The organism is Roseicella aerolata (assembly GCF_020523605.1).
In the GTDB taxonomy this organism is placed as follows: Bacteria; Pseudomonadota; Alphaproteobacteria; order Acetobacterales; family Acetobacteraceae; genus Paracraurococcus; species Paracraurococcus aerolatus.
In genome coordinates this window covers 1-54,418 of sequence record NZ_JAJAQI010000008.1, presented here as the reverse complement: position 1 = coordinate 54,418, position 54,418 = coordinate 1, and the positions used below count along the sequence as shown (strand labels likewise).

Here is a 54,418-nt window from a genome sequence, read left to right as displayed (position 1 = left end):
CTCTACAGACAACGGTCTACAGCGGATGGGCGTTCGGATGTGAACGCAATCCGCTGGTGCGGCGGCCCGGCCGGCGCTGCCGCGCGCCGGCCGGGCGCCTCCCTCCTCACCCGGCCAGGCGGAAGTCGCGCAGCACCTCCTCCCGGAAGGCGAGGCCATGGCCCGGGCGCTCCGGCGCGATGATATGGCCGCCCTCGAAGCGCGGCGGCTCCACCCAGACATCGTCGAGCAGCCCCATCTGCTCCGCCCAGAGCCCGTTCGGGATGCTGGCCAGCAGGTGCACGTTCAGCTCGGGGAAGAGGTGCGGCGCGATGGTCATGCCCCAGGTATCGGCGACCGTCGCGATCTTGCGCAGCTCGGTCAGCCCGCCGCGCATCGGGTCCGGCTGCAGGATGGGCAGGCGCGGGTTCTCCAGCACCGGCTTCAGGTCGGCGCGGCCGAAATGCGTCTCCCCGCCCACCACGCGCGTGGTCAGCGCCTCGGCGCAGCGGAGATAGCCCGCGAAATCATCGGGCAGCACCGGCTCCTCGATCCAGTAGGGGTCGTAGTCCTGGAAGGCGCGACCGGCGATGATCGCCTGGTCGGCGGTCCAGCCCATGTTGATGTCGATCATGATCTCGACATCGGGGCCCACCGCGTCGCGCACCATCCGCAGGTTCCGCACATCCTGCCGCCAGTCGCCGATATGCGCGGCCTGCATTTTGATGGCCCGGTAGCCCTGCGCGGCATAGTGCTTCGCCTTGGCCGCCATCCCCTCGCCGAGCGCGCCGCGGAAGCAGCCGCTGCCATAGGCCGGGATGCGGTTGCGATGATGGCCCCAGAGCCGGTGCAGCGGCAGCCCCGCCGCCTTCCCCACCACGTCCCAGAGCGCGATGTCGATGGCGGACTGCGCCATCATGGTGACGCCGCCGCGCCCGCCGGTCAGCGTCGCGCGCCAGAGATCCTGCCAGATCGCCTCCACCGCTGTCGCGTCGCGGCCGATGATGCGCGGCGCCATCGCCTCCTCCAGGCAGGCGCCGATGGTGCGCTGCAGCGGCAGGTTCAGCAGGTGCAGGTAGCCCATGCCGGTGAGGCCGGACTCCGTCACCACCTCCACCACCACCAGCTCCCGCTGCTTCCCCAGCGCATGGCCGGCCAGCCAGGGGTCGTTGGCCCAGGGCGGGCGGAGCAGGGTGGTGCGCAGCTCGCGGATCGTCAGGTCGGTCATGGCTTGGTGTCCTCCCCCTGGGTCAGGATGGCGCGCCAGAGCGGCCAGGTCAGTGCCAGCGCCAGCAGACCTGCGATGCCGGTCAGCGCGCAGGCCGCGGCGGCGCCCAGCGCATCGGCCGCGACGCCCAGCATCAGGAAGCCGACCGGCCCGATGCCGATGCAGACCGAGAGCAGGCCGAGCACGCGCATGCGGACCTCCGGCGGCGCCAGCAGATAGACCAGCGTCGCCTGCATGATGCTGAAGCCGGCCTGGCCGAAGCCGACCAGCAGCAGCGCCGCCCCCGCCGCCCAGGCGCCGGGCGCAAGGGCGAAGCCGGAGACCATCATCAGGTAGAGCACGAGCCCGCCGACATAGAGCCGCGCATACCAGGCCGGCCGCGCGAGGCCCGCCATCAGCAGCGCGCCGGCGAAGGCGCCGACCCCATCCATGCTGGCGAGCAGCCCGGTCGCCTCCGGCCCCAGGCCGAAGCGGTCCTGCGCCACCACCGGCACCAGGCTGGTGAAGGGCCAGCCGAAGATGTTGAAGAGGACGGTGACGAGCAGCGTGCCGCGCAGCCGCGGGGAGCGGCGGACCGCCGCCAGCCCCTCCCCCATCCGGGCCAGCACGCTCTCCCCGGTCGGGGCCATGCGGCCGCTGCGGGTGCGCAGCGTGACGGCCGCCAGCAGCGCCAGCAGATAAAGCGCGACGGCGACGAGGAAGGTGCCCTTGATGCCGAGCGCGGCGAAGAGCAGGCCGGAGACGGTCGGGCCCATCATGCGGCTGGCATTGTTGCTGCCGACATCGAAGGACATGGCCTGGCCCATGCGCTCCGGCCCGACCACCTGGCCGATCATCATCCGCCGCACCGGGTTGTCCGCCGCCCAGCCGATACCGTTGATGAAGCTCGCCAGCGCGAGGTGCCAGACCGCCAGCGCGCCGAGATGCGCCAGAAGCGCCAGCACGAGGGAGGTGAGCAGGCTCGCCAGGACGATGAGGATGAGGGCGCTGCGCGCCTCGATCCGCTCCGCCAGCACGCCGAGCGGCGCGCCGAACAGCCCCATGGGCAGGATGCGCAGCATGCCCATCATCGCGACCAGGAAGGCCGAGCCGGTCGCCTGCCAGACGAAGAGGGAGACCGCCAGCATCTCCAGCCAGCGGACCAGGAAGACGACGAGGCCGATGCCCCAGAGCCTCCGGAAATCCGCGAGCGCGAACAGCCGCGGCGGCGCTTCCGCGGCCGCGGCGAGACGGGTCGTTCCCTCCATCCCGCCATGGTGGCCCCGATCGGCGCGCGCCGCCAGGGCCGGCGTCGTCCCGGGCGGGCGCCCCCGCGACAAACCCGCCCCTCCCCGGCCATGATGCGGCGCGGCAGCCGGGGGACGAGACATGGCGGGCATCGAGAAGGGCCGGATCCTGATCCGTGGCGGGCGCGTGGCGGACCCCGCCTCACGCCGCGCCGAGCCCGCCGACATCCTGGTGGAGGACGGCGTCATCCGTGCGGTCGGCGCCTGGCTGCCCGCACCCACCGATGCCCGGGTCGAGGATGCCTCGGGGATGCTGCTGCATCCCGGCCTGGTCAATGCCCACACGCATGGCCATGGCGGGCTGGCGCGTGGCCTCGCGGACAAGTGGACGCTGGAGCTGCTGCTGGCCGCGGCGCCCTGGATGGGCGGCGGGCGGAGCCTCGCGGACAAGAAGCTCTCGGCCCAGCTCTGCGCCGCCGAGATGGCGCTGAAGGGCGTGACCGCGGCCTATGACCTCTATGCCGAGGCGCCGCTGCCGACACGGGAGGGCATGGATGCCGCTGCCGAGGCCTATGCCGAGGTGGGGCTCCGCGCCGTCATCGCCCCCATGGTCGCCGACCGCACGGTCTGGGAGGCCGTGCCCGGGCTGAGGGACGCGCTGCCCGATTCGCTGCGCGCCAGGGCCGAGGCGGCGCGTCCGGCGCCGGGCGAGGCGACGCTCGCCGCCATGGCCGACATCCTGAAGCACTGGCGCTGGGGCGCGGCCGATATCCGCCCGGCCCTCGCCCCCACCATCCCGCTGCACTGCGCCGACGACTTCCTCTGCGGCTGCGGCCGGCTCGCCACCGAATACGGCGCGCCGGTCCAGAGCCATGTGGCCGAGAGCAAGCTGCAGGCGCTGGCGGGGATGCAGCGCTACGGCAGGACGCTGGTCCAGCACCTGGACGCGCTCGGCCTCATCGGCCCGCGCTTCTCGGCGGCGCATGGCATCTGGCTGACGGATGACGACTTCCGCGTCATGGCGGAGCGAGGCGCGGCCATCGCGCACAACCCGGGCAGCAACATGCGGCTCGGCAACGGCATGTTCCGGCTGCGCCGGGCGCTCGACCTCGGCGTCACGGTCGGGATCGGGACGGATGGCGTCTCCTCCTCCGACACCTCCAACATGTATGAGGCGATGCGGGCCGCCTTCCAGCTCTCGGCCGTGCAGGGCCCGGACCCGGCGGGGTGGGTGAGCGCGGAGGAGGTATGGCGGGCCGGGACGCAGGGCTCCGCCCGCACCCTCGGCTTCGAGGATATCGGCGCCATCGCACCGGGGATGAAGGCGGATATCGTCTTCCTCGACCTCAGCCATCCCAACTGGATGCCGCTGAACGGCACCATGAACCAGCTCGTGCATACCGAGGACGCGAATGCGCTGCGCCATGTCATGGTCGGCGGGCGCTTCATCGTCCGCGACCGCCGGCTGCTGACGGTGGACCTGGCGAAACTCGCGCGCGAGGCGGAGGAGGCACGGGCGCGGCTGGAGGCGCTGAATGCCGGGAAGCGAGACCTCTTCGCGCTGCTCGAGCCGGTGGTGCGCAGCTTCTGCCCGGCCTTCGCACGGCAGCCCTATGCGGTGCGCCGCTATCTGTGTGACGCGCCGGCTTGAAGCCCGGAGCGCGTTCTTGATATGTTCCCTCCGGCGCCCGGTGCGCCGGAGGGACATCCGATGCACACTCTGGAAGTCGCCCAGGAATTCGTCGCCCTGTGCCAGGCCGGGAAATTCGAGGAGGCGGGCGAGCGCTTCTGGGCCGATGACGTCGTCAGCATCGAGCCGATGGAAGGCGAGATGGCCGTGCTGCGCGGCAAGCCTGCCCTGCGCGGCAAGGCGGAATGGTGGTACGCCAACCACGAGATCCACTCGGTCGTGACGCACGGCCCCTATGTCAACGGCGCGCAATTCGCGCTGCGCTTCGAGATCGACGTGACCGCGAAGGCGAGCGGCCAGCGGCTGCGGATGGAGGAGATCGCGCTCTACACGCTGCGCGAGGGGAAGATCGCGGAGGAGCGGTTCTTCGGTCACCCCGGCTGAGACGTGGCGGGGCGGCCTCCTGCCGGGGAGGCTGGCCCGACATGGCATCCTGCGCGGACGTGGCCTTCATTCCTCCTTGACGAAGAGTTGAGCGCGCCTGCGGCCCAAGAGGATTTATACATTCTCTTGCATGATTTCTTTGTAGAGAAGTCTTCCTGAACTCAGGATGAGGTGCTGTGGCCGACTATGTTTCCGGCCCCGGCGCGCCTTGTATTCCCAGGGCGCAAGGTAGATAAGATTGTGAAATTGCTTCTAATTTTCTTGATTGGCGTCGATCTAACCAAGTGAAAGCACGACCACGGAAAGCCCGGGCACCTTGCACGATTTGATTCATGTCTTCCATGCAGGAGGGCGTCATGGTTGCAGGAAATTTCGGCTGGGGAATTTTTGACCAGAAATACAAAGTTCCCGGATGGTTCGGAGCAGAAGACCAGGGGGCGGGCGTGGCCCTGGGCAGCATCAATGCCAACTCGCGGCCGGATATGGTTGTATTCCACATCGACAATCCGGCGGGCGAGAACCGCGCCTACTACCGGGTCGGCTGGGATCTGAGCGTCAGCGGCAGTGCGACGGGATGGAGCGAGATCAAGCCTGTCCCGGGCTGGTTCGGAGCGGAGAACCAGGGTGGCGGCATCACCCTTGCGGACATCAATCGCAACGGGCGACCCGATCTCGTCACCTTCCATATCGACAATCCGGCAGGCGAAAATCGCGGTTATTACCGGATCGGCTGGGACCTCGATACTAGCGGCAACGCGGCCGGCGGCTGGAGCAACATCAAGAGCGTCCCGGGCTGGTTCGGCGCGGAGAACCAGGGCGGGGATGTCGCCTCACTCGACGTGGACCGCAACGGGCTGATGGATCTCGTCGTCTTCCACATCGACAACCCGGCCGGCGAGAATCGCGGTTATTACCGGATCGGCTGGAATCTGGACAGCGCCGGCAACGCCGCTGGCTGGAGCGACGTCAAGGCCATCCCGGGCTGGTTCGGCGCGGAGAACCAGGGAGCAGGCATCGCCGCCTTCACCCGCTTTGGCGAGAATGCGCTGGTCGTCACCCATATGGACAACCCGGCCGGCGCGAACCAGCTCTGGCATCGGGTCTCTGCCATCGATCGCGCCGGCAACTCCATCGCCGGCTGGTCCGATCCAAAGCCTCTGCTGCCACCGGGCGGCGTTGGCTGGGAAACCCAGGACATCGGCGTCGCCACCGGCTATGTCAGCGGCCGCAGCACGCCGGACCTGCTGACCTTCTTCATCGACAACCCGCCAGGCGAGAACAGCGGCTGGACGTTCCTGAGCGAATACCTGCTCGGCGTGCCCTGAGACGTCACGCACGTCGCGCGTAAGGCGGGGCGGCGCGCAGGACCGACCGGGCGGGACCGGCCAGGCATCCGGCCGGTCCAGGCGAGCCTCGCAGAGGTCTGGGAGAGCCCTCTGCCCGGCAGCAGCGCCGGTGCGGCGCCTCCTGACCCGGCTGCTGGCCGCTGTGTCCAGCCCGGCGTAGCGTCTGCCAGGTTTCCGGCCGCTGCGCCAGGGCCCGCTCAGCCCGGCTCGATCCCCGCTTCCCGCGCGCGCTCGCCGAGGTCCCGGATCTGCCCCTGCAGGAAGGTCCGGAACCACTCCGGCTCGGTCGGGCGCGGAACATAGCCGAGCCTCGCCACGCGCTCCGTGAATTCCGGCTGGTTCAGCACCTTGTTCAGCGCCGCATTGGCGCGCGCGATCACCGGCGCCGGCGTTCCCGCCGGGACCGAGAGGCCGAACCAGAAGCGGAAGGCATAGCCCGGCAGCACGGTTGCGACCGGCGGGATCTCCGGCGCCAGCGGGAAGACCTCGGGCTGGGTGATGCCGATGGCCCGCAGCTTCCCTTCCTTCACCTGCGGCAGGCCCGCCGGGATGTCTGTGAAGGTGCTGTCGATGCGGCCGGCGATCACATCCGTCAGCGCCTCCGGCCCGCCGCGATAGGGGATGCCGGTCATCTCCACCCCCGCCATGCGCGCCAGCGTGGCGGAGGCGATATGGGCGCTCTGGTTGCCGTAGCTGAAGGTCAGCTCGCCCGGCTTCTTGCTCTTCGCCAGTTCGATCAGTCCGCGCAGGTCGCGCGCCGGGTGGTCGGCCCGCACCACCAGGATATAGGCGGTCTCGGCCAGGAAGCCGATCGGCGCGAAATCCTTGATGGGATCATAGGGCAGCCGCCGCACCACATAGGGCGCGAGGGCGCCGTTGGTGACCGACAGCACCACCCAGGTGAGGCCATCGGGCGCGGTGCGCGCCGCGCTCTCGGTGCCGATCACGCCATTGCCGCCCGGGCGGTTGTCGATGATGACGGGCTGCCCGAGCTCCTGCGCCAGCGGCTCCGAGAGGTGGCGCAGCAGCGTGTCCGTCACGCTGCCGGCCGGGAAGGCGACGACGATGCGCACCGGCCGGTCGGGCCAGCTGCCCTGGGCATGGGCGAGGCCGGGAAGGACCAGCGGGGCGGCGATTGGCGCGGCCAGGGCCGCGCGGCGCGTCAGGCGCATCATGCCTTCCCCCCGAGGAAGCGGTGGATTTCCGTGTTGTCCGCCTTGGGGCCGAGCGCCGCCACGGCATCGGTCCAGAGCGCGCGGCAAAGCGCGAGGGATTGCGCGTCGAACCCCGCCTCGGTGGCGATGGCGCCCGCCGTCTCCAGGTCCTTCCGCATCAGCCCGAGCTGGAAGCCGCCCTGGTAGCGGCCGGGCAGGATCTCCTGCTTCACCTTGGTCTCGGTGGCGATGTTGCGGCCGGAGGAGGCGTTCAGCACATCGGCGAAGATCGAGAGATCGAGCTCGAGCGCCTCCGCCATGCGCAGCGCCTCGGCGGTCGCCAGCAGGCCGGCGGCATAGACGTAGTTGTTGAGCGCTTTCATGGCATGCGCGCTGCCGACCGCGCCGGTGCGGATCAGCGTCTCCCCCATGTCGCGCAGCACCGGCTCGGCCTTCGCCCAGGCAGCATCATCGCCGCCCGCCATGATGGCGAGCGTGCCGGCCTTGGCCTTCACCACGCTGCCCGAGACCGGCGCATCCACGAGCATGGCCCCGCGCGCCGCGGCCAGCGCCGCCAGGCGCCGCGTCTCGGCCGGCACGGAGGAGCCCATGTCGATGACGAGCTGACCCCGCCGCAGCGCCGGCAGCAGGCCGCCCTCCCCTTCCATCACCTGCGCGACGATGCGGCTGTCCGGCAGCATCAGCACGATCACCTCGGCCGCATCGGCGACGCCCGCGGGGGTGTCGGCGAAGCGCACCGCGCCGGGGGCGGCGTCCTCGGCCAGCGCCGCGCGCGCGGCCTCGCTCATGTCGCAGGCGACCAGGCTGCGGCCGCGCCGCAACAGGCTGCGCGCCATGGGCAGGCCCATCATGCCGAGACCGATGAATCCGACCGGTGCGCCGGTGGCGGACATGCGTTTCCTCCGTTCTTGGTCGGCGCGACACTCCCCCGGCGGCGGCCGGCTGGCAAGACACCGGGCCACCGTCGGGAGGAGCGGCGCCCGGATGCCGCAGGGCCGGGCCGTCGCGCCCCACCGGCCCGGCGAAGCCAGACGCCCCGCTCTCGGTTGAATGAGAATGCCGCTCGCCGGGCGAGGCTATGCTGGGCAGCGCCGGGACCAACCCAGGAGGACGGCCGCGCCATCGACCGGGCGCGGCATTGGGGGTTCATGATGGCCGGACCCACCTTCCGCGAGGCTGAGCTTGCGGGCTGGGACCGCAAGGCGGCGAGCTACGACGGCACGCTCGGCACGATCACGCCGCAGGCCGTTGGGCCGCTGCTCGACGCCGCAGGCGCCGCGCCCGGCCGGCGGCTGCTCGACCTCGCCTGCGGCACCGGCGCGGTTGCAGCCGAGGCGGCCCGGCGTGGCGCCGAGGTCCTCGGCCTGGATTTCGCGCCGGCAATGACCGCCGAGGCCAGACGGCGCCATCCGGGCATCGACTTCCGCGTCGGCGATGCCGAGGCGATCCCGCTGCCGGATGCAGCGATGGATACCGTCATCTGTGCCTTCGGCATGCTGCACATGGACCGGCCCGAGCGGGTGCTGGCCGAGATCGCGCGGGTGCTGCGGCCTGGCGGGCGCTTCGCCATGACGGCCTGGACCCCGGCGGGCGACTTCTTCGCGCTGGTCGGCGCGGCCGTGAACGCGCATGCCGACACGACCGTGCCCCTGCCGCCGGCACCGCCGATCTTCCGGTTCGCCGACCCGGCGGAATGCCGTTCCGCCCTGCTGGGGGCCGGCTTCGGCGAACCATCCTTCCGGCAGCTCGACCTCCTCTGGACCGGCGACGGCCCCGAGGCGGTGCTGGCCCTGCTGCATGGCGGGACGGTGCGCACGCCGATGATCATCGAGGCCCAGGCGCCCGAGGCGCGGGCGCAGGTGGAGCAGGCGGTCCTGCGCGGCGCGGAGCGGTATGCGCGGGATGGCCGGACGGTCACGCTTCGCTGGCCCGCCCTGCTCACCATGGCCGGGCGGGCATAGTCCCAAAGGCCCGGATGCGTGACCGCGCCTGGGCAGGAGCGCCGCAGGCGCAGCGGGCAGCAGGAGCCGCCTCGGCATGGGCTGCCGACCGCGTTGCAGGCGTCACCGGTCACGGCCGCGGGCATGAGCCCGGGGCCGCCCCGGCGCGCCCCATGGACAGATCGTCTTGCAGGGCAGAGGGCCTTCCCTCCGCCTCCCTGGTCAGCCTGCCCAGTTCGGCTTGCGCTTCTGCCGGAAGGCGGCGATGCCCTCCGCCGCCTCGGCGGAGGAAGCGGTGCGCGCGAAGGCGGCCGCGCCGGCCTCGGCATAGCCCTTCGGCGAGACGGGTCCGAGCGCCGCCAGCAGCCCCTTGGTCTCGGCCAGCGCCCCCGGCGCGCCCTCCAGCACCGCGGCGATGGTCTTCTGCAACTGCGCCTCCAGCGCCGCCGCATCCGGCAGCACCTGGTGCACCAGCCCGATCCGCCCGGCCTCCGCCGCCTCGATCACGCCGGCCTCCAGCACCAGCCGCGTCGCCGCGGTGCGGCCGGTGCGGCGGGTCAGCCAGGGCAGGATCTGCGCCGGGACCAGGCCGCGCCGCACCTCGGGCGCCGCGAATCGGGCGCTGCCGGCGGCGAAGGCGATGTCGGCGGCGCAGCAGAAGCCGAGGCCGCCGGCATGGCAGGAACCCTCCACCACGGCGACCACCACCTGCGGCAGGGCCGAGATATCGGCGAAGCGCTGGCCGACGCGGCGGTTGCGCGCCTGCTGCTTCGCCAGGCGCTGCTCCGGCGTCTCGTCGCTGGCGACCTCGGTCAGGTCGAGCCCGGCGCAGAAATGGCCCCCGGCGCCGCCGATCACCAGCACGCGCGCGGTGCGGTCCGTGGCGAGGTCCGCCAGCAGCCGGTCCCAGGCCTCCCCCATGGCGGTGCTGAGGGCGTTGCGGCGCTCCGGCCGGTTCATGGTGGCGCGGACCACGGGGCCCTCGCGCGTCACCAGCAGCGGGGTGTCATCAGCCATGCGGCGTTCCTCCAAGGGGCGCGACAAGCGGGCGCGGTCGTCAGCGGCTGTGGCGGCCGCGGGCCCGCATCCCCGGCAGGATGGCGGATGCAGGCAGGATCGCAGCCGCTGCGGGCGGCGGAGGATGCTGCGGCTGCGGGGGACGGGCAAGACGGGCGCGCGGCGCGCATCCCGGCCGGGCACCCCCTCCCTCGGGGCTTTGCCACCCGGCGGCGATCTGCTGTAGGGGCGCCCACCCCGCGCAGGAGATTCGCCCATGCCCGCCCCCATCGCCCTCGGCATCATCGGCTTCGGCATCATGGGGGAGCGGCTGCTGCGCGCGGCGCTGGAGCATGCCGCGGCGCATGTCCGGCCCGTCGGCGTCTGGGATCCCTCCCCCGAAGCCGCGGCGCGGCTGGCCGCCATCGCGCCCGGCCTGCCGATGCTGGACAGCGCGGCGGCGGTGATCGAGGCCTGCGAGTGCCTCTATGTCGCCGCGCCGCCGGCCGCGCATATCCCGCTGGCCGAGGCCGCACTCGGCGCCGGGCGCGCGGTGTTCCTGGAGAAGCCGCTGGCGGTGAGCCTCGCCGAGGCGCGCGACTTCGTCGCCAAGGCCGAGGCGATCGGCGCGCGCGGGGCGGTGAACTTCCCCATGGCCTCCTCCCCCGCCGTCGCCCAGCTCTCCGCCTGGCGGGAGGAGGGCGCGACCGGCCCGGCGGAGAGCCTCGGCATCGAGGTGGCCTTCGCCAAGTGGCCGCGCGGCTGGCAGCAGGATGCCGCGCCCTGGCTCTCCCGCCGCGCCGAGGGCGGCTTCACGCGGGAGGTGGTCTCGCATTTCCTGTTCCTGACGCGCCGGCAGCTCGGCCCGCTGGCACTGCAGGAGGCGGGCGTGACCTGGCCGGGCGGGGATGCGTCGGAGACCGCGATCCGCGCGCGCCTGACCGCCGGCGGCCTGCCGGTGACGCTGGCGGGCGAGGTCGGGACCACGGAGAAGGACGACCACAACACCTGGACGCTGCGCGGCCCGGCCGGCGCGATCCGCCTGCGCGACTGGTCCTTTGCGGAGCGGCTGGGCGCGGATGGCGGCTGGCACCAGGCACCGGACGCGCTGCCGAACGAGAGGATGCGGCCGCTGGTGCTGAAGGGCCAGCTCGCCGGCCTTGCCGCCATGACACGGGGGCAGCCGCACCGCCTGGCGACGCTGCGGGAGGCGCTGGAGGTGCAGGAGGTGGTGGAGGCGATCCTCGCGGCCGGGTGCTGACCGGCACGGGCGCGGTGGCGCCGCGGCAGCCGGCCCGCCCCGCTTTCCACCCAGCGGCAGCGGCGCGACGATCAGGATTGCGCCCGGCGCGATCGGCAGCATCGGGGGCGACCCTGCCGGCCCCGGCCGTTCCGGGCGGAGGGTCCGCCCTGCAGCCCCTCCGAAGCGCAGGCGCCGCCACGGCGGATGGCGTTCCTATCCGGACGGCAGTCCGCCGCAGCCCATCGTTCATGAAGCGGCTTCACGCTCCCCGGCGTGCAGGCCCGTCCGCGATCCGCTCTACCCGATGACCGCCGCCAGCCTCTCCCGCACCTGGGCGACCGCGCCCTCCCGGAAGGCCGCCTCGGGCAGCGCGCGGTACATGCCGTAGCTCTCCCGCACCAGGCGCCCCAGGCCGATATAGAGCGCGTTGCCGAGCGGCCCCACGGGGTGGGAGAAGCGCTTGAACAGCATCCCGCCCGGCACGCCCAGGCCCTCCGCGATCTCCGGATAGACCGGCCAGATGGTGTCCGCCGCCAGGTGGTCGAAGGGCGGCAGCACGCGCGGCGCGGCGGCGCCCAGCAGCCCGGCGCGGATCGCCGCGGCGCGGATGACATCGGCCAGCACGATGCCGCGCGGGTGGTTGATGCTGTGCATGAAGGGCCCGCGCGCGTGCCAATCCTCGAACTCCGCCGAGAGGTCGAGGCCGTAGCGCCCCAGCATCTCCAGCAGCAGGGTGCGCGCCGCGCCGAAACCCTGGAGGTAGCCGAGCCGGCCATAGACCAGCCGGTTGAAGAGCTGCGGCACGTCCTCCTCGGCGACGCCCAGCGAGAAGGCGGCGGCGATGATGGCCGAGTGATAGGCGCCGATGGGCGAGCCCTGCACCGCCCCGCCCAGCGTCAGATAGACCATGTCCGGATGGTAGCCGGGGAAGGCGACGAGCGGCAGCCGGTGCACCGGCGGGCCGAGGGCGGGCAGCGCCTCGGTGCCGAGCGGGCCGAACTCCGCCCCGAATTCCTGGGTGAAGATGACGTCGAAGCCGCCCAGCGCCTCGGCCGCGGGCTCCAGCTTCCTGTGGTTGCGGCTGATCACCGCCTCGAAGGATTCGACCTCCGCCTCCGGCAGCAGATGCGCCAGCGCATGCGCATAGCCATGCGCCTGGCAGCAGCCCAGCACCGCGATGCGCATCAGATACCGCTCCCCCGCACGCCCACCGGCATGACGATCGCCTCCTCGTCGCAGATCACCCGTGTCAGCGCGCGGTAGCGGGCGCGCTCCTCCTCGCTCACCGCGGCGGGTGGCGGCGGCTCGCCGCGGGCCGGCATGGGTGGCGGCGCGGCCCCGGCCGGCGCGCCGGCCAGGCAATGGCGGCGGAACAGCGCCATGACCTGCGCGACGCCCTCCGGCGTCACCTCCCGCAGGTCCTCGCCGAAGAGGCGCCCGCCCGCCTGCGGGCCGGTGACGACCTCATAGGAGGGGAAATAGGCGATGCCGGGATCGCGCCGGCACAACTCATCCGCCACCGCGCGCAGGACCGACTTGCTGGCCACGGTCGAGACCAGCACATGCCGGTCCTCCCCCGTAGCCACCAGCGGCACGGGGGAGACGGTCAGCATCACCCGCGCCCGCGGGTTCACGCTGCGGAAGCCTTCCAGGAAGGCCTCCATATGGCCGAGCGTCTCGGCGAAGCCGGCATTGACGAAGCGCCACTCCCCCGGCGGGGTCTCCACGCCCAGCACGCCGGGATGCAGCGGCACCGCCGCGCCATCGGCGGCGGCGACCCAGCCTTCGGTCAGGCCGAGGGTGAAGACGAAGACCTCGCAGCCCTCGAACATCCGCCGCACCGCGCCGAGGTGGCGGCGGCGGTCCTCCTCCAGCGCCTCGATGCCCGGGAAGCCGCCCTGCTGGATGCGCGGCCGGAAGGGATCGGCGAAGCCGCCACCCGGCAGCGCCCAGGCGCGCGCCTGCGGCCGGAACAGGCCATAGGCGCGTTCCAGCAACTGCCGCAATTGCAGCGCGGTGTAGATATTGCCGAAGCGTGCCGGGAAGGTGCCATAGCCCTCATCCCGCGTGCCGGCGGCGCCGGTGAACCGCTCGGTGACGAGGGCGTGGAAACCCTGCGCCGCCAGATGGCGCGAGAGATGCTGCGCGAAGCAGCTGCCGGCCGTCGCCACAGCATCGCCGGGCGCGATGCTGAAGGGCATCGCCGTCACCGGATCGACGCCCTCGGCCACCCGCTCCGCCACCCCCTGGCGCCAGAAGCAGTGGTCGGGGCGGCCGCGATAGGGGTTGGTCACGCTGCGCCTCCTCTCCCGCCTAGCCCCTCTGTCGCCTCTGACGCGGAAAGGCAAGCATCATCGCAATCCGCGGTCGCGTGCCGCGGCCAGGAAGGCCTCGGCATCCGCCGGCAGCAGCAGCCGCTCCGCCGCCAGCACGGCGGCCGCGACCCGCACCGCCGCGGCATAGGCCGCCTGGCTCGGATAGCGTTCCGCGAGGCTCGGCCGCGGATCGCCGGCGGCCTGGCGGGCGGCGGCATCGGCGGCGAAGGGCAGGAAGCTGCCTTCCCGGTCGCAGGGCTCCTCCCGCAGCCCCTCCGCGGCATAGAGGTTCCAGCCGGCATGGGTGCCGCGCGGCACTGCGATATCCGGCAGCCGCACCCCGGCGCGCTCATTGCCGTCCGCATCCACCGCCGGCACCAGCGGGCGCCAGGCTTCCTCCGCCCCGCGGAGCCCCGCCACCCAGTCCGTCACCGGGGCGATGGGCGTGGCGAAGCGCGGCAGCAGCAGGCCGGGGATGGCGGGGAAGCGCCGCAGCACCTCCTCCGCCGGCACCAGCGTGCCGTCCGAGAGGCGCGGCACGCGGGAGGGCGGCGGGGCGATGCCGCGCTCCACCCATTCCTCCAGCGCCGCCAGCAGGGCGCGCAGCAGCGGGCCGGCGGAATGCGGGTTGTTGGGATTGTGGCAGCGGCCCCGCTCCGTCGTCGCACCGAAGCGGCCGGCATGCCTGGTGCCGGCCACCAGATAGTGCCGGACATTCGGCAGCGCCGGCATGTCCATGGTGCCGCCCGGGTCGGTGTGGATCAGGCTGGCGCCCTTCTGCCAGTACTCCGTGGAGCTGTTCACCTCCATCAGCAGCGGGTCGCTGCCATCGCCGCGCAGCAGCGCGCCGCGCCGGCCGGTGGCGGGATCGACCGTCTCCGCCGCGGCGAGCGGGAACCAGTGCTCGGGGTGGGCGAAATCCTCGTGCCAGGTCGCGGTGCGGTCGGGCTGGCCGAAGCGGGCATTGGCGAAGACCCGCCCGGCGCCGGCGATATGCGCGAGCATGCCGTCGAAGACCCGCCGCCCCTCGGCATCGGCATTCATCCCGAGATCGAGGTGATGCCGCAGGTAGCGCCCGGCCTGGGAGATGCCGATGGCGAGGCTCGTGCGGATGCCGATGCCGCCCAGCACCGCCGGGGCATCGTGGCGCAGATGGCTGACCAGGTCCCGCGTCGCGGCGAAGCCCATGCCGAGCGGCCGGGCGCCGGTCGCGGGATAGCGGAATTCATAGATGCTGCCGGGCTCGAAGCGCCGGCCCTCCGGCAGCAGGCGGATGGCCCGGGGGGACACCGCATCGCCGGCATAGGCGAAGGCGACGGGTTGCGGCGCATCCTCCCGCCGCCGCCGCACTGTCAGGCTCGCCCTGCCCGGATCCGGGTCCGCCACGGGATAGGAGAGCGGCGCGGTCGGGCGGTCCGCCGGGTGCACCCGCGTGCCGAAGACGAACTCGTCCCGCACCAGGCCGGTGACGCCCGGCAGCACGGGGATGTCGATCCGCATGCCGTCATCGGCCTGCGGCGCCTCCGGGTCCCAGCCGCTCCAGACCAGCGTGGTGCCGGCGCGCAACGGCAAGGCGAGCCCCACCGCGGCGGGCCTGCGCAGCGCGTTCAGCTCCGCCTGCCCGGCCGGGGCGTCATAGGCATAGGCAAAGAGCAGCTTCCGCCCGCGATTGGTCACGTCATAGAGCAGTCGGCCATCGGCGCGCGCCGGATCGGCGGGGCGGAGGATCACCACCTCCGTCGCATACTCGACCCGCCCGCGCGCGTTGCGCGGCGCGAGGGCGAGATCGGCGATCACCGCATCGCGCGGATCGTCCGGGTCCAGCTCCCCGCGCGCGATGCCGCTGATGCGCAGATAGGGCCCGGCCCCGAAATGCTGGCCGTCCGCGAAACGCTCCTGCGCCGTGACCTCGAAGGCGGTGACGCGGGCATCGGCGGGGGTTGCTGCGAGCAGCGCAACGAGGGCGGCCGTGACGGCGCGGTTCATGGCGGGTCCTCCCGCCGCCACGCTACGCCGGACACGCCACGAACAACAAAGGGGGGGGCTCTGCCCCCCTGCCCCCCACCAGGGATCAGGCGCCCCCTGGACCCGGCCCGGGTCAGCCGGTCTCCAGGGGCAGGCCCACGTAATTCTCGGCGAGCGTCAGCGAGGCGGCCGCGGAGCTGCAGACATAGTCCAGCTCCGCCAGCTGCACCTTGTGCTCGAAGGGATCGGCGCCGTCGAACCGATGCAGCAGGCTGGTCATCCACCAGGAGAAGCGCTGCGCCTTCCAGACGCGGCGCAGCGCCGTCGCCGAATAGGCGTCCAGCAGCGCCATGCCCCGGCCGCGATAGAAGGCTTCCAGCGCCCGGGCCAGCACGATGATATCGGCCACCGCCAGGTTCATCCCCTTGGCGCCGGTCGGCGGGACGATATGCGCCGCATCGCCCGCCAGGAACAGCCGGCCATGGCGCATCGGCTCCACCACGAAGCTGCGCATGGCCGTGACGCCCTTCTGCAGGATCGGCCCTTCCTTGATGGGGGAGTGGCCGTCGCGGTCCGCCATGCGCGCATGCAGCTCCGCCCAGATCCGGTCATCGGACCACGCCGCGACATCCTCCTCCGGCCGGCACTGGATGTAGTGGCGCGCGAGCGTGTTGCTGCGCATGGTGGCGAGGGCGAAGCCGCGCTCGTGCCGCGCATAGATCAGCTCATGCGAGGCCGGCGGCGCCGCCGCCAGGATGCCGAGCCAGGCGAAGGGATAGGCACGCTCATAGATCTTCAGCACGCCCGCCGGGATCGCCTCCCGGCAGATGCCATGGAAGCCGTCGCAGCCCGCGATCACGTCGCAATGCAGCATCGTCTCCGCGCCCCCGTGGCGGAAGGTGATGCGCGGGCAGTCGCTGTCGAGGTCGTGGAGCGCGACCTCCTCCACTTCGAAGAGCAGCGGCCGGCCCTGGGCGAGGCGGGCGGCGATGAGATCCTTCACCACCTCCTGCTGGCCATAGATCATCACCCGCCTGCCGGTGAGGCCATGCAGGTCGATGCGGTGGCCCTGGCCGTCGAAGCGGAGCTCGATGCCCTCATGCGGCAGGCCCTCCCGGTGCAGGCGGTCGCCGAGGCCTGTCTCTGTCAGGATGTCCACCGTCCCCTGCTCCAGCAGGCCGGCGCGGATGCGCTCCTCGACATGCTGGCGGGACTTTGCCTCGAGGATCACGCTCTCGATCCCGGCGCGGTGCAGCAGATGCGCCAGCAGCAGCCCCGCCGGCCCGGCCCCCACGATCCCCACCTGGGTGCGCATGGTTGCTTCTCCCTCTGTCGGCCGCGACTGTGCCGCCTTCCTTTCGCCCGGGCCATCCTCGCGCCGGCGGTGCGGCGGGGGGATGGCCCGGGCCGCCGGCCGGCCGCGCCAGGCCACGTCTCCGGGCCCTTCGGCGCCGGCAAGGGTTTGCGCCGCTGCCGCCGGCGCGCGAGACTGCGTGCCGGAGGAACGCCGCATGACCCGCCTGCTCTACGACCTGGCCGGGGCCGACCCCGCGCTGCGCTTCAGCCCCTATTGCTGGCGGACCAGGCTGGCGCTGGCGCATAAGGAGCTGGAGGTGGAGACCACGCCATGGCGCTTCACCGAGACGGACCGCCTCGCCTTCTCGGGCCAGAAGCTGGTGCCGGTGCTGGTGGATGGCGACAGGGTGGTCCATGATTCCTGGATGATCGCCGAATACCTGGAAGCGACCTATCCCGACCGGCCGAGCCTGTTCGGCGGGCCGGCGGCGCAGGCCCTGGCGCGTTTCGTCAATGGCTGGGCGGACAGCATCCTGCATCCCTGGATCGCGCGCATGGTGGTGCGGGACATCCTGGACTGCCTGCGGCCGGAGGATGCCGGCTATTTCCGCGAGAGCCGGGAGAAGCGCTTCGGGATGACGCTGGAGGCGCTGGTGGCGACGCGGGAGCAGGCGCGGGAGACCTTCCGGAAGGAGTTGCAGCCGGTGCGGCTCACGCTGCGGGCACAGCCCTTCCTCTCGGGCGCGGCGCCGGCCTATGCCGACCACATCGTCTTCGGCGCCTTCCTCTGGGCCCGCGCGGTCAGCGGCTTCCGCCTGCTGGAGGCCGACGACCCGGTGCATGCCTGGCGGGAGCGGATGCTCGACCTGTATGGCGGGCTTGCGCGCCGGTCGCCCGGACACGAGGTTTAGGGTGGGCGCGGGACCGGCGGGCATGCCCGGGAGCGTGCATCCGCTTCATGGACAAGGCGCTGCGACGGATCGGCGTTCAGGACCGGGCGCGATCCGCGACAGGGCGGACGGAAGGAGACGGGCGATGGCGGATCGGGTGGCCGAGGGCGCGGCCTGCGGCCCGGACGGGTGCGAGGTTCCGGGCGGCGAGGTGATGCCGTTGCCGCTGGGGCGGGCGCCCTCGCGGATTGATGTCGTCTCGGATGCCATCTGCCCCTGGTGCTGGGTGGGCAAGCGCAACCTGGAGGGCGCGCTGGCCCTGCTGGCCGAGGAGGGCGAGCATTTCGAGGTGCATTGGCGCCCCTTCCAGCTCAACCCCGACATGCCGAAGGAGGGGGTGGAGCGCGACGCCTATCGCGCCGCCAAATTTGGCAGCCTGGAGCGCAGCCGGGAACTGGATGCCCAGGTCGCCGCGGCCGGACGCGCCGCCGGGGTTGAGTTCCGCCATGCGCTGATGCGGCGCACGCCCAACACGGTGGATGCGCACCGGCTGATCCGCTGGGCCGGCGAGCATGGCGTGGCAGCGCAGGAAGCGGTGGTGGAGCGGCTGTTCCGCGCCTATTTCCAGGAAGGGCGCGACATCGGCGACCGGACGGTGCTGGCGGCGCTGGCGGGCGAGGCCGGCCTGCCTGCCCTGGACGCCGCCAACCTGCTGGCCACCGATATCGGCGAGGCGCAGGTGCTGCAGGAGGATATGGGCTTCCGCCGGGCGGGGCTTTCCGGCGTGCCGACCTTCGCGCTGCAGGGCCATGTGCTGTTCAGCGGCGCGATGCCCCCCGACCGCATGGCCGATGTCTTCCGCCGTGCCCTGGAGATCCTGCGCAAGGAAGACGCACGCGCCGCCGAGTGATGACCGGCGCATGACATGCTGGCGCATGTCATGGCTCGAATGCCGCCTCCCCCTCCGGCCCCCCGCTTCGCGGCGCGCCCGGCCCACTTCCATGCAGGACGCGCCGGACTCCGGGAAACGGATGGGGTCGGACGCCGGCGTCCAGCCGGGGAACCTGCCTTCCCCCGGCCTCTTTCAGTAGGTCGCCCGCCCGCCCGAGACGTCGAACACCCCGCCGGTCGAGAAGCTGCAATCCTCGGTCGCCAGCCAGCAGATCAGCGCCGCGATCTCCTCCACCTGCGCGAAGCGCCCGGCCGGGATCTTGGAGAGCATGTAGTCGATCTGCGCCTGGGTCATCTGCCTGAAGATGTCGGTCGCCGCCGCCGCCGGCGTCACGCAATTCACCCGGATGTCCGACTGCGCCAGTTCCTTCCCGAGCGACTTGGTGAAGCCGATGACGCCCGCCTTGGCCGCGGAATAGGCCGCCGCGTTCGGGTTGCCTTCCTTGCCGGCGATGGAGGCCACGTTGACGATGCGGCCGTAATTGCGCGCCTTCATCCCCGGCACCACGGCGCGGCAGGAGAGGAAGACGCCGGTCAGGTCGATCTCGATCACCTGGCGCCAGGCATCGATCGGATAGGCGTCCACCGTGGCGTTGGGGCCGGTGATGCCGGCATTGGCGACCAGGATGTCGAGCGGGCCGAGCGCCGATTCCGTCCGGGCCAGCGCGGATTCGATCGCGCCGTAGTCGGTGACGTCCACCTGGGCGGCGAAGCCGTTCAGGCGGGCGGCGACCTTCTCCGCCTCGGCCAGGTCCACGTCCCAGATGGCCGGGCGGCCGCCGCTGGCCGCCACGCGCTCGGCGACCGCGAGGCCGATGCCGCGCGCGCCGCCGGTGATGGCCGCGACGCGGCCCTTGAGATCGAGTGCGTTCATGGGGTCCTCCCGCCAGGCCGGATCGCGACCGTCCGCGCCAGCCGCGATCCGGCCTGGCTCTCTTCGGGCCGGCGATTCACGCCCCGGGTGGTCCCACCCGGGGCGATCGCAGGCCGGATGCGGGAGAATAGGCGGCGTGGGGCCGCCCGCCTATCCCGGCAGCCTCACCGCCGAGATGATGACGATGGCGCTGGCATAGGGGTATTCGTCGGTCATGGTGAGTTCCACATGCGCCGCATGGCCGGGCGGCGTCATCGCCGCCAGCCGCTTCGCCGCGCCGCCGGACAGCCGCAGCGTGGGCTTGCCGGAGGAGAGGTTGACCACGCCCAGGTCGCGCATGAAGACGCCCTGGTTGAAGCCGGTGCCGAGCGCCTTGGAGGCCGCCTCCTTCGCCGCGAAGCGCTTGGCATAGGTGCTGGCGCGGATCCTCTCCGTCCGCCGCTCCGCCTTCGCGCGCTCCACCGGGGTGAAGACCCGCTCCAGGAAGCGCTCGCCATGGCGTTCCAGCACCCGCTCGATCCGGCGGATATCCACCACGTCATTGCCGATTCCAAGGATCATCCGCGCATGCGCTCCACACGGAGGTTGTCGGCGGGGGCACGCAGGGCGGCCATGATGCGCTCGAGGTGGCGGAGGTCGGCGACCTCGACATCGAGCAGCACCTCGATCGCCTCGGCATCGCGGTGCTGGACCTTCAGCCCCGTCACCGCGCCGTCATTCTGCGCCACCGTCTCGGTCAGGGCGGCGAGCGCCGAATTGCGGTTCCGGGTCTCCACCACGACCCGGCCGACCCGGGCGGCGGAGGAGGTCTCGTCCCAGTCGATATCGAGGAAGCGTTCCGGCGTCGCGGCGAAATTCTCCAGCGTGTGGCAGTCCGCGGCGTGGATGGTCACGCCCTTGCCGGTGGTGACGATGCCGAGGATGCGCTCGCCCGGCAGCGGGTGGCAGCAGCCGGCGAAATGATAGGGCATGCCGGTGACGATGCCCGTCACCGGCAGGCCGGCGGAGGCGGCGCCGCGCGGCGAGCCCGCCCGCTCCGGCCGGCCGAGCAGCGGGCTGGCGCCGAGCCGCCCGCGCGGCCGGGTCAGCGGCAGCGGATCGGTGGCGCGCGGCGGGATGCGCAGTTCCGGCACCGCGGCGTGCAGCACCTCCCTCGGCGAGAGGGAGCCGGAGCCGACGGCGGTGTAGAGCTCCTCCAGCCCCGGCTGCTTGAGCGGCTTGAGCGCGCCTTCCAGCAGCTTCTCGGTCGCGTCCACGCCTTCCTGCCGGAAGGCCTTGACGATGGCGGCGCGGCCGCTCTCGCGATGCTCCTCCTTCTGCCGGGCATGCACGAAGCGGCGGATGCGGGCGCGGGCCTTGCCGGTGACGACGAAGCGTTCCCAGGCCGGGTTGGGCTGGCCGCCGCGGGCGGTGATGATCTCGACCTGGTCGCCGTTCTCGAGCTGGTGGCGGAGCGGGACGATCTTGCCGTTGACCTTGGCGCCGACGCAGCTGTCGCCGACCTGGCTGTGGACCTCATAGGCGAAGTCCACCGGCGTCGCGCCGCGCGGCAGCTCGATCAGGTCGCCCTTGGGGGAGAAGCAGAAGACCTGGTCGCGGTGCAGCTCGAGCTTGGTGTGGTCGAGGAAGTCCTGCGCGCCCTCGGCATTCTCCAGGATGTCGAGCAGGGCGCGCACCCAGGGATAGCGCTTGCGGTTGCCCGCGGCCGAGGTGTTGCCCTCCGGCCCCTGCTTGTAGATCCAGTGCGCGGCGACGCCGTTCTCGGCGACCTCGTGCATCTCGCGGGTGCGGATCTGCACCTCGATCTTGGCGTTCCGCCGCTCCGGCACCGTCACCCCGGTATGGAGGGACTGGTAGCCATTGGTCTTGGGGGTGGAGATGTAGTCCTTGAAGCGGCCCGGGACCACGCGATAGGCGTCGTGCACCGCACCGAGCGCGGCGTAGCAGGCGGCGCGGTCCTCGACGATGACGCGGAAGGCCATGACGTCCGAGAGCGCCTCGAAGGCCACGTTCTTCTTCTGCATCTTCAGCCAGATCGAATAGGGCGACTTCTCCCGCCCCATCACGTCCAGCGCGTGGACCCCGTGCCGCGCCAGCACGCGCTTCAGGTCGTGCTCGATCTCCTTGATCAGGTTGGCGCTCTGGCCCCGCAGATAGGTCAGGCGGGCGGCGATGGTCTGCCGCGCCTCCGGGTGGAGCTCCTGGAAGGAGAGCGTCTCCAGCTCGGCCTTCAGCGCATCCATGCCGATGCGCTCGGCGAGCGGCGCGAAGATCTCGATGGTCTCGCGCGCGGTCTTGCGGCGCCTCTCCGCCTTCGGGACGAAGTGGAGCGTGCGCATGTTGTGCAGCCGGTCGGCCAGCTTGACGAGCAGGACGCGGATGTCCTCGCTCATCGCCAGCACCAGCTTGCGGAGGTTCTCCGCCTGCTTGGTGCGCTCGGACTGCAGTTCCAGGCGGGTGAGCTTGGTGACGCCGTCCACCAGCCGGGCGACCTCGGCGCCGAAGCGGCGCTCGATCTCCTTCAGGCCGAAGGCGGTGTCCTCGGCGACGTCATGCAGCAGGGCGGTCGCGATGGTCGCGCTGTCCAGCCGGTAATCGGCCAGGATATTGGCGACGGCGATCGGGTGGGTGATGTAGGGATCGCCGTTCTCGCGCCGCTGGCTGGCATGCGCCTCGGCGGCGGTCCGCCCGGCGCGCTCGATCAGCGCGACATCGGCGCGGGGGTCGTAGCCGGCGACGCGGCGGGCCAGCGCCAGCGCCTCTTCCAACCCCGGGACCGGCTCGGCGGCGGGGGCCTCCGCCAGGCCCGTCACCGTCCCTTCCGGTGCGCGCGGCACCGGTGCCTGCAAGGGCCCGGCGTCGCGCGAGGTCAATGGCCGATCCTCAGCGGCGGCCGCCGCCCAGCTCGGCCGCGATGGCGGCCTCCAGGTCGTCCGGCGACATGTCCTCGAGGCCCTGGCCCTCGGCCGGCAGCTCCTCGTTCACGTCCATGACACCGAAGATGTTCTCGTCGGTGGCGATGAGGTCGAGGACCTCCTCCTCCGCCGGCTCCGGTTCGGGGGCGCGCTGCAGGGACTTGATCAGGTCGGCCTCGATGGCCTCGAGCGGGATGGTCTGCTCGGCGATCTCGCGGAGGGCGACCACCGGGTTCTTGTCGTTGTCGCGGTCGAGGGTCAGTTCCTCGCCCCGGCCGATATTGCGGGCGCGCTGCGCGGCCAGCAGAACCAGCTCGAACCGGTTGGGGATCTGGACGATGCAGTCTTCAACGGTGACGCGCGCCATGACGGCCTCGTGATCAATGGGGCGGCGGCGGGCGGGAAGGCCCGCGGCGCACTGCTGCAGAGGAACCTTCCAGATAGCCACCACGCCCGCCGGGTGCAAGCGCGAAGCCCGCATTTTCGCCGCAGCGCAGCATGGATCGACACAATCTGTAACCCATCCGCCACTGGCGTGGTATAGTCGTGCAACCCATTTCAGGAAAGGATTGGCTGCGGCGGCATCGTCTCAGGCGGCAGATCCGCGATCAGCGACGCCAGGGTCCGGCCAAGGCCAGGATGGACCCAGTGCGGAGCAACGTCCCGCAGCGGCTCGAGCACGAAGCGGCGGAGATGCGCGCGCGGATGTGGCAGGATCGGGTCGGGGCCGTCGCGGCAGAGGCCGTCGAGGTCGATGAGGTCAAGGTCGAGGCTCCGCGGGGCGTTGGGATAGGGCCGCTGCCGGCCCGCCCGGTCTTCGATGGCATGGAGCGCGGCGAGCAGGTGCGCGGGATCGTCCACGGCACCCTCCAGCCGCGCCACGCCATTGACGAAGTCGGGCGCGCCCGGCATGGCTGGAACCGGCGCGGTTCGGTACCAGCGCGAGAGCGCCCGCAGCCGGAGGCCGGGCAGGCGATCGAGCGCGGCAGCCGCGGCACGGCAGGTTTCGAGAGGCGATGACCCGCGGGAATCCGGGACATTCGCCCCCAAGGCGATAATGATCACGATTTTCTCGCTTCCGGATGGATGATCCTATACTAGGATGGAAAGGTGCCTTCCCGGCATGCGTCACATTTCGAGAGCCCACAGCTTGCAGCCCGAACGCATCGAACGCGTGGCCGTCTTCATCGATGGCGCCAACCTCTACGCGGCCTCGCGAACCCTCGGGTTCGACGTGGACTACAAGAACCTGCTGGCCTATTTCCGGCAGCGTTCCTACCTCATCCGCGCCTACTACTACACGGCGCTGCTGGAGACGGAGGAGTACTCCCCGCTCCGGCCGCTGGTGGATTGGCTGGGGTATAACGGCTACTCCGTGGTCACCAAGCCGGCCAAGGAGTTCACCGACGCGACCGGCCGCCGCCGCGTGAAGGGCAGCGTGGATATCGAGATGGCGGTCGATGTCCTCGACCTCACCCCGCATCTCGACCATGTCGTGATCTTCTCCGGGGATGGCGACCTGCGCCGGCTGGTGGAAGCCGTGCAGCGCCGCGGCGTGCGGGTGACGGTGATCTCCACCATCCGCACCCAGCCGGCGATGATCGCGGACGATCTCCGCCGTCAGGCGGATGCTTTCCTCGATCTCTCGGAACTGGCCGAGCACATCACCCGCCGCCAGGTCGAGCCGCGCCCCCGGACCGGCCCGCTCGGCCCCCGTCCGATGCCGGTCCGCGCCACGCCGGCCGAGCCCTTCCGCGAGACGCCCGACCTGCCGGAGTGATACCCGCCCGCATAAATCCTGACCTGCAGCCGCCGCAGGCGGCTGAGCGCCCGAACGGCCGGGCCCCCATGGAAGATGCCACCGGCATCTTCCATGGGCACCGGGGGCGCCGCGCCAAGTGGCGCGTAGCCAAGCCGCAGAGCGGCGCCGGCGACTGAGGCCGAATAAATGCGTCAGCATTTATGCGGGTTGGTATGAGAGGCCGGCGACGATCGCGGCCGCGGGGCGTTGCGGCCGGCGATGACGCCGGAGCCCGAACAGCCGCCGCGCGACTGCCCGCTCTGCCCGCGGCTCGCGGCGCTGCGCATGGCCAATCGCGCCGCCTTTCCGGACTGGCACAATGCCCCGGTTCCCTCCTGGGGGCCGCGCGAATCGCGCATCCTCGTGCTCGGCATGGCGCCCGGGCAGCGCGGGGCGAACCGCACCGGGCGCCCCTTCACCGGCGACCATGCGGGCAGGCTGCTCTATGCCACGCTGGTCGGATGCGGGCTTGCCAGCGGCGTCTACGAGGAACGGCCGGATGACGGGCTGGCGCTGACCGGCTGCCGCATCACCAATGCCGTGCGTTGCGTGCCCCCGGCCAACCTGCCGGAACCGGCCGAGGTCAGGGCCTGCAACGGCTTCCTCGCCGGCGAACTGGCGGCGATGCCGAATCTGCGGGTGGTTCTGGCGCTCGGCGTGCTGGCGCACAATGCGCTGCTGCGGGTCTTCAAGGTGCCGGCGGCGCGCCTGCCCTTCGGCCATGGCGCGGTGCAGACCCTGCCGGGCGGGCTGCTGGTGGCGGACAGCTACCATGTGAGCCGGTACAACACCTCCACACGCCGGCTGACGGCCGCAATGTTCGAGGCGGTGGTGCGGGAGGTGATCGCGCGGGTGGAAGGCTAGAGCGGATCGCGGAGGAGCATGAACGCCCCGCAGCGTGAATCTGCTCTACAAGCAATGGTCTACAGCGGATTGGCGTTCAGTTCTGAACGCAATCCGCTTTTGGGCGGATTGCGGACGGGCGTGAACACCCGGGCGCGCGAATCCGCTCTTTCGCGCAATGATCTAGACCGGCAGCCTCAGCCGCGCCCGCAACCCGCCCAGCGGGCTCTCCTCCAGCACGATCTCGCCGCCATGCGCCCGCACGATGTCCCGGGCGATGGCGAGGCCAAGGCCCGTGCCGTTCGGGGAGCCGCTGTGGAAGGGCTTGAAGGCCCCTTCCCGCTCGGCCGCCGGGATGCCCGGCCCGTCGTCATCCACCGTCACCTCGGCCCAGAGCGCGGCCGGCACGCCCCCCGGTCCGCCGAGCCCGGTGCGCGGCGATGTCCGCACCCCGACCGCGATGCGCCGGGCATGCCGCCGGGCATTGTCCACGAGGTTGCCGAGGCAGCGGCGTACCGCATCCGGCCGCAGCCGCATCGAGAGCGCCTCGGGCGCCGCCACCTCCACCACCGCGCCGGCGCGGCGGGCACTGGCCGCCACGTCCTGCACCAGCTCGACCAGATCGGCCGGGCGCGCCTGCTCCGTCCCCTCCCCCCGCGCGAAGGCGAGATAGGCGGCGGTCATCCGCTCCATCTCCTCGACATCCTGGCCGAGCGCCGCTAGGTCCTCCTCCATCTCGGGCGTGCGCGGCAGCATGGCGAGCGCGAGCCGCATGCGGGTCAGCGGCGTGCGGAGGTCGTGGCTGATGCCGGCCAGCATCTCCGTCCGCTGGCCGACGAAGCGGCGGATGCGCTCCTGCATGCGGTTGAAGGCCGCCGCCGCCTGGCGCACCTCGCTCGCCCCCTCCGGCTTCATCGGGCCGACATCGCGGCCGAGGCCGAAGGCCTCCGCCGCATCGGCCAGGCGCCGGATCGCCCGCACCTGGTTCTTCATGAAGAGCACGGCGATGCCGGACAGCAGCAGCGCCGAGCCGGCCAGCCAGATGACGAAGAGATAGAGCGTCGCGGTGAAGAGCCGCTTCCGCGGCGCCTCCACATGCAGCACGCCCTCGGGCAGCTGGACGCGGATGATCACGCTGCGCGAATCGCTCTGCCAGTCCGTGTCGAAGGGCAGCCGCACGCGCTCGCGCAGGGCGTTGTTCAGGTCCTCCTCCAGCGGCAGCAGCGGCAGGCTGGCCGGGCGGGCGACGGACTGGATGCGTGCCCCCTCCTCGAAGGCCAGGGCCAGGTCGAGCCGCCAGGCGGCCTCGCGGAAGATCCAGGCGCGCTCCTCCGGCGCCTCGCGCCGCACCAGCTCGACCAGCAGGGCGACATCGCCGGCGACGCCGCCGGCGAGGCGGCGCGAGATGACATCGAGATGGCCGCCATAGAAGAGCTGCAGCGCCACCGCCTGCAGCATCAGGATCGGCACCAGGATGATCAGCACCGAGCGGCCGAGCAGGCCGCGCGGCAGCAGGGCGCGCAGCGCGCGGCCCAGAGGTCTGCCGGCTTCCCGCGCGCTCATGCCAGGGGATGTCCGGGCTGGCGCAGCCGCACGGCCGCCGGCGGCGGCAGGCCGTGGACGCGGCCGCCCGCCCGGCGGCGCGCCCGCGGGTCCGGCGCCGCCCCGGACCATGGCCGGCGGGTTTGCGGGCGGGCCGGCATCATGGCCCGGGCCGCAGCACATAGCCGCGGTGGCGCACCGTATGCAGGAAGCGCGGCTCGCGCGGATCGGGCTCGATCTTCCGGCGCAGCCGCGTCACCTGCACGTCCACGGCACGCTCGCCCGCCTCGGGCGTGCCGAGGGCGGCGGCGATCTCCTCGCGGCTCAGCACCTCCCCGGCGCGGCGGGCGAGGGCCGCCAGCAGGGCCGCCTCCCCGCCCGTCAGGCGGATGGTGCCGTCCGGCCCGCGGAGCTCGGACCGCTCGGCATCGAACCAGCGCATGCCGAGCTGGACCGGCGCCTGCGGCAGCAGCGCCGGCATGGGCGGGGCGGCGCGGCGCAGGATGGTGCGGATCCGCAGCGCAAGCTCGCGCGGGTCGAAGGGTTTGGCGAGATAGTCGTCGGCGCCCATCTCGAAGCCCGCCACGCGGTCATCCGGCCCGCCGCGCGCGGTCAGCATCAGGACGGGCACGTCCTTGCCGCCGCGCCGCAGCGATTCGACCAGCTCCAGCCCGGTCTCGCCCGGCATCATCACGTCCAGCACCAGCAGGTCGAAGGCCATGGCGGACAGCGCGGCGCGCGCCGCGGCGGCATCGGCGGCGGCCGTCACCCGGAAACCCTGCTCGGCCAGGAAGCGCTGCAGCAGCGCGCGCAGCCTGGCATCGTCGTCCACCACCAGCAGATGGGCGTTCTCGGCGGCAAACTCGGCCGGCATGTCCTGCGTGGTCCCCCACCCTGGCGCACCGGGCCGTGCCCGCCCGTGATGCGCGACTCCATCGATAGACTCGCACAAGGCCCGGCGCCAGGGCGAGAGCCGATCGCCGCGGGGCGAGGCGCCCCCGCCCGCCCGACAGACCGGGCGCGGCGTCAGCCGGTCCGGGCGAGAGGGGGAGGGCCGGGCCGCGCCGGGGCGGGCTGCTCCAGCCGCTCGAGCTGCGCCCGCGCTTCCGGCCCCATCAGGCCGCGCATGACGCGGCGGAAACCCTCCACCGCGACCGGCCCGGCCTCCCGGTAGGCGCGCATGACCCATTCGCGCTGCCGCTCGAAGAGCCGGCGCTCCAGCGCCTCCCCCTTCGGGGTGAGCGAAAGCAGGCGCTGGCGGCGGTCGTTGCGGCCGGTCGCCTGCACGACATAGTCCTGCTCCACCAGCGGGTTGAGCACGCGGGCGAGCGACTGCTTGGTGATGCCGAGGATGCCGAGCAGCTCCCCCACCGTGATGCCCGGGCGGCGGCCGACGAAATGCAGCACGCGGTGATGGGCGCGCCCCATCCCGAGTTCGGCGAGGATCTGGTCGGCACCGGCGGTGAAGTCGCGGTAGCCGAAGAAGAGCAGGTCCTGGGCGAGGCGCAGCTCCTCCTCCCGCAGGAAGAGCAGGTTGCGGCCGGCGCCGACGGGGGCCCCCATCTGCGCCTCGGCCCCGCCCTTCTGGTCCGCCGGCTTCGGATCGGTCTGGTCCGGCATGGCTGGCATGCTGCCCCTTCGGGCCTCCTGTTTGGTCAGCAACGTTGACACATTTTTCCAACCTGGTCTAGTTTCGCCCGGCTGCAAGCAACGATATTGCGGAGAACGCTCTCATGGCGTTGGTTCCTTGCGAGGACCGGGCTGGCTGGATCCGGCGGACCGGACAGGTACGCCGTCCGCGAGGGGTACGGCCCAGCATCCTGTCGCATGGCCGGCCGGGTTGCGTCAGCCAGGCTGCCGAACCCGCCGGCCAGGGCTGACGGAGACATGCGGCCGGGACGTCCCGCGCGCGGCATCGCGCCGGCCGCTCTCCTGGCCGCGCCCCCTGGTCGCGCCCCCTGGTCGCGCCATGACCCGCCAGGCAGGCCGGCCGGCCTGACCGCCTGAACCCTGCAGGACTTGCCGCGGCGCCCGGGGATTATCCGGGCGATGCCGGCATGACCTGCCGCTCCACCCCTTGCGCGCCATCGGGCCGCAAGCACGAAACCGCAGAAGGACACGCAGGATGGGCCAGTTCCCGATCACCCGCACCACCACGCCGAAGCAGAAGCCCGCGGATGACGCGCTCGCCTTCGGCAAGGTGCTGACCGACCACATGTTCCTGATGGAGTACAATGAGGGCAAGGGCTGGCACTCGCCGCGCATCGTCCCTTACGGCCCGCTCAGCCTCGACCCCGCCACCTCCGTGCTGCATTACGGCCAGGCGATCTTCGACGGGCTGAAGGCCTTCCGCAGCGAGGATGGCCGGATCCGCCTGTTCCGCGCCGACCGGCATGCCGAGCGCTTCAATCGCTCCGCGAAGATCATGTGCATGCCGGAACTGCCCGTCGACATCATCCGCCAGAGCTTCGACGCGCTGGTGGGCCTCGAGCATGACTGGGTGCCGCGCAAGCCGGGCACCGCGCTCTATATCCGCCCGACCATCATCGCCACCGACGTGATGCTGGGCGTGCATCCCGCGCACAGCTACCTCTATTTCCTGATCCTCTCGCCGGTCGGCACCTACTACAAGGAAGGCGTGAAGCCGGTGCGGATCCTGGCCTCCGACAGCCATGTCCGCGCCGTGAAGGGCGGCACCGGCGAGGCCAAGACGGCAGCCAACTATGCGGCCAGCCTCGCGGGACAGCGGGATGCCGAGGCGGCGGGCTACACCCAGGTGCTCTACCTGGACGGCGTGCAGCGCAAGTACCTGGATGAGGTCGGCACCATGAACATCATGGTCCGCATCGGCGACGAGGTGATCACCCCGCCGCTCGCCGGCACCATCCTGGACGGCGTCACCCGCAACAGTGCGCTGCAGCTCATGCGCGACTGGGGCCTCACGGTCAGCGAGCGCCCGATCACCATCGACGAGGTGATGCAGGCCGGCCGCGACGGCACGCTGCGCGAGATGTGGGGCACCGGCACCGCCGCCGTGGTCTCGCCGGTCGGCACGCTCGGCTACAAGGGCGAGGACATCACCATCAATGGCGGCCAGACCGGCGAGCTGACGCAGAAGCTCTACGACACCATCACCGGCATCCAGTACGGGCGCAGCAACGACCCGCATGGCTGGACCAGCCTGGTACCGGTGGAGCGGGGCTGATGCACCGGGGCGGCGCGTGACGGAGGGCGCCGCCTGGTTCGCCTCGGCGGCCGGCTTCGCGGTCGCGATGTCGGCGACGCCGGGGCCGAACAATGCGCTGGCCGCCGCGACGGCCGCGAATTTCGGCCTGCGGCGCAGCCTGCCGATGGTGCTCGGGGTCTCCATCGGCTTCCCCGTCATGCTGGTTCTGGTGGCCTTCGGCGCGGCCGAGCTGCTGCGCGGGGTGCCGGAGGTGATGCTGGTGCTGCGCTGGGTGGGCGCGGCCTGGATGCTCTGGCTTGCCTGGCAGATCGCCACCGCCGCCCCGGCGGCGACGGGCATGGCGGCCGGGCGACCGATGACCTTGCTGCAGGCGGCGCTGTTCCAGTGGGTGAACCCCAAGGCCTGGATCATCGCGGCGGGGGCTATCGCCACCTATACCGGCGGCACCGGCGGGCTGCGGCGCGAGGCGCTGGTGCTGGCGGCGATGTTCGCCGTCGCGGCCTTCGGCAGCCTGCTCGGCTGGGCGGCGCTCGGCGCCGGGACGGCGCGGCTGCTGCGCAGCCCGCAGGCGCTGCGCTGGTTCAACCGCGTGATGGCCGCGCTGCTGGTGTTGAGCCTGATCCCGGTCGTCACGGGCTGACTCAGGCCGGTCCAGGGGTCGCTGGCCCCTGGCAGGGGGTGCGGGGGACAGCGTCCCCCGCGTCTCACGGCGCCGGATCCAGCCCCGTGCTCCGGATCGCATCATGCGCCGCGGGCGACCGCAGGAAGGCGACGAGTTCTCGCGCCGCTTCCGGCTGCTCGGGCCTCACGGTGTATCCCGCCGAGAAAGCGGTGACGCGCTGCAACGCCTCCGGCAGCGGCCCGACATAATCGGCGCCGGGGATGCCGAGAATTTCGCTCACCTGCTGGAAGCCGATCTCGGCCTCCCCGCGCGCCACCACGGCGGCGACGCGCTCGCTCAGGATGCGGCGGGATTTCGGCAGCACCTCGTCGGCGATGCCGAGACGCTGGACCATCTCAGTGGCGAAGTAGACCCCGCTCGCGCTGGCGGAATAGGCGATGGACCTCGCCTCCAGCAGCATGCGCCGCACCGCCTCGGGCGTGCTGATATCCGGCTTCGGCGCGCCGGCTGGCACGGCGACCCCGATGCGGGAGAGGACGAGGTCGGTGCGGCTGCCCGGCAGCAGCCGCCCCTCGGCGATCAGCCGGTCGATCGCCTCCCCGGCGATGATGACGACATCCGCCGCCTCGCCCCGCGCCAGGCGGTTCGGGATGGCATCGGGCGCATTGCCCATGGAGGCGCCGAGGGCGAGCCGGATGCTGTGGCCGGTGGCCTTCTCGAATTCCGGGATCAGCAGGCGGAGCGCGGCGGTGAAGCCGCCGGAGCTCATGACCTTGAGCTCGGCCGCGCCCGCGGCGCCGGCGAGCAGCGGCAGGGCCGCGAGCGCGGCCAGCAGGGCGCGGCGGCCCGGTGCGATGAGGCGCATGGATCACGTCCCCAGGACAATGCTTGCCGGCCATTCGGCCCCACGGCCCGTGGGCCGGCAAGCCCCCGCGGATCAGCCGAAGGCGCGCCAGGCCAGCCAGAGCCCGACCAGCCCGAGCGCCACCTGGATGATGCTGCGGAAGCGCGCCTCCGGCATCGCCTTCCGCACCCGCGTGCCTATGCCCATCCCGAGGAAGGCCGGCGCCACGCCGATGAGCGAGGCGAGGCCGAGATCGGGCGGCAGCAGGCCATGCCCCGCCATGCCGAGCGCGAGGGTCAGTGTCGCCACCAGCGCGCCGAGGCCGAAGCCCTGTACGAAATGCTGCGGCGGCAGCTTCAGCGCTGCCAGATAGGGTGCCGGCGGCATCAGGAAGCTGCCGGTCATGCCGGTGAGGACGCCGCCCAGGCCCCCGATCAGGGGGGAGAGCCAGCGCTCCCGCCGTTCCCCCGGCTGCGGCAGGGGCAGGCCGGCCAGCGCGAGCGCGGCCGAGGCGATCAGCAGCAGCCCGAGCAGGCCGGAGAGCAGCAGCGCATCGGCGCGGGCGAGGATGCCGGCGCCGGCCAGCGTCCCGATGACCGCCGCCAGCAGGAAGGACCAGAGCCGCCGCAGCACCGGCCTGAGCGCCGGCCCGACCAGGGACTGCCAGATATTGGTGGCCAGCGTCGGCATCAGCATCAGCGCCATCGCCTCGGGCAGCGGGCGGGTCAGCGCGAGCAGGCCGAGGGTCACGGTCGGCAGGCCGAAGCCGGCCACGCCCTTGACGAAGCCGGCGATGGTGAAGGCGCCGAGGATGAAGGCCGCCTCGGCGAGGTCGAAGGACGTCATGCGGGCGCAAGACTAGCCGCCGCGCGGGGCGGACGAAACGGGCTGCGGCGAAGCGTCAGGACGCGGGCGCGGCCAGCGCGGCCTCGATCGCCTGGAGCATCTCCCGCGAGTCCGGCGCGGTCCGGGTCGGGAAGCCGCGCACCGTGCGGCCATCCCGCGCCACCAGGTATTTGTGGAAATTCCAGCGCGGCGGTCCGCCGCCCCGCTCCGCCAGGAAGGCATAGAGCGGCACGGCCTGCGGGCCGCGGATGCGCGAGACCGTCGTCATCGGGAATTCGACGTTGTAGTTGGCCTCGCAGAACTCCCTGATCGTCCGGTTGTCGGCGCTCTCCTGGTTGAAATCCTGCGAGGGCACGCCGAGTACGACCAGGCCGCGCGGGCCATAGGTCTCGTGCAGCGTCTGGAGACCGGCATATTGCGGGGTGTAGCCGCAGAAGCTGGCGGTGTTCACCACCAGCACCGGCCGGCCACGGAAGGCGCCGAGGTCGAGCGGCCCGCCCTCGATCGCCTCCATCCGGAAGTCGAAGATCGTCCCGCCGGCCGCCATGGCCCCGCCCGCCATCAGTACGCCGCCCAGGATGAGCGCCGCGCGCCGCCCCGCCTCAGCCATAGCGCTCCTCCCGCCAGGGATCGCCGTAATTGTGGTAGCCGCGCACCTCCCAGAAGCCCGGGCGGTCGTCCCGCAGCAGTTCGATCCGGGTGACCCATTTCGGGCTCTTCCAGAAATAGAGATGCGGGATGACGACGCGCACCGGCCCGCCATGCTGCCGGGTCAGGGGCTGGCCCTCCCAGGAATGCACCAGCAGCACCTCGTCCTGCGTGAAATCCTCCAGCGGGACATTGGTGGTGTAGCCGTCATAGGAGGTGAAGGAGACGAAGCGCGCCTCCTCCTTCGGCCGGGCCATCTCCACCAGGTCGCGGGCGCGCACGCCCTGCCAGCGGTTGTCGTAGCGGCTCCACTGCGTGACGCAGTGGATGTCGTTGGTGAGTTCCGTCTGCGGCAGGGCCATGAACTCGTCGAGGGTCAGGCGGAGCGGCGCCTGCACCAGTCCCTCGACGCGCAGCCGCCAGCGGTCGGGCGAGACATCCGGCTGCACGCCGAGATCGAGCACCGGCCAGTCCTTGACGAGTGTCTGGCCGGGCGGCAGGCGGTCGCGGGCCGGGTCGCCCCCAAGGGGATAGGCATTGCCGGTCAGCAGCCGGCCCTCGCGGGCCCAGGCCTGCTTGCTCTCGACCAGCTTCTCCCGGACCTTGCCGGTCACGGGCACGTCATCGTCTGGATTCTCTGCCTCGGCGGCCATGGCGCTCTCCTGCGGTCCTTAGGTGCCAGCGACGCCGGCGGATGCAAGGGGCCGCCGGAGGCGGGCGGCGGGATTGGGGGCTACCCCTTCTCCCGCATCAGCCGCGCCTTGTCGCGCGCCCAGTCCCGGGCCGCGATCGCCGCGCGCTTGTCGTGCTTCTTCCGTCCCTCGGCAAGGCCGAGCAGCACCTTGGCCCGGCCACGGTCGTTGAAGTGGATCTGCAAGGGGACCAGCGTGGTGCCTTCGCGGGTGATGCTGCCGATCAGTTCCCGCACCTGCCTCCGGTGCAGCAGCAGCTTGCGCGGCCGCCGCGGCTCGAATCGCGCCACCATGCTGCCGGCCTGCCATTCCGGGATGGTGCAGTTGAACAGCCACATCTCGCCATCGCGCTCGCCCGCCCAGGCCTCGGCCAGCGTGGCGCGGCCAGCGCGCAGCGACTTCACCTCCGGCCCCACCAGGGCGAGGCCGGCCTCGATCGTCTCGCCGATCGTGTAGTCGTGCCGCGCCTTGCGGTTCTGCGCGGCGATGCCGTGCGAGATGAGGGTCTTCTTTTTCTTCTCGGCCATGGTGTTATCCGGCGGCCCGGCTCACGCTGCGCGTCGCAGGCGACGCTCCGCGACCGGGCCGCATCAGTTCAAGAGGCCCACCGACACCATCGCGTCCCGCACCTTCTGCTTGGTCGCGGGCATCAGCGGGGCGAGCGGCAGGCGGCAATGCTCGCTGGTCTTGCCCAGCAGGCTGGCGGCGTATTTCACCGGGCCGGGCGAGGTCTCGGAGAACAGCGCGTCATGCAGCGGCACCAGGCGGTCCTGGATCGCCATCGCCTCCGAAAGCTGCCCCTGCCGCCAGGCCTTGTGCATCTCCGCGCAGAGCCGCGGCGCGACATTGGCCGTCACGCTGATGCAGCCATGGCCGCCGGCGGCGTTGAAGGACAGCGCGGTGTGGTCCTCGCCCGAGAGCTGGATGAACTCCTCCCCGCAGGCCCGCTTCGTGTGCAGCGGGCGGGTGAGGTTCGCCGTCGCGTCCTTCACGCCGACGATGTTCCGGTGCTTCGCCAGCCGCGCCATGGTCTCGACCGACATGTCGATCACGCTGCGGCCGGGGATGTTGTAGATGAAGAGCGGCAGGTCCACGGCATCGGCGATCGCCGTGAAATGCAGGAACAGCCCTTCCTGCGTCGGCTTGTTGTAATAGGGCGTCACCACCAGCGTGGCATCGGCGCCGGCCTTCCTGGCATGCCGCGCGAAGTCGATCGCCTCGGCCGTGCTGTTGCTGCCCGCGCCGGCGATGACCGGCACCCGGCCCTTCGCCGCCTCGACGCAAAGCTCGACGACGCGCTTGTGCTCCTCATGCGACAGGGTCGGGCTCTCGCCGGTGGTCCCGACCGGGATCAACCCCTCGGTGCCCTCGGCGATCTGCCACTCCACCAGCTCGACGAAGGCCTTGTCGTCCAAGGACCCGTCGCTGCGCATCGGCGTGATCAGCGCGACCATCGATCCCTTGAACATCTGGCGTTCCTCCGGAGGAGCTGTTCTGTGCCCGTTGCGACCGGGCGCGTGGCATGTGGCGCAGGACGCGCCCTGCGGTCGTGAACCTAGTCACCGGGCATCACAGGGGCAAGGGCGGGCTGGCCGCAGGCGCCGGATCGGTCACACACTGGCACCGGAATTGCCCTAGATAGCCGGCATGCCAGCGAAAATGCGCCGCCGTCCCCTGCTCGCCCTGTCCCTCCTCCCGGCCCTGGCCCCCGCCGCCGCCCCTGCCCAGCCTCCGGCGCTGGCGGGCGGAGAGGCGATGCGCGCCGCCGGCCGCCAGGCCGTCGCCCTGGCCAATGCCCAGCGCTGGGCGGAGGCCGAAGCGGCGGCGCAATCGGCCGACCCGCTGATCCGCCAATACGTCACTTGGCTCCGCCTGCAGCAGCGCGGCCAGGCCGCCGGCGCCGCCGAGATCATCGGCTTCGCCCTTGGCCATCCCGAATGGCCGGGGCAGGAGGTGCTCGGGCGACGGGTGGAGGAGATGCTGGCCCTCGACCCCGATGACGGCCTCGCCGCCCAGTGGTTCGCCGCCCGCGTGCCGCGGACGCTCGAGGGCTACCAGCGCCTGGCCGATGCCCTGCTCCGCGCCGGCCGGGGCGTGGAGGCAGCCACCCTGCTCGGCACCGGCTGGGCGGAGGCGCCGGCCGATCCGGTGGCCGAGCCCACCTACCTCGCCCGCAACGCTGCCCTGCTGACGCCGGAGCAGCATGCCCGGCGCTTCGACCGGCTGGCCCTGGCGCGCGAGAGCGCCGCCGCGGCCCGGGTGCTGCCCTATCTGGAGCAGGCCCGCCAGGGCGCCGCCGCCGCGCGCCTCGCCTATGCCGCCGACCGGCCGGAAGCCGACAGCCCCGGCCTGGCCGCCGCCGCCCCCGCCGATCCGGGCCTGACGCTGGAGCGCGCCCGCTGGCTCCGCCGCCGCGACCAGGACCAGGAGGCCGCCGCCGCCTTCGCCGCCGGCGAGCGCATGGTGCCCATCCCGCCGCCCGAGACCGCCCGCGCCGCCTGGGCGGAGCGGCAGATCCTCGCCCGCAAGCTGCTGCGCCTGGGCGATCCGCGCGCCGCCTATGCCGCCTGCGCCGGTCACGGCATCCGCGCCCCGGGCGAGCCGCGGCAGGATGCCGAGTTCCTGGCCGGCTTCATCGCGCTGCGCTTCCTGCGCGACGCGGCGGTGGCCGAACGGCATTTCGCCCGCCTCGGGGAGGACAGCCGCAGCGTCATCACCCGCGCCCGCAGCCTCTACTGGCAGGGCCGCGCCGCGGCGGCGCAGGGGGCGGGCGGGCGGGCGGCGGAACGCTACCGCGTCGCGGCCGATCTCCCCCTCGCCTTCTATGGCCAGCTCGCGGCCCTGACGCTGGGCGAGGATGGCGCCGCCCTCTCCGCCCGCATCGCCCGCGCCCCGGCGCCGCAGCCGAGCGCCGCGCAGGCACAGGCCTTCGCCGCGCGGGAGCCGGCGCGGGTGGTGCTGGCACTGGCCGAGATCGGCGAGAGCCGCCGCGCCCGCCCCTTCCTGCTGCGGCTGGAGGACCTGGCGGCCGAGCCGGCGGAGAAGATCCTGGCCGCCCGGCTGGCGCAGCGCATCGGCCGGCCGGACCATGCCGTCTGGGTGGTGCGCCGCGCCGGCGCCAGCGGGCTGATGGCGCTGGCCGAGGGCTGGCCCACCCCCTACCCCGCCCCGCCCGAGGGGCCGGAGCCGACCCTGATCCATGCCGTGACCCGGCAGGAGAGCAATTTCGACCCGGAGGCGGTCTCCCCGGCCAATGCGCGGGGCCTCATGCAGCTCCTCCCCGCCACGGCGGCGTCAGTGGCGAAACGGCTCGGCCTCAGGCATCAGGTGGGGATGCTGACCAGCGACACCGCCCACAACATGCGGCTCGGCGCCGCCTATCTCGACCAGCTCCTCGGCCGCTTCGGCGGGACGCTGCCCTATGCCATCGCCGGCTACAATGCCGGGCCGAACCGGGTGGAGGAATGGCTCGGCACCTATGGCGACCCTCGCGGCGGCGGCGTCGCCATGCTCGACTGGATGGAGCAGATCCCCTTCGCCGAGACCCGCAACTACGTCCAGCGGGTGATCGAGAACATGGCGATCTACCGCGCGCTCGATCCGCGCGCGGCCGGGCTGGAACACCCGATGGCACAGTGGCTGCGGGCGGCGGGCTGATGGCGCCGCGCCGCCGCGCCTTCAGCGCCCGGGACGGGCTGCGCCTCTCGGCGCTGGACTGGGACGGCCCGCAGGGCGCGACGCCCCTGCTCTGCCTCTCCGGCATCGCCCGCTCCTCCCTCGACTTCCTGCGGGTGGCCGAGCGCTACCGGGGCCGGCGGCGCATCGTGGCGCTGGACTATGCCGGGCATGGCGAGAGCGCGCGCGCCGCCGACCCGCGGCGTTACCTGCCGGAACGGGTGGCGGGCGATGTGCTGGACGCCATGGCGGCACTCGGCCTGCACCGCGTCGCGCTGCTCGGCACCAGCTTCGGCGGCATCCTCGGCATGGTGCTCGGGACCCTGCGGCCGGGCGCGCTGGCCGGGCTGGCGCTGAACGATATCGGGCCGGCCCTGGACTCCGCGGGGCTCGACCCGATCAGCGACCTCATCGGCCGCGATCCGGGCTTCGCCAGGCTGGAGGAGGCGATCCCCTTCCTCAAGGCGCGCCTGCCGCCACTCGGCATCCCCGAGGATGGCTGGGAGGACCTGGCCGCGCGCACCTATGCCCCTGGCGCGGACGGGCGCTGGCACCCGCGCTGGGACATCCGCATCGCCGGGCTGCTGCCGAAGCCGGGTGACCCGGCGCCGGATTTCTGGCCGCTCTTCCGCGCCATCCCGCCCGTCCCGTCGCTGCTGGTCTGGGGCGAGGCGAGCGCGCTGCTGGGCCTGGCGACGGTGCGCGCGATGCGGGCGGCGCGCCCCGGCATGGCGCTATGCGCCCTGCCCGGCATCGGCCATGCGCCGACCCTGAACGACCCGCCGGCCCTGGCCGCGCTGGACCGCTGGCTGGCGGCGATGCCGTGAGCCCGGGACAGCGCACGGCCTGGCTGGTCGCCACCATGGGCGGCGTCGGGCGGCTGCGGCCGGCGCCCGGCACCTGGGGCTCGGCGGTGGTGCTGCCGGCGGTCTTCCTCGGGCCGTTCGCCTGCCTGCTGCTCGGGCTGGTGCTGACCGTGCTCGGCTGGTGGGCGACGAGGCGCATGCTGGGCGAGGACACGAACGCCGATCCGAGCTGGGTGGTGGTGGATGAGGGCGCGGGGCAGTTGCTGGCGCTGGCCGCCCTGCCCGCGGAGGCCGGGGCGCGGGGCGTGATCCTGGCCTTCCTGCTCTTCCGGCTGTTCGATATCACCAAGCCCGGCCCGGTCGGCTGGGCAGACCGGCAGCATGGCGCGCGCGGCGTCATGCTGGACGATGTGGTGGCCGGCCTGCTGGCCGCGCTGCTGGTGCTGGTGCTGGCGGCCATGCTGCCGGAGGGGAGCTTGTGATGCTGCCGCAGGAGACGCTGGAGGAGGCCAGGGCGCTGCTGGCGCTGCTGGAATCGCGCGGGCTGCGGCTCGCCACCGCCGAGAGCTGCACCGGCGGGCTGATCGCCGCGGCGCTGACCGCCATCGCCGGCAGTTCCGCCGTCGTCACCCATGGCTTCGTCACCTATTCGAACGAGGCGAAGCGGGACGTGCTGGACGTGCCCTGGGGCGTGCTGGAGGGCTATGGCGCGGTCAGCGACAGCGTGGCGCGGCGCATGGCGGAAGGCGCGCTGGCCCGCAGCGGCGCGGATGTGGCGGTGAGCTGCACCGGCATCGCCGGGCCGGGCGGGGCGACCCCGGGCAAGCCGGTGGGCCTCGTCCATCTCGGCGTGGCGATGCGCGGCGAAACACGGGCGATCCGCCGGGTCTTCCCCGGCGACCGCGCGGCAGTGCGGGCAGCGACGGTGGCGGAGGGTTTCGCGCTGGTGCGGGCCATCGCCGGGTAGGGTTGCGGCTGCCGGCCAGGTGGCGGGAGGAGCCGCGGCCAGACATGCCGTGCGGCCCCGCGGCGGTCAGGCATCGCCGAGGCGGAAGGCATCCGCGATGCGCCGCACCGCGCCATCCGCCGCGACGAGCAGCACATCGAAGCGGATGCCCGCAGCACCCTGGCGGGGATTCTCCGCCAGCCAGCATTCCGCCGCGGCGATGAGCCGGGCGCGCTGCCGCGGCCCGAGGGCGTAGGCAGCCTCGGAAAGGCTGGGCCGCGCCTTCACCTCGATGAAGGCGAGCACCCCCTCCCGCTCCGCCACCAGGTCGAGTTCACCGGCCGGGGTGCGGACGCGGCGGGCCAGCACCGCCCAGCCCTCGCGCGACAGCGCCGCCGCCGCGGCCTCCTCGGCCGTGCGGCCCGTGCTGTCAGCGCGCGCCCCGCGACGCTGCCGGGCGAGGTTGGTGGCAGGCCCCATCGAGTCGGATAGTGCCGCAGGTCAAGCCCGGACCTGGAGAGAAAAGTGAGAGGGGGTGCGGGTCACCCGGCGACCGCCTCCCGGATCAGCCCGATTGCCTCCTCGATCATCGGCGCGGTGACGTCGAGATGCGTGCAGGCGCGCAGCCTGCCGCCGAGGCCGCTGACCGCGACGCCCTGCATCAGCAGCCGCTGCTGCACGGCCGCCGCATCCACGCCGGCCTCCTTGACGTCGAAGAAGACCAGGTTGGTGTCCGGCTCCTCCACCACCACGCCCGGGATCTGGGAGAGGCCGCGGGCCAGCGCCTTCGCATTGGCATGGTCCTCCGCCAGCCGGTCCACATGGTGGTCCAGCGCATGGAGGCAGGCGGCGGCGCAGATGCCGGCCTGGCGCATGGAACCGCCGAGCCGCTGCTTCCAGCGCCAGGCGGCGCCGATGAATTCGGCCGAGCCGCAGAGCACGGCGCCGAGCGGCGCGCCGAGGCCCTTGGTGAAGTCCAGCCAGACGCTGTCGTAGGAGGCCACCATGTCGCGCGGCGCGATGCCGGCGGCGATGCAGGCATTCATCAGCCGGGCGCCGTCCATATGCGTCGACCAGCCCTGCTCATGCGCGACCGCCGCGACGGCGTTGAGCTGCGCCAGCGGCCAGACCGCGCCGCCGCCGATATTGGCGGTCTGCTCCACCTCCAGCAGGCGCTGCGGCGGGGCGTAGCGGGTCTTCGGGCGGATGGCGGCGCGCACGTCATCCGCGCTGAACATGCCGCGCGCGCCCTTGAGCGGCATGATCTGCACGCCGGTGAAGGCGGCATGCGCGCCGCCCTCCGAATGCAGGATGTGGCTGGTCTCATGCGCCACCACCTCATCGCCCTTGCCGCAATGGGTCAGGATGGCGATGACGTTGCACATGGTGCCGGAGGGCAGGAACATCGCCGCCTCCTTCCCCATCAGCGCCGCCATGCGGTCGCAGAGCGCATGGACGGTCGGGTCGTCGCCATGCTGCTCGTCGCCGAGCTCGGCGCGCATCATCGCCTCCTTCATCGCCGCGGTCGGGCGGGTCTGGGTGTCCGAATAGAGGTTGATGCGGACGGGCGGGGCGCCGGCGAGCGGACGGGCGGGGGCATGGACCATGGCGATATTCCCTCAATCGCCGCCAAGCTGCGGCGGCTTGCGGGCGCTGGCAAGCGGGGGGCCGGGCGCCACCCCCTCCCCGAATCGCGCGCGGCATGGCATGGGGCGCGCCGCTTCCGAAACCTTGCAGGACATCCATGGCCGGGCACGCCCATGCCGACCACACTGGCGACAAGCGCATCGCGCTGCTGATCTCCATCCTCGCGCTGTTCCTGGCGCTGGCCGAGACCGGCGCGAAGAGCGCGCAGACCGAGGCCATCACGCGCAACGTGGAGGCCGCCAATCTCTGGTCCTTCTTCCAGGCCCGCACCATCCGCCAGACCACGCTGCGCGCGGCGGTGGAGGAGACGGAGCTGGACCGCGCCGCCGCCGCCGACCCGGCGCTGCGCCAGGCGATCGAGGCGCAGCAGAAGGCCTGGCGCGACACCGTCGCGCGCTGGGAGAGCGAGCCCGCGACCGGCGAGGGCCGCAAGGAGCTGAGCGAGCGCGCCAAGGCCGCCGAGGCGAAGCGCGACCGGAACATGGCCGCCTACCACCATTACGAGTACGGCGCGGCGGCCTTCCAGGTGGCGATCGTGCTGGCCTCCGCCTCCATCATCACCGCGGTCCCGGCGCTGGCGCTGGGCGCGGTGGCGCTCGGCGTGGCCGGCGTGGCGCTGACCGGCATCGGCTTCTTCGCACCCGAGGCGGTGCATTTCTGAACGGAAACCAGCGCCGCCAGGTAAAGGGGCGCGCCGGTTCGCATCGCCGGTAGGCCGGCCATCCCGGAGGGCAACCGATACCCCAGGCCGTCCGGGGCGCCATCGCGGTGGGCCCCGGCCGCATGGCCGGCCGGGAACGGATCAGGCCGGCACCGCGAAATGCCGCGCCCAGGCGGCGGCAAGGCGCGGCCGGGTGGCGACGGCCCGCGCCAGCGCCTGGATGCGCGGGCAATGGCCGGGCATCCAGGCCTCATTGCCCATCCAGCGCGACAGCACGGCCAGATACAGGTCGGCGAGCGAGAGACGGTCGCCCAGCACGAAGGGCGAAGGCTGCGCCCCCGCCTCGATCAGGTGCCAGATCTCGCGCGCCATCTCGCCCGCCCGGGCACGGATGGAGGCCGGTTCGGCGCCGAAGCGCTCGGGATAGTCGTAGCGGGTGACGCAGGGATAGATCTCGCTGGCCGCCAGCATCATCCAGCGCAGCGCGACGGCGCGGCCCGGATCCTCGCCTGCGGGCAGCAGCCCCGCTTCCGGGTGGCGGGCCTCCAGCGTCAGCAGGATGGCCGTGCTCTCCGTCACCACCGTGCCGTCCGGCAGCAGCAGCGTCGGCACGCGGCCCATCGGGTTGATGCGGCGGTACTCCGCCGCCAGCTGGGCATCCTGCTCCAGCGGCACGGGACGCAGCGCGGCCTCGGCGCCGATCTCGGCCAGGGCCAGTTCGACGATCGCGGAACCGGAGCGCCGGTCCCCATGGAGCACGTATCCCATGCGCCGAGCCTGGAATCCCGGCGCCGCACCGGTCCAATGCAAAGCGGTGATGGGGCGATCAGCCGGGCTGATGGGGCGCCCGGCCCACCGCCTGGTGGGGAGGGCGTCAGGCCGCGGCGTCGTGGACCCGGCCGCTCAGCCGGTGGGCAGCCCGCACCAGGGCCTTGAGGAAGAAAACCAGCAGGATCAACGCGGCGATGCCGCCGGTCATCAGCGCCAGGCTGTACCAGGGGTCCGGCAGGGCCCGGACCAGCCCGGCCGCCCGCGCAGCAGCGCCACCCCGTCCATCGGCATTCCCGGATCCATGACCGGCAGGCCGAGCACGGAGGAGACGAAGCGGCTCCCGGCCAGCAGCCATCCCTGCTGGATGGCGGCGCCGAGCAGGGCGATGACGAGGAGGATCCGGACCAGCGATGCCATGCCCCGCAGCCTGGCAGCGGCGGGGTAAAGAAAGGGTTCAGGCCTGCGGCGCCGGCCTGGCCGTGGGCGGCACGGCGGGCCGGCCATAGAGCTGCATCGCCCGCCTCTCGAAGGCCCGGACCATCAGCCGTACCGCCTCGTTGAAGACGGTGCCGATGACGGCCTGCAGCAGCCGGGAGCGGAACTCGAAATCGACGAAGAAGTCGACCTCCGTACCCAGCGCGTGCGGGTTGAAGCGCCAGTGGTTGTTCAGGTAGCGGAAGGGCCCGTTCAGGTAGCGCACATGCACATGGTGGGGCCGCTCCAGCGTCACCTGGCTGCGGAAGGTCTCCCGGAACATCTTGAAGCCGATGGTCAGGTCGGCGACCAGCTCATCCTCCTTGCGGGAGAGGACGCGGGCGCCGACGCACCAGGGCAGGAATTCCGGGTAGCGGCGCACATCCGCCACCATGTCGAAGAGCTGCTCCGGTGTGTAGCGGAGGATCCTCTTCTCGGCATGGGTCGGCATCAGGCGGCCGCCAGCCTCGCCTCGCGCGCCGCCTTGAGGGCGGCAAAGTCGCGGTCCGCATGGTAGCTGCTGCGGGTCAGCGGCGTCGCGGAGACCAGCAGGAATCCCTTGGAGCGGGCCATGCGGGCATAGTCCCCGAACTCGTCAGGGGTGACGAACCGGTCCACCGCGGCATGCTTCACCGTCGGCTGCAGGTACTGGCCGATGGTCAGGAAATCGACCTCCGCGCTCCGCATGTCGTCCATCACCTGCAGCACCTCGATCCGCTCCTCCCCCAGGCCCACCATCAGGCCAGACTTGGTGAAGATGGAGGGGTCGAGTTGCTTCACCCGGTCGAGCAGCCTGAGCGAGTGGTAGTAGCGCGCGCCGGGCCGGATGGTTGGGTAGAGCTTCGGCACCGTCTCCAGATTGTGGTTGAAGACGTCGGGCCGGGCCTCGACCACCACCTCCAGCGCGCCGTCCTTCCGCAGGAAGTCGGGGGTCAGGACCTCGATGGTGGTCTCCGGCGCCGCCGCCCGGATGGCGCGGATCGTCTGCGCGAAATGCCCGGCGCCGCCATCCCCCAGGTCGTCCCGGTCCACGCTGGTGACCACCACATGCCGCAGGCCCATCTTGGCCACCGCATCGGCCACCCGGCGCGGCTCATCCGCATCCAATGCCCTGGGCAGGCCGGTTGCCACGTTGCAGAAGCTGCAGGCGCGGGTGCAGGTCTCCCCCATGATCATCATGGTGGCATGGCGCTGCGACCAGCATTCCCCGATATTCGGGCAGGCTGCCTCCTCGCAGACCGTGGTCAGCTTGTTGTCGCGCATCAGCGCCCGGGTCTCGTGATAGACCGGGCTGGTCGGCGCCTTCACCCGGATCCAGGCGGGTTTCCGCTGGATGGGGTTGTCGGGGCGGTGGGCCTTCTCCGGATGGCGGGCCGCCGGATCGGGCCTGGCCGATGCGGGCTCCGCCGGGGGGCTGCCCCCCCCTGCCCGGTGGTCGATCTCGATGCGCGTGGCCATGCCGTGCCGGTTGCCTCTGCCGATGGCGGGCGCGGCCGCCACGGCCGGCCCGGGGCCGCCCGCGGTGGCCGCGCCGACGCCCTAGATGTGGATCACCCGGCCATAGGCATCAAGCACCGCCTCATGCATGGCCTCGGAGATGGTCGGGTGGGGGAAGACCGTGTGCATCAGCTCGGCCTCGGTCGTCTCCATGGTACGGGCGATGGTATAGCCCTGGATCATCTCCGTGACCTCCGGCCCGGCCATATGGGCGCCGAGCAGTTCGCCGGTCTTCGCGTCGAAGACGGTCTTGATCATCCCCTCCGGCTCACCCATGGCGATCGCCTTGCCATTGCCGATGAAGGGGAAGCGCCCGACCTTGACCTGGTGGCCGGCCTTCTTCGCCGCCTCCTCGGTCATCCCGACGCTCGCGACCTGGGGCCGGCAATAGGTGCAGCCCGGGATATTCCCGGTATCGAGCGGGTGGACATCGTTCAGCCCGGCGATCCTCTCGACGCAGATCACCCCTTCATGGGAGGCCTTGTGGGCCAGCCAGGGCGGGCCGGTGAGGTCGCCGATGGCATAGACCCCCGGCTCCCCGGTCCGGCAATATTCATCGACCACCACATGGGCGCGGTCCACCTTGACCCCGGTGCCCTCGAGGCCGATGCCCTCGACATTGCCGACGATCCCGACCGCGGAGATGACGCGGTCCGCGGTGATCTCCTGCACTTTCCCGCCGGCCTCGATCACCGCCGTGACCTCGGTGGCGTTCTTGCGCAGGCCCTGGACCTTGGCGCCGGTCAGGATCTTCATGCCCTGTTTCTGGAAGGATTTCTGGACGAAGCTGCTGATCTCCGCATCCTCGACCGGCAGGATCCGGTCCAGCACCTCCACCAGCGTCACCTCGGCGCCGAGGTTGAGGTAGAAGCTGGCGAACTCCGCCCCGATCGCCCCGCTGCCGATGACGATCAGCCGCTTCGGCATGGCATCCGGGACCATCGCCTCCTTGTAGGTCCAGACCAGCTTGCCGTCCGGCTCGATCCCCGGCAGCACCCGCGCCCGCGCGCCGGTCGCCAGGATGATGTGCTTCGCCGCAAGCTCGGCGACGCCCTTGCCGTCCTTGCTGACGGACAGCCTGCCCTTGCCGGCCAGCGTGCCGTGCCCGTCGAAGACCGTGACCTTGTTCTTGCGCAGCAGGTGCTTCACCCCGCCCGAGAGCTGGCCGGCGACGGCGCGGCTGCGCTTGACGATCTTGTTGATGTCGAAGCGGATGTTGTCGGCGGCGAAGCCATAGGCATCCAGCGTGTGCAGCAGGTGGTTGATCTCGGAGCTGCGCAGCAGCGCCTTGGTCGGGATGCAGCCCCAGTTCAGGCAGATGCCGCCCAGATGCTCGCGCTCCACCAGCGCCGTCTTCATGCCGAGCTGGGCGGCACGGATGGCGGCGACATAGCCGCCGGGACCGCCGCCGAGCACGATCAGGTCGAAATTCTGGTCGGCCATGATTTACCTCTCCTGATCCTGTTGCCCGGCCGGTTCACGCACCGCGGCAGCGCCGCTCCGTGATCGGGCGGGTCCGGCCAGCGCCCGGAGCGCGTCGCCGCCGAGGCGCTGCAGGGTCCAGCCCTCCCGCGGGAGGGCCCCGATGGAGCGGTAGAAGGCGATGGAGGGCGCGTTCCAGTCCAGCACGGACCACTCCATCCGGCTGCAACCCTGCGCCAGCGCGCGGCGGGCGAGCTCAGAGAAGATCGCCCGGCCGATGCCCCGCCCGCGTGCCTCGGGGTTCACGAAGACGTCCTCGACATAGAGCTTGGCCCGGCCGTCGAAGGTGGAGACGCTGTAGTACCAGAGGGCGAAGCCGGCCGGCGCGCCTTCCCATTCCGCGATCAGCGCCTCGGCCCGCGCCGGGGTGCCGAAGAGCAGGGCGCGGAAATCCTCCTCCGTCGCCGCCACCTCATGCAGCAGATTCTCGTATTCCGCGAGGGCGCGGACGAAATGCAGCACCAGCCCGACATCCCCGGGCGTGACATCGCGAAGCGTGAGGCGATTCATGCCTGGGCCTCGTGGCAGACGGCCTCGATCCGGTTGCCCGCGGGGTCGCGCAGGAAGGCCGCGTAGTAATGGGGGTGGTAGTGCGGGCGAAGGCCGGGCGCGCCGTCATCCGCCCCGCCGGCAGCGAGCCCCGCGCGCCAGAAGGCATCGACCGCCGCCCGGTCCGGCGCCTTGAAGCACCAGTGCCGCCGCGGCGCCTCCCCCGGCGCCGCATCCCGCAGCACCGAGAGATAGCTGCGCCCGGGCTGCGCCGCATCCGCGCGCCGCCCGTAGCCCAGCCAGTCCTCGCTGCGCCCGACCGCCGGCACGCCGAGCGCCACCATCACCGCATCGTAGAATCGCGCGGCGAGGGCGAGGTCCGGCGCCGTGATCGAGACGTGATCGATCACAGCATCAGGCTCAGCGGGTCCTCGATCACGCCCTTCAGCGCCTGCATGAACTCGGCCGCCAGCGCGCCATCGATGACGCGGTGATCGACCGAGAGTGTGCAGGTCATGACGGTCGCGACCGCAAGCTGCCCGCCCTTGACCACCGGCCGCTGCTCGCCGGCGGCGACCGCGAGGATGCCGGCCTGGGGCGGGTTGATGATCGCGGAGAAGTCGCGCACGCCATACATCCCCATATTGGAGATGCTGAAGCCGCCGCCCTGGAATTCCTCCGGCTTCAGCTTGTTCGCCTTGGCGCGGGAGGCGAGGTCCTTCATCTCGTTGCTGATGGCCGAGAGGCCCTTGCGGTCGGCCTGGCGGACGATCGGCGTGATGAGGCCTGTCGGCGTCGAGACGGCGACCGAGATGTCCACATCATGGAACTGCAGGATGGCGTCCTCGGTCCACATGGCATTGACCTGCGGGAAACGCCGGAGCGTCACCGCGACCGCCTTGATCACCAGGTCATTGACCGAGAGCTTGAAGGCCGCAGGATCATTGTCCCCCTTGGCCTTCGGCGACTTGGCGTTGAGGTCGGCGCGCAGCTTCAGCAGCGCGTCGATCTCGAAATCCATCGTCACGTAGAAATGCGGAATCGTCTGCTTCGATTCCGAGAGGCGCCGCGCGATCACCTTGCGGATGGTGCTGTTCGGCACCGGCGTGTGCGGCGCGGTGACGCTGGGCGGCGGCGCGGCCGGCTTCGGGGCCGGGGCGGGCTGTTGCGCCGGGGCGGCGGCCTGCGGCGCGGGGGCGGGCTTCGCGGCCGGGCCCTTAGCGAGCGCCGCCTCGATATCCGCCTTCACGATCCGCCCGCCCGGCCCGCTGCCGGTCACGCCCGACAGATCAAGGCCCGCCTGCTGCGCCATGCGGCGCGCCAGCGGCGAGGCGAAGACCCGCTCCCCATGGTCCGGCACCGCCTGGCCGTTCGGCTTCGGCCCGGAGGGCTGCGGCGCCGGCATCGCCACCGGCTGCTCCGCCGCGCCGGCCACCTTGCCGCCGGCCTCCTTCACCGCCTCGATCGCCGGGGCCTGGCTGGCCGACTGCGCCGGCTCGGACGCCTTGGCATCCTGGGATGCCGGCACCTTCCGGGCCAGGTCGCTCACCTTCTCGCCCGGCTCGACCAGCACGGCGATCGGGTCGTTCACCTTCACGCCCTGGGTGCCGTCCCCGACCAGGATCTTGCCCAGCACGCCCTCGTCGACCGCCTCGACCTCCATGGTCGCCTTGTCGGTCTCGATCTCGGCGATGATGTCGCCGGCCTTGACCTCGTCGCCTTCCTTCTTCAGCCAGCGCGCCAGCGTGCCCTCCGTCATGGTGGGCGACAGGGCGGGCATCAGGATGTTGGTGGCCATCGGACGTATCCCCCCGCCCCTATTTGTAGGTCACGCGCTTCACGGCCTCGATGATCTCGGGCTGCGTCGGCAGCGCCAGCTTCTCGAGATTCGCGGCATAGGGCATCGGCACGTCCTTGCCGCAAACGCGGACGGGCGGTGCGTCCAGCCAGTCGAAGGCGGCCTCGATCACCTGCATCGCCACCTCGGTGCCGATATTGGCGTAGGGCCAGCCTTCCTCCACCGTCACCAGCCGGTTGGTCTTCTTCACCGAATTGGCGATGGTCCCGGCATCCAGCGGGCGGATGGAGCGCAGGTTGATCACCTCCGCCTCGATCCCCTGCTTCGCCAGTTCCTCGGCCGCCTGCATCGCCCAGGTGACGGCGATGGAATAGGCGACGATAGTGACATCCTTGCCGGCGCGCTCGATCTTGGCCTTGCCGATCGGGACGATGAAATCCTCGGCCGTCGGGCATTCGAAGGTGTGACCGTAGAGAATCTCGTTCTCCAGCACGATCACCGGGTTGGGGTCGCGGATGGCCGCGCGCAGCAGGCCCTTGGCATCCGCCGCCGACCAGGGCGCCACCACCTTCAGCCCGGGCACATGCGCGTACCAGGAGGCATAGCACTGGCTGTGCTGCGCCGCGACGCGCGCCGCCGCGCCGTTCGGTCCGCGGAAGACGATCGGGCAGCCGAGCTGGCCGCCGGACATGTACAGCGTCTTGGCGGCGCTGTTGATGATCTGGTCGATCGCCTGCATGGAGAAGTTGAAGGTCATGAACTCCACGATGGGCTTCAGCCCATTCATGGCCGCCCCGACCGCCATGCCGGTGAAGCCGTGCTCGGTGATCGGGGTGTCGATCACCCGCCGCGCGCCGAACTCGTCCAGCAGGCCCTGGCTGATCTTGTAGGCGCCCTGGTACTGGGCGACTTCCTCGCCCATCAGGAAGACCTTGTCGTCGGCCCGCATCTCCGCAGCCATGGCGTCGCGCAGGGCTTCCCGCACCGTCATGGGCTTGGTCGGGCCCCAGTCCTTCTCCGGCGCCGCAGCGGCCTCGCCGGCCTTCGCCGCGCCCTCGCCACGCTCGGCCCCGCGCTGCGCGACCGCGCCGTAATCCTCGGCCTGCTTCGCGATCTGGCCGACCGACTGGCTCGCCGCCGCCGGCGGGGCCGGCTGCTGCGGCATGGCGGTGTCCTGGCCCGGCGCGGCGCCCTTCGAGGCCGCCTCGCCGCCGCCATCGAGCTCGGCGATCGGGGAGTTCACCGAGACGCCCTCGGTGCCCTCGGGCACCAGGATCCTCGTGATCGTGCCCTCATCCACGGCTTCCACTTCCATGGTCGCCTTGTCGGTCTCGATCTCGGCAATCACGTCGCCGGACCTGACCTCGTCGCCTTCCTTCTTCAGCCAGCGGGACAGCTTGCCCTCCGTCATGGTGGGCGACAGCGCCGGCATCAGGATCTGCACGCCCATCTCAGCGGGCCTCCTCGATGAGCACATCGGTCCAGAGCTCGCTCTCCGGCGGCTCGGGGCTTTCCTGGGCGAAATCGGCGGAATCCTGGACGATCGCCTTCACCTCGTCGTCGATCTTCTTCAGCTCCGCCTCGCTCGCGCCCTGCTCCAGCAGCAGCTTGCGCGCGGTCTCGATCGGGTCGGACTGCTCGCGCATCTTCTGCACCTCCTCCCGCGTGCGGTATTTCGCCGGGTCGGACATGGAGTGGCCGCGATAGCGGTAGGTCTTCATCTCCAGCAGGTAGGGGCCCTTGCCCTCACGGCAGTGGGCGGTGGCGCGCTCGCCGGCCTCCTTCACCGCCATCACATCCATGCCGTTCACCTGCTCGCCCGGGATGCCCCAGGGGGAGCCGTTCTTCGACAGGTCGCGGGAGGCGCTGGCACGCTCCACGCTGGTGCCCATGCCGTATTTGTTGTTCTCGATGATGTAGATGCAGGGCAGCTTCATCAGCGCCGCCAGGTTGAAGCTCTCATAGACCTGGCCCTGGTTCGAGGCGCCCTCGCCGAAATAGGTCAGGCAGACATTACGGTTCTCGCGGTACCAGTTGGAGAAGGCGAGCCCGGTGCCGAGCGAGACCTGCGCGCCGACGATGCCATGGCCGCCGAAGAAGCCCTTCTCGCGGCTGAACATGTGCATCGAGCCGCCCTTCCCCTTCGAATAGCCGCCGATGCGCCCCGTCAGCTCCGCCATGACGCCGCGCGCCTCCATGCCCGTGGCGAGCATGTGGCCGTGGTCGCGGTAGGAGGTGATGACCTGGTCGCCGGGCTCGAGGCACATCTGCATGCCGACGACGACCGCTTCCTGGCCGATATAGAGGTGGCAGAAGCCGCCGATCAGGCCCATGCCGTAGAGCTGGCCGGCCTTCTCCTCGAAACGCCGGATCAGCAGCATGTCGCGGTAGGCCTGCTGCAGCTGCTCCCGCGTCATCGGCGCTTCCTTCGCCGCCCGCGGCCTGCGCTTGGCGCCCGCGGTCTCCGCTGCCTGGGCCATTCGACGGCTCCCCTTCTCGTCTCCGGTCTGCGTGATCTACGCGGCACCCCGCGGCCCGACAAGCGACGGCGGCATGAAAAAAGCCCGATGTTGCAATGCAATACGCGAATTAACTCGATTCTGGTTAACGACTCGCGCGGGCGTTCCGGACGCTTGCGGGAACCATTGCGGCCAAGCCGGCAGCGGCGAAAGAAATCGCACGCCCGACGGCCACAGAACGCAGCTTTCGCATCCGACGGACAACCGCTCACCGGATTGCGATGCGAGATGCCGCTCGCGCGCGACCGGTTCCGCGCCGGCGGGACGGAGCACGGGTCCGGAAGCCGGGCATCAGCCTTGCGGCATCGTCGGCGGGACCTGCCCGGGGGGCATGCTGCCGGTCCGTCAGGCATGCCCCCCGGCACGGAGCCCGGGGCCTTGCCCCCGGGGCCCGGCCGTTTTATGCGCGGCCTACCCTGCTGACCCGGAGACCCGCATGTCCGCCATCGTCGACATCATCGCGCGCGAGGTTCTCGATTCGCGCGGCAACCCGACCGTGGAGGCCGAGGTCGTGCTGGACAGCGGCGCGGTCGGCGGTGCCATGGTCCCCTCCGGCGCCTCCACCGGTGCGCATGAGGCGGTCGAGCTGCGGGATGGCGACAAGTCCCGCTACGGCGGCAAGGGCGTGCTGAGGGCGGTCGCCAATATCGAGGGCGAGATCTTCGACGCCCTCTCCGGCATGGACCCGACCGAGCAGGTCAGGATCGACGAGACCATGCTCGACCTGGACGGCACGCCGAACAAGGCGCGCCTCGGCGCCAATGCCATCCTGGCGGTTTCGCTGGCGGTGGCGAAGGCCGCGGCCGAGGATCTCGGCCAGCCGCTCTACCGCTATGTCGGCGGTGTCTTCGCCCGCACCCTGCCGGTGCCGATGATGAACATCATCAATGGCGGCAAGCACGCGGATAACCCGATCGACATCCAGGAATTCATGATCATGCCGGTCTCCGCCGGCACCGGGGCGGATGCCGCCCGGATCGGCGCGGAGGTCTTCGCGGCGCTGAAGAAGCAGCTGCACGATGCCGGCCACAACACCAATGTCGGCGACGAGGGCGGCTTCGCCCCGAATATCGGCAGCGCGGATGAGGCGCTGTCCTTCATCGCCAAGGCCTGCGAGGCCGCCGGCCATCGCGTCGGGGAGGACATCATGTTCGCCCTCGACTGCGCCTCGACCGAGTTCTTCAAGGACGGCAACTACGTCATGGAGGGCGAGGGCAAGACGCTCGATGCCGGCGGGATGGTCGACTACCTCGCCGCGCTCTGCGCCAAGTGGCCGATCATCTCCATCGAGGACGGCATGTCCGAGGATGACTGGGCCGGCTGGAAGCTGCTGACGGAAAAGCTCGGCCAGAAGGTGCAGCTGGTCGGCGACGACCTGTTCGTGACCAACCCCGAGCGCCTGCGCCAGGGCATCGAGACCGGAACGGGCAATGCCATCCTGGTCAAGGTCAACCAGATCGGGACGCTCACCGAGACGCTCGAGGCGGTCGAGATGGCGCACCGCGCCGGCTACAAGGCGGTGATGAGCCACCGCTCCGGCGAGACCGAGGACGCGACGATCGCCGACCTCGCCGTGGCGACCAATTGCGGGCAGATCAAGACCGGCTCGCTCTCCCGCTCCGACCGGCTGGCCAAGTACAACCAGCTCATCCGGATCGAGCAGCAGCTCGGCCCGGCGGCGCGCTACGCCGGCCGGACCATCCTGCGGCGCTGACGCGGGGGCGGGGCGCCGGCGCCCCGCAGGTCACCCCGCCGGATCGAACCAGCAGCCCCCGCGCCGCGGCAGGGGCCTTTCCGTGTGGCAGCGACGACACGGGGCCGGCGGTCCGGCGGAACACGGTTGGGCCCGGTCGCGCTTTCGCATACGATCTTCCTTGCCAAAAGGCGCGGGCGCTGATTCTCTACGTCCGGTTGTGCCAGGGATTTGCCGCTGATGTCCTTTGTCCGCGCGCTGAAGCGCCGGGTGCGTGACGCGATGCTGCCGGTGGCCTTCGCGGCGCTCTGTGGCTATTTCGCCTGGCACTCCCAGCATGGCGATTTCGGCCTGGAGGCGCGTGAGCGGAAGCTGGGGGACATCGCCCTGGCCAGGGCCGCTCTGACGCGGGCGGAGGCGGAGCGCGATGCCATGGAGCGCCGCGTCGCCGGGTTGCGCGGCGACCGGATCGACCGTGACCAGCTGGATGAGCGGGCGCGGACCCTGCTGAACCTGGTCGGCAGGGACGAGCTGGTCATCCCCTACGAGCACGGCCGGCGCCTCTTCCAATAGCCGCGGCCAGAACAGGTCGCTGATCCCAACGGCCCCGATCGCCGCCCCCTGCGGCGCGGGTGCCGGCCCGCGCTGAGGCAGCTCCGGGCATTCGGCAAAGCATCGCTCCGCCGGCAACCCTGGCTGCGGCCCGCCGTCCATGCGGCGCTCCTGCCCTGGTGCCGTCACGCATCCGGGCCCTTGGGATCAGGCGGCCGGCCTTGCACCATGCCGGGCGCTGGCCGGGGCTGCGCCAAGGCTCCGGCGGCGGAACCCGGTGCCGTTGCCGCCATGGCTGCCGCCGCAGGGAGCCGCCTCCGGCGCGATGCCGGCTATTCGGACCCGTCGCCACCTCCATCGGCGTCACCGACCTCGCCAGGCAGGGGCCCCGCGTCGCCGGCGCCCGTCCCTCCCCCATCGGCCGCCGCGACAGCCTGCACGGGATCGCCCGTCCCGGCGGCCTCGTCGCCATGCTGCCGCAAGACGGCACCCGCCATGGCGGTGGCCGAGGCCAGGAAGGCCCAGAGGGGCTCGAAGGGCCGGAATCCGAGCAGCGCGACCATGGCGATGCCGAGGAGGGCCAGCAGCCCGCCGGCCAGCAGGAGCCAGCCCAGGAGCCGCCGCGCCCGGTGCCAGGTCATGTCATTCCCGGGGCGGAGCGGAGCCGCACCGCCTCAGCCGTGCCGGGCGGACTCGGCCAGCACGCCCAGCCGGGCCACCGCCGCCTCGAAGCCCGCCACCTTCTCCCCGGCCTCCGGCGCGCCGGCCGCCAGCGCGGCATGCGCCGTCTCCAGCCGGTCGAGCAGCTCGGCCAGCGCGGCGAGGCTGTCCTGGGCCGGGTCATCCTCGCGCAGCTCGGCCAGGCTGCGGAAGATCCCGTAGCGTTCCCCGGGGCCAAGCCGACGATCGGCCGCGACCGCGGCCAGGAAGCGGGACTGCATGGCGTCCAGCCCCTCCCGCCGGGCGCGGAGGGCGCCCCGCACCCCCTGCCCCGGCTGCGCCCCGATCACCATCCGCAGCAGGCCCGTGACGGCGGCGAGATGCGGCGCGGCCTCCGCCACCATGGCCGGCACCGTCGCGCCGCGGGTGGCGGCGATCCGGTCCGGCAGGCCGGACAGCGCGGCGATGCCGGCCAGCCCGGCGGCGCGCGCCGGCTCCGGCACCGCCGTGCCGCTGGCGGCCTCGACATCCCGCAGCCCGGCCGCCGCGGCCTCCGCCAGCAGCGCGCCCTCCGGGCCGGAGCGGGGCGCGATCCCCTCCCCGCCCGCCAGCTGCGCCAGGGCATCGCCATAGTCGCCGAGGGCGGTGAAGGCGGGCATCAGCACCTGGCCGGCCGCTTCCACCAGCCCGATCGGGGGTGGGCCGAGGCGCGGCGGCGCGGCCCGGCGGCCACCCGCGGCGAAGGCCATGGCGCCCCCTTCGCGCAGCGCGCGCTGCTCGAAGGCCGCCATGCGGAGGATCAGGGCATCGGCGCCCGGGTCGGCCGCCTCCAGCGCGGTGCCGAGGCGAAGGGCGAGCGGCGATGGCGGCTCACGGCCCGGGCGGGTACAGCCGATGGCGAGCAGGGGCAGAAGGAATGCGCTGCGACGCAGGAACATGCGGGGGCGGCCTTGAAACGTGCCGGCAGTGACGCCGCCGCGCGCCGGCACGTCAAGCCTAGGCCCCGTCAAACCCGGGGGCTCCGCCCCCCGGACCCGGCCTGCTCAGGCGCGCCCGCACCGGTCCCGACCTGCGGCCGCCCCAGGGGCCCAGACCGCGGATGCGGCCCGTGGCCCATGCGGCGCAGCCAGGACACCGAAGGCGACGCCGGCGCCCGAGGCCGCAGAGCTCATCGGCATGCCTGCGGGACGTTAGACCTTTATTGCCCTGACTGTGCATAGCCGCAGTGTTGGAAGTAGGCGGCGCACTCGCTCGGACTGAAGCGGTCGAGGAGACTGCCGATGGTATCCCAGAGGGTGCCGACGGTCCTG

Annotated in this window: 55 protein-coding genes; 18 read left to right on the top strand and 37 right to left on the bottom strand. The window is 72.0% G+C overall.

The window, feature by feature from the left end:
• Window positions 1-106 precede the first annotated feature (106 nt).
• Window positions 107-1,207 carry a mandelate racemase/muconate lactonizing enzyme family protein gene (locus LHA35_RS07090; RefSeq protein ID WP_226606307.1) on the bottom strand — a complete coding sequence of 367 codons (1,101 nt, stop codon included), beginning with the start codon at window positions 1,205-1,207 and terminating at the stop codon, window positions 107-109.
• The gene (locus LHA35_RS07085) at window positions 1,204-2,454 is read right to left on the bottom strand and encodes an MFS transporter (RefSeq protein ID WP_226606304.1); all 1,251 of its coding nucleotides are present in this window, start codon (window positions 2,452-2,454) and stop codon (window positions 1,204-1,206) included. Before LHA35_RS07085 ends, LHA35_RS07090 begins: the two co-directional genes overlap by 4 nt.
• Window positions 2,455-2,575: 121 nt before the next feature.
• Between LHA35_RS07085 and LHA35_RS07080 the strand changes: the two genes are divergently transcribed.
• The 3 genes from LHA35_RS07080 to LHA35_RS07070 all read left to right on the top strand — a co-directional run bounded on the left by LHA35_RS07080 (window position 2,576) and on the right by LHA35_RS07070 (window position 5,832).
• Window positions 2,576-4,084 (top strand): amidohydrolase family protein, encoded by a 1,509-nt coding sequence (locus tag LHA35_RS07080; protein ID WP_226606301.1) that lies wholly within the window; start codon window positions 2,576-2,578, stop codon window positions 4,082-4,084.
• A gap of 60 nt (window positions 4,085-4,144) precedes the next feature.
• Entirely contained in the window at window positions 4,145-4,507 is a 363-nt protein-coding gene (locus LHA35_RS07075; RefSeq protein ID WP_226606299.1) for a SnoaL-like domain-containing protein, read from the top strand.
• A 341-nt stretch (window positions 4,508-4,848) separates the two neighbouring features.
• Entirely contained in the window at window positions 4,849-5,832 is a 984-nt protein-coding gene (locus LHA35_RS07070) for a hypothetical protein (protein ID WP_226606297.1), read from the top strand.
• 218 nt (window positions 5,833-6,050) lie between these two features.
• Here LHA35_RS07070 and LHA35_RS07065 read toward each other — a convergent pair whose 3' ends face one another.
• Both LHA35_RS07065 and LHA35_RS07060 read right to left on the bottom strand, forming a co-directional pair.
• The gene (locus LHA35_RS07065; RefSeq protein WP_226606294.1) at window positions 6,051-7,025 is read right to left on the bottom strand and encodes a Bug family tripartite tricarboxylate transporter substrate binding protein; all 975 of its coding nucleotides are present in this window, start codon (window positions 7,023-7,025) and stop codon (window positions 6,051-6,053) included.
• Entirely contained in the window at window positions 7,025-7,921 is an 897-nt protein-coding gene (locus tag LHA35_RS07060) for an NAD(P)-dependent oxidoreductase (protein WP_226606292.1), read from the bottom strand. The genes LHA35_RS07065 and LHA35_RS07060 overlap by 1 nt, the downstream gene beginning before the upstream one ends.
• 258 nt (window positions 7,922-8,179) lie before the next feature.
• Here LHA35_RS07060 and LHA35_RS07055 point away from each other — a divergent pair, with 258 nt between their 5' ends.
• Window positions 8,180-8,989 carry a class I SAM-dependent methyltransferase gene (locus LHA35_RS07055; protein ID WP_226606288.1) on the top strand — a complete coding sequence of 270 codons (810 nt, stop codon included), beginning with the start codon at window positions 8,180-8,182 and terminating at the stop codon, window positions 8,987-8,989.
• Between the two features lie 201 nt (window positions 8,990-9,190).
• On the opposite strand, the gene LHA35_RS07050 is transcribed toward LHA35_RS07055, so the two are convergent.
• Window positions 9,191-9,985, bottom strand: a complete 795-nt coding sequence (locus tag LHA35_RS07050) for an enoyl-CoA hydratase/isomerase family protein (RefSeq protein WP_226606284.1) — start codon at window positions 9,983-9,985, stop codon at window positions 9,191-9,193.
• Between the two features lie 256 nt (window positions 9,986-10,241).
• Here LHA35_RS07050 and LHA35_RS07045 point away from each other — a divergent pair, with 256 nt between their 5' ends.
• Window positions 10,242-11,225 (top strand): Gfo/Idh/MocA family protein, encoded by a 984-nt coding sequence (locus LHA35_RS07045; RefSeq protein ID WP_226606281.1) that lies wholly within the window; start codon window positions 10,242-10,244, stop codon window positions 11,223-11,225.
• Between the two features lie 279 nt (window positions 11,226-11,504).
• Here the strand turns inward: LHA35_RS07045 and LHA35_RS07040 are convergent, their stop codons facing one another.
• The 4 genes from LHA35_RS07040 to pobA form a co-directional block, all read right to left on the bottom strand.
• The gene (locus LHA35_RS07040; protein WP_226606277.1) at window positions 11,505-12,392 is read right to left on the bottom strand and encodes a WcbI family polysaccharide biosynthesis putative acetyltransferase; all 888 of its coding nucleotides are present in this window, start codon (window positions 12,390-12,392) and stop codon (window positions 11,505-11,507) included.
• Window positions 12,392-13,501 (bottom strand): GSCFA domain-containing protein, encoded by a 1,110-nt coding sequence (locus LHA35_RS07035; RefSeq protein ID WP_226606275.1) that lies wholly within the window; start codon window positions 13,499-13,501, stop codon window positions 12,392-12,394. Before LHA35_RS07035 ends, LHA35_RS07040 begins: the two co-directional genes overlap by 1 nt.
• A gap of 57 nt (window positions 13,502-13,558) precedes the next feature.
• Window positions 13,559-15,508: an alpha/beta hydrolase domain-containing protein gene (locus tag LHA35_RS07030; RefSeq protein WP_226606273.1), complete on the bottom strand. Its 1,950-nt coding sequence runs from the start codon at window positions 15,506-15,508 to the stop codon at window positions 13,559-13,561.
• 112 nt (window positions 15,509-15,620) lie between these two features.
• Window positions 15,621-16,802, bottom strand: coding sequence for a 4-hydroxybenzoate 3-monooxygenase (gene pobA, locus LHA35_RS07025; protein WP_226606271.1), 1,182 nt, complete (start codon window positions 16,800-16,802; stop codon window positions 15,621-15,623).
• 196 nt (window positions 16,803-16,998) lie between these two features.
• On the opposite strand from pobA, the gene LHA35_RS07020 reads away from it, so the two are divergent.
• A complete protein-coding gene (locus LHA35_RS07020) occupies window positions 16,999-17,694 on the top strand; it encodes a glutathione S-transferase family protein (protein WP_226606269.1) in 696 nt (231 codons plus the stop codon).
• 124 nt (window positions 17,695-17,818) lie between these two features.
• On the top strand, window positions 17,819-18,583 hold the full coding sequence (locus tag LHA35_RS07015; RefSeq protein ID WP_226606267.1) for a DsbA family oxidoreductase: 765 nt from the start codon (window positions 17,819-17,821) through the stop codon (window positions 18,581-18,583).
• Between the two features lie 174 nt (window positions 18,584-18,757).
• Here LHA35_RS07015 and LHA35_RS07010 read toward each other — a convergent pair whose 3' ends face one another.
• From LHA35_RS07010 to folK, 5 genes are all read right to left on the bottom strand, one after another.
• A complete protein-coding gene (locus tag LHA35_RS07010; protein ID WP_226606265.1) occupies window positions 18,758-19,498 on the bottom strand; it encodes an SDR family oxidoreductase in 741 nt (246 codons plus the stop codon).
• 150 nt (window positions 19,499-19,648) lie between these two features.
• Window positions 19,649-20,059 carry a holo-ACP synthase gene (gene acpS, locus LHA35_RS07005; protein WP_226606264.1) on the bottom strand — a complete coding sequence of 137 codons (411 nt, stop codon included), beginning with the start codon at window positions 20,057-20,059 and terminating at the stop codon, window positions 19,649-19,651.
• Window positions 20,056-22,335 carry a RelA/SpoT family protein gene (locus LHA35_RS07000; RefSeq protein WP_408902305.1) on the bottom strand — a complete coding sequence of 760 codons (2,280 nt, stop codon included), beginning with the start codon at window positions 22,333-22,335 and terminating at the stop codon, window positions 20,056-20,058. Before LHA35_RS07000 ends, acpS begins: the two co-directional genes overlap by 4 nt.
• 46 nt (window positions 22,336-22,381) lie before the next feature.
• Window positions 22,382-22,780 (bottom strand): DNA-directed RNA polymerase subunit omega, encoded by a 399-nt coding sequence (rpoZ, locus tag LHA35_RS06995; protein WP_226606263.1) that lies wholly within the window; start codon window positions 22,778-22,780, stop codon window positions 22,382-22,384.
• Between the two features lie 191 nt (window positions 22,781-22,971).
• Complete coding sequence (gene folK / locus LHA35_RS06990) at window positions 22,972-23,478, bottom strand: 2-amino-4-hydroxy-6-hydroxymethyldihydropteridine diphosphokinase (protein WP_226606262.1); 507 nt, start codon at window positions 23,476-23,478, stop codon at window positions 22,972-22,974.
• A gap of 85 nt (window positions 23,479-23,563) precedes the next feature.
• On the opposite strand from folK, the gene LHA35_RS06985 reads away from it, so the two are divergent.
• Both LHA35_RS06985 and LHA35_RS06980 read left to right on the top strand, forming a co-directional pair.
• Window positions 23,564-24,193 (top strand): LabA-like NYN domain-containing protein, encoded by a 630-nt coding sequence (locus LHA35_RS06985; protein WP_226606260.1) that lies wholly within the window; start codon window positions 23,564-23,566, stop codon window positions 24,191-24,193.
• A gap of 240 nt (window positions 24,194-24,433) precedes the next feature.
• Window positions 24,434-25,078 (top strand): uracil-DNA glycosylase, encoded by a 645-nt coding sequence (locus LHA35_RS06980; protein WP_226606258.1) that lies wholly within the window; start codon window positions 24,434-24,436, stop codon window positions 25,076-25,078.
• 162 nt (window positions 25,079-25,240) lie between these two features.
• On the opposite strand, the gene LHA35_RS06975 is transcribed toward LHA35_RS06980, so the two are convergent.
• From LHA35_RS06975 to LHA35_RS06965, 3 genes are all read right to left on the bottom strand, one after another.
• The gene (locus tag LHA35_RS06975) at window positions 25,241-26,620 is read right to left on the bottom strand and encodes an ATP-binding protein (protein WP_226606256.1); all 1,380 of its coding nucleotides are present in this window, start codon (window positions 26,618-26,620) and stop codon (window positions 25,241-25,243) included.
• Between the two features lie 139 nt (window positions 26,621-26,759).
• Window positions 26,760-27,473 (bottom strand): response regulator, encoded by a 714-nt coding sequence (locus LHA35_RS06970; RefSeq protein ID WP_226606252.1) that lies wholly within the window; start codon window positions 27,471-27,473, stop codon window positions 26,760-26,762.
• A 152-nt stretch (window positions 27,474-27,625) separates the two neighbouring features.
• The gene (locus tag LHA35_RS06965) at window positions 27,626-28,162 is read right to left on the bottom strand and encodes a MarR family winged helix-turn-helix transcriptional regulator (RefSeq protein WP_226606521.1); all 537 of its coding nucleotides are present in this window, start codon (window positions 28,160-28,162) and stop codon (window positions 27,626-27,628) included.
• Window positions 28,163-28,724: 562 nt separating this feature from the next.
• Here LHA35_RS06965 and LHA35_RS06960 point away from each other — a divergent pair.
• Entirely contained in the window at window positions 28,725-29,804 is a 1,080-nt protein-coding gene (locus LHA35_RS06960) for a branched-chain amino acid aminotransferase (RefSeq protein ID WP_226606249.1), read from the top strand.
• Between the two features lie 16 nt (window positions 29,805-29,820).
• Complete coding sequence (locus LHA35_RS06955; protein WP_226606244.1) at window positions 29,821-30,426, top strand: LysE family translocator; 606 nt, start codon at window positions 29,821-29,823, stop codon at window positions 30,424-30,426.
• A gap of 64 nt (window positions 30,427-30,490) precedes the next feature.
• Here LHA35_RS06955 and LHA35_RS06950 read toward each other — a convergent pair whose 3' ends face one another.
• The 6 genes from LHA35_RS06950 to dapA form a co-directional block, all read right to left on the bottom strand.
• The gene (locus LHA35_RS06950) at window positions 30,491-31,273 is read right to left on the bottom strand and encodes a substrate-binding domain-containing protein (protein ID WP_226606240.1); all 783 of its coding nucleotides are present in this window, start codon (window positions 31,271-31,273) and stop codon (window positions 30,491-30,493) included.
• A 72-nt stretch (window positions 31,274-31,345) separates the two neighbouring features.
• Window positions 31,346-32,098: a sulfite exporter TauE/SafE family protein gene (locus LHA35_RS06945; protein ID WP_226606238.1), complete on the bottom strand. Its 753-nt coding sequence runs from the start codon at window positions 32,096-32,098 to the stop codon at window positions 31,346-31,348.
• A gap of 55 nt (window positions 32,099-32,153) precedes the next feature.
• Window positions 32,154-32,660: a glutathione peroxidase gene (locus LHA35_RS06940; RefSeq protein WP_456316074.1), complete on the bottom strand. Its 507-nt coding sequence runs from the start codon at window positions 32,658-32,660 to the stop codon at window positions 32,154-32,156.
• A gap of 40 nt (window positions 32,661-32,700) precedes the next feature.
• Window positions 32,701-33,399: a sulfite oxidase-like oxidoreductase gene (locus LHA35_RS06935; RefSeq protein WP_226606234.1), complete on the bottom strand. Its 699-nt coding sequence runs from the start codon at window positions 33,397-33,399 to the stop codon at window positions 32,701-32,703.
• Between the two features lie 80 nt (window positions 33,400-33,479).
• The gene (gene smpB, locus LHA35_RS06930; RefSeq protein ID WP_226606231.1) at window positions 33,480-33,965 is read right to left on the bottom strand and encodes an SsrA-binding protein SmpB; all 486 of its coding nucleotides are present in this window, start codon (window positions 33,963-33,965) and stop codon (window positions 33,480-33,482) included.
• A gap of 63 nt (window positions 33,966-34,028) precedes the next feature.
• The gene (gene dapA / locus LHA35_RS06925) at window positions 34,029-34,907 is read right to left on the bottom strand and encodes a 4-hydroxy-tetrahydrodipicolinate synthase (RefSeq protein WP_226606228.1); all 879 of its coding nucleotides are present in this window, start codon (window positions 34,905-34,907) and stop codon (window positions 34,029-34,031) included.
• A gap of 190 nt (window positions 34,908-35,097) precedes the next feature.
• Here dapA and LHA35_RS06920 point away from each other — a divergent pair, with 190 nt between their 5' ends.
• From LHA35_RS06920 to LHA35_RS06905, 4 genes are read left to right on the top strand one after another with little or no spacing between them, the layout of a single operon-like run.
• Entirely contained in the window at window positions 35,098-37,095 is a 1,998-nt protein-coding gene (locus tag LHA35_RS06920; protein WP_226606225.1) for a lytic transglycosylase domain-containing protein, read from the top strand.
• Window positions 37,095-37,940: an alpha/beta fold hydrolase gene (locus LHA35_RS06915; protein ID WP_226606222.1), complete on the top strand. Its 846-nt coding sequence runs from the start codon at window positions 37,095-37,097 to the stop codon at window positions 37,938-37,940. The genes LHA35_RS06920 and LHA35_RS06915 overlap by 1 nt, the downstream gene beginning before the upstream one ends.
• A gap of 35 nt (window positions 37,941-37,975) precedes the next feature.
• Window positions 37,976-38,401, top strand: coding sequence for a phosphatidylglycerophosphatase A family protein (locus LHA35_RS06910; protein ID WP_226606517.1), 426 nt, complete (start codon window positions 37,976-37,978; stop codon window positions 38,399-38,401).
• A complete protein-coding gene (locus tag LHA35_RS06905; RefSeq protein ID WP_226606219.1) occupies window positions 38,401-38,886 on the top strand; it encodes a CinA family protein in 486 nt (161 codons plus the stop codon). Before LHA35_RS06910 ends, LHA35_RS06905 begins: the two co-directional genes overlap by 1 nt.
• A 66-nt stretch (window positions 38,887-38,952) precedes the next feature.
• Here LHA35_RS06905 and LHA35_RS06900 read toward each other — a convergent pair whose 3' ends face one another.
• Both LHA35_RS06900 and LHA35_RS06895 read right to left on the bottom strand, forming a co-directional pair.
• A complete protein-coding gene (locus tag LHA35_RS06900; protein ID WP_226606215.1) occupies window positions 38,953-39,345 on the bottom strand; it encodes a YraN family protein in 393 nt (130 codons plus the stop codon).
• Between the two features lie 62 nt (window positions 39,346-39,407).
• Complete coding sequence (locus LHA35_RS06895; protein ID WP_226606212.1) at window positions 39,408-40,472, bottom strand: threonine aldolase family protein; 1,065 nt, start codon at window positions 40,470-40,472, stop codon at window positions 39,408-39,410.
• Between the two features lie 137 nt (window positions 40,473-40,609).
• Here LHA35_RS06895 and LHA35_RS06890 point away from each other — a divergent pair, with 137 nt between their 5' ends.
• Window positions 40,610-41,173, top strand: a complete 564-nt coding sequence (locus LHA35_RS06890) for a DUF4337 domain-containing protein (protein WP_226606209.1) — start codon at window positions 40,610-40,612, stop codon at window positions 41,171-41,173.
• A gap of 141 nt (window positions 41,174-41,314) precedes the next feature.
• On the opposite strand, the gene LHA35_RS06885 is transcribed toward LHA35_RS06890, so the two are convergent.
• From LHA35_RS06885 to pdhA, 10 genes are all read right to left on the bottom strand, one after another.
• On the bottom strand, window positions 41,315-41,941 hold the full coding sequence (locus LHA35_RS06885; protein ID WP_226606207.1) for a glutathione S-transferase family protein: 627 nt from the start codon (window positions 41,939-41,941) through the stop codon (window positions 41,315-41,317).
• A 210-nt stretch (window positions 41,942-42,151) separates the two neighbouring features.
• Entirely contained in the window at window positions 42,152-42,361 is a 210-nt protein-coding gene (locus LHA35_RS06880; protein ID WP_226606204.1) for a hypothetical protein, read from the bottom strand.
• A gap of 37 nt (window positions 42,362-42,398) precedes the next feature.
• Window positions 42,399-42,869, bottom strand: coding sequence for a type II toxin-antitoxin system RatA family toxin (locus LHA35_RS06875; RefSeq protein WP_226606201.1), 471 nt, complete (start codon window positions 42,867-42,869; stop codon window positions 42,399-42,401).
• Window positions 42,869-43,876 (bottom strand): lipoyl synthase, encoded by a 1,008-nt coding sequence (lipA, locus tag LHA35_RS06870; protein ID WP_226606199.1) that lies wholly within the window; start codon window positions 43,874-43,876, stop codon window positions 42,869-42,871. The genes LHA35_RS06875 and lipA overlap by 1 nt, the downstream gene beginning before the upstream one ends.
• Before the next feature lie 81 nt (window positions 43,877-43,957).
• Complete coding sequence (gene lpdA / locus LHA35_RS06865) at window positions 43,958-45,358, bottom strand: dihydrolipoyl dehydrogenase (protein ID WP_226606196.1); 1,401 nt, start codon at window positions 45,356-45,358, stop codon at window positions 43,958-43,960.
• A gap of 3 nt (window positions 45,359-45,361) precedes the next feature.
• Window positions 45,362-45,907: a GNAT family N-acetyltransferase gene (locus tag LHA35_RS06860; protein ID WP_226606193.1), complete on the bottom strand. Its 546-nt coding sequence runs from the start codon at window positions 45,905-45,907 to the stop codon at window positions 45,362-45,364.
• Complete coding sequence (locus LHA35_RS06855; RefSeq protein WP_226606190.1) at window positions 45,904-46,296, bottom strand: VOC family protein; 393 nt, start codon at window positions 46,294-46,296, stop codon at window positions 45,904-45,906. Before LHA35_RS06855 ends, LHA35_RS06860 begins: the two co-directional genes overlap by 4 nt.
• Entirely contained in the window at window positions 46,293-47,684 is a 1,392-nt protein-coding gene (locus LHA35_RS06850; protein ID WP_226606188.1) for a pyruvate dehydrogenase complex dihydrolipoamide acetyltransferase, read from the bottom strand. The genes LHA35_RS06855 and LHA35_RS06850 overlap by 4 nt, the downstream gene beginning before the upstream one ends.
• A 19-nt stretch (window positions 47,685-47,703) precedes the next feature.
• Window positions 47,704-49,134 (bottom strand): pyruvate dehydrogenase complex E1 component subunit beta, encoded by a 1,431-nt coding sequence (locus LHA35_RS06845; protein WP_226606187.1) that lies wholly within the window; start codon window positions 49,132-49,134, stop codon window positions 47,704-47,706.
• Window position 49,135: 1 nt separating this feature from the next.
• Window positions 49,136-50,101 carry a pyruvate dehydrogenase (acetyl-transferring) E1 component subunit alpha gene (pdhA, locus tag LHA35_RS06840; RefSeq protein WP_226606513.1) on the bottom strand — a complete coding sequence of 322 codons (966 nt, stop codon included), beginning with the start codon at window positions 50,099-50,101 and terminating at the stop codon, window positions 49,136-49,138.
• 538 nt (window positions 50,102-50,639) lie between these two features.
• Here pdhA and eno point away from each other — a divergent pair.
• Complete coding sequence (gene eno, locus LHA35_RS06835) at window positions 50,640-51,917, top strand: phosphopyruvate hydratase (RefSeq protein ID WP_226606185.1); 1,278 nt, start codon at window positions 50,640-50,642, stop codon at window positions 51,915-51,917.
• A 219-nt stretch (window positions 51,918-52,136) separates the two neighbouring features.
• On the top strand, window positions 52,137-52,469 hold the full coding sequence (locus LHA35_RS06830) for an FtsB family cell division protein (RefSeq protein WP_226606183.1): 333 nt from the start codon (window positions 52,137-52,139) through the stop codon (window positions 52,467-52,469).
• Window positions 52,470-52,780: 311 nt separating this feature from the next.
• Here the strand turns inward: LHA35_RS06830 and LHA35_RS06825 are convergent, their stop codons facing one another.
• Entirely contained in the window at window positions 52,781-53,089 is a 309-nt protein-coding gene (locus tag LHA35_RS06825) for a hypothetical protein (RefSeq protein ID WP_226606181.1), read from the bottom strand.
• Between the two features lie 33 nt (window positions 53,090-53,122).
• A complete protein-coding gene (locus LHA35_RS06820) occupies window positions 53,123-54,046 on the bottom strand; it encodes a hypothetical protein (RefSeq protein ID WP_226606176.1) in 924 nt (307 codons plus the stop codon).
• Between the last annotated feature and the right edge of the window lie 372 nt (window positions 54,047-54,418).

Bases quoted from the DNA above. Each gene is read 5' to 3' on its own strand.
- LHA35_RS07090 (WP_226606307.1), bottom strand. From the start codon at position 1,207: ATGACCGACCTGACGATCCGCGAGCTGCGCACCACCCTGCTCCGCCCG.
- LHA35_RS07085 (WP_226606304.1), bottom strand. From the start codon at position 2,454: ATGGAGGGAACGACCCGTCTCGCCGCGGCCGCGGAAGCGCCGCCGCGG.
- LHA35_RS07080 (WP_226606301.1), top strand. From the start codon at position 2,576: ATGGCGGGCATCGAGAAGGGCCGGATCCTGATCCGTGGCGGGCGCGTG.
- LHA35_RS07075 (WP_226606299.1), top strand. From the start codon at position 4,145: ATGCACACTCTGGAAGTCGCCCAGGAATTCGTCGCCCTGTGCCAGGCC.
- LHA35_RS07070 (WP_226606297.1), top strand. From the start codon at position 4,849: ATGCAGGAGGGCGTCATGGTTGCAGGAAATTTCGGCTGGGGAATTTTT.
- LHA35_RS07065 (WP_226606294.1), bottom strand. From the start codon at position 7,025: ATGCGCCTGACGCGCCGCGCGGCCCTGGCCGCGCCAATCGCCGCCCCG.
- LHA35_RS07060 (WP_226606292.1), bottom strand. From the start codon at position 7,921: ATGTCCGCCACCGGCGCACCGGTCGGATTCATCGGTCTCGGCATGATG.
- LHA35_RS07055 (WP_226606288.1), top strand. From the start codon at position 8,180: ATGGCCGGACCCACCTTCCGCGAGGCTGAGCTTGCGGGCTGGGACCGC.
- LHA35_RS07050 (WP_226606284.1), bottom strand. From the start codon at position 9,985: ATGGCTGATGACACCCCGCTGCTGGTGACGCGCGAGGGCCCCGTGGTC.
- LHA35_RS07045 (WP_226606281.1), top strand. From the start codon at position 10,242: ATGCCCGCCCCCATCGCCCTCGGCATCATCGGCTTCGGCATCATGGGG.
- LHA35_RS07040 (WP_226606277.1), bottom strand. From the start codon at position 12,392: ATGCGCATCGCGGTGCTGGGCTGCTGCCAGGCGCATGGCTATGCGCAT.
- LHA35_RS07030 (WP_226606273.1), bottom strand. From the start codon at position 15,508: ATGAACCGCGCCGTCACGGCCGCCCTCGTTGCGCTGCTCGCAGCAACC.
- pobA (WP_226606271.1), bottom strand. From the start codon at position 16,802: ATGCGCACCCAGGTGGGGATCGTGGGGGCCGGGCCGGCGGGGCTGCTG.
- LHA35_RS07020 (WP_226606269.1), top strand. From the start codon at position 16,999: ATGACCCGCCTGCTCTACGACCTGGCCGGGGCCGACCCCGCGCTGCGC.
- LHA35_RS07015 (WP_226606267.1), top strand. From the start codon at position 17,819: ATGGCGGATCGGGTGGCCGAGGGCGCGGCCTGCGGCCCGGACGGGTGC.
- LHA35_RS07010 (WP_226606265.1), bottom strand. From the start codon at position 19,498: ATGAACGCACTCGATCTCAAGGGCCGCGTCGCGGCCATCACCGGCGGC.
- acpS (WP_226606264.1), bottom strand. From the start codon at position 20,059: ATGATCCTTGGAATCGGCAATGACGTGGTGGATATCCGCCGGATCGAG.
- rpoZ (WP_226606263.1), bottom strand. From the start codon at position 22,780: ATGGCGCGCGTCACCGTTGAAGACTGCATCGTCCAGATCCCCAACCGG.
- LHA35_RS06980 (WP_226606258.1), top strand. From the start codon at position 24,434: ATGACGCCGGAGCCCGAACAGCCGCCGCGCGACTGCCCGCTCTGCCCG.
- LHA35_RS06975 (WP_226606256.1), bottom strand. From the start codon at position 26,620: ATGAGCGCGCGGGAAGCCGGCAGACCTCTGGGCCGCGCGCTGCGCGCC.
- LHA35_RS06970 (WP_226606252.1), bottom strand. From the start codon at position 27,473: ATGCCGGCCGAGTTTGCCGCCGAGAACGCCCATCTGCTGGTGGTGGAC.
- LHA35_RS06965 (WP_226606521.1), bottom strand. From the start codon at position 28,162: ATGGGGGCCCCCGTCGGCGCCGGCCGCAACCTGCTCTTCCTGCGGGAG.
- LHA35_RS06960 (WP_226606249.1), top strand. From the start codon at position 28,725: ATGGGCCAGTTCCCGATCACCCGCACCACCACGCCGAAGCAGAAGCCC.
- LHA35_RS06950 (WP_226606240.1), bottom strand. From the start codon at position 31,273: ATGCGCCTCATCGCACCGGGCCGCCGCGCCCTGCTGGCCGCGCTCGCG.
- LHA35_RS06945 (WP_226606238.1), bottom strand. From the start codon at position 32,098: ATGACGTCCTTCGACCTCGCCGAGGCGGCCTTCATCCTCGGCGCCTTC.
- LHA35_RS06940 (WP_456316074.1), bottom strand. From the start codon at position 32,660: ATGGCGGGCGGGGCCATGGCGGCCGGCGGGACGATCTTCGACTTCCGG.
- LHA35_RS06935 (WP_226606234.1), bottom strand. From the start codon at position 33,399: ATGGCCGCCGAGGCAGAGAATCCAGACGATGACGTGCCCGTGACCGGC.
- smpB (WP_226606231.1), bottom strand. From the start codon at position 33,965: ATGGCCGAGAAGAAAAAGAAGACCCTCATCTCGCACGGCATCGCCGCG.
- dapA (WP_226606228.1), bottom strand. From the start codon at position 34,907: ATGTTCAAGGGATCGATGGTCGCGCTGATCACGCCGATGCGCAGCGAC.
- LHA35_RS06920 (WP_226606225.1), top strand. From the start codon at position 35,098: ATGCGCCGCCGTCCCCTGCTCGCCCTGTCCCTCCTCCCGGCCCTGGCC.
- LHA35_RS06915 (WP_226606222.1), top strand. From the start codon at position 37,095: ATGGCGCCGCGCCGCCGCGCCTTCAGCGCCCGGGACGGGCTGCGCCTC.
- LHA35_RS06910 (WP_226606517.1), top strand. From the start codon at position 37,976: ATGGGCGGCGTCGGGCGGCTGCGGCCGGCGCCCGGCACCTGGGGCTCG.
- LHA35_RS06905 (WP_226606219.1), top strand. From the start codon at position 38,401: ATGCTGCCGCAGGAGACGCTGGAGGAGGCCAGGGCGCTGCTGGCGCTG.
- LHA35_RS06900 (WP_226606215.1), bottom strand. From the start codon at position 39,345: ATGGGGCCTGCCACCAACCTCGCCCGGCAGCGTCGCGGGGCGCGCGCT.
- LHA35_RS06895 (WP_226606212.1), bottom strand. From the start codon at position 40,472: ATGGTCCATGCCCCCGCCCGTCCGCTCGCCGGCGCCCCGCCCGTCCGC.
- LHA35_RS06890 (WP_226606209.1), top strand. From the start codon at position 40,610: ATGGCCGGGCACGCCCATGCCGACCACACTGGCGACAAGCGCATCGCG.
- LHA35_RS06885 (WP_226606207.1), bottom strand. From the start codon at position 41,941: ATGGGATACGTGCTCCATGGGGACCGGCGCTCCGGTTCCGCGATCGTC.
- LHA35_RS06880 (WP_226606204.1), bottom strand. From the start codon at position 42,361: ATGGCATCGCTGGTCCGGATCCTCCTCGTCATCGCCCTGCTCGGCGCC.
- LHA35_RS06875 (WP_226606201.1), bottom strand. From the start codon at position 42,869: ATGCCGACCCATGCCGAGAAGAGGATCCTCCGCTACACACCGGAGCAG.
- lipA (WP_226606199.1), bottom strand. From the start codon at position 43,876: ATGGCCACGCGCATCGAGATCGACCACCGGGCAGGGGGGGGCAGCCCC.
- lpdA (WP_226606196.1), bottom strand. From the start codon at position 45,358: ATGGCCGACCAGAATTTCGACCTGATCGTGCTCGGCGGCGGTCCCGGC.
- LHA35_RS06860 (WP_226606193.1), bottom strand. From the start codon at position 45,907: ATGAATCGCCTCACGCTTCGCGATGTCACGCCCGGGGATGTCGGGCTG.
- LHA35_RS06850 (WP_226606188.1), bottom strand. From the start codon at position 47,684: ATGGCCACCAACATCCTGATGCCCGCCCTGTCGCCCACCATGACGGAG.
- LHA35_RS06845 (WP_226606187.1), bottom strand. From the start codon at position 49,134: ATGGGCGTGCAGATCCTGATGCCGGCGCTGTCGCCCACCATGACGGAG.
- pdhA (WP_226606513.1), bottom strand. From the start codon at position 50,101: ATGACGCGGGAGCAGCTGCAGCAGGCCTACCGCGACATGCTGCTGATC.
- eno (WP_226606185.1), top strand. From the start codon at position 50,640: ATGTCCGCCATCGTCGACATCATCGCGCGCGAGGTTCTCGATTCGCGC.
- LHA35_RS06830 (WP_226606183.1), top strand. From the start codon at position 52,137: ATGTCCTTTGTCCGCGCGCTGAAGCGCCGGGTGCGTGACGCGATGCTG.
- LHA35_RS06825 (WP_226606181.1), bottom strand. From the start codon at position 53,089: ATGACCTGGCACCGGGCGCGGCGGCTCCTGGGCTGGCTCCTGCTGGCC.
- LHA35_RS06820 (WP_226606176.1), bottom strand. From the start codon at position 54,046: ATGTTCCTGCGTCGCAGCGCATTCCTTCTGCCCCTGCTCGCCATCGGC.